The sequence below is a fragment of the Sideroxydans lithotrophicus ES-1 genome (assembly GCF_000025705.1).
Taxonomy (GTDB): domain Bacteria; phylum Pseudomonadota; class Gammaproteobacteria; order Burkholderiales; family Gallionellaceae; genus Sideroxyarcus; species Sideroxyarcus lithotrophicus.
Map to the genome: position 1 here is coordinate 1,840,235 of NC_013959.1, position 57,671 is coordinate 1,897,905.

At 58.0% G+C, this 57,671-nt stretch carries 49 protein-coding genes and 1 tRNA gene (2 of these 50 running past the window's edge); 8 read left to right on the plus strand and 42 right to left on the minus strand.

Features of this window, described 5'->3' with window-relative positions:
- The 4 genes from SLIT_RS09085 to SLIT_RS09100 form a co-directional block, all read right to left on the minus strand.
- A protein-coding gene (locus SLIT_RS09085) for a choice-of-anchor D domain-containing protein (protein WP_013029943.1) crosses the window boundary here: on the minus strand, positions 1-3,986 show its 5' portion. Its footprint begins 4,636 nt before the window's first position; only the first 3,986 of its 8,622 coding nucleotides appear in the window; it begins with the start codon at positions 3,984-3,986; the stop codon falls past the left edge of the window.
- Between the two features lie 27 nt (positions 3,987-4,013).
- Positions 4,014-5,576: a multicopper oxidase domain-containing protein gene (locus SLIT_RS09090; RefSeq protein WP_013029944.1), complete on the minus strand. Its 1,563-nt coding sequence runs from the start codon at positions 5,574-5,576 to the stop codon at positions 4,014-4,016.
- Positions 5,577-5,586: 10 nt separating this feature from the next.
- Complete coding sequence (locus SLIT_RS09095) at positions 5,587-7,134, minus strand: multicopper oxidase domain-containing protein (RefSeq protein WP_013029945.1); 1,548 nt, start codon at positions 7,132-7,134, stop codon at positions 5,587-5,589.
- Between the two features lie 192 nt (positions 7,135-7,326).
- Complete coding sequence (locus SLIT_RS09100; RefSeq protein WP_013029946.1) at positions 7,327-7,716, minus strand: response regulator; 390 nt, start codon at positions 7,714-7,716, stop codon at positions 7,327-7,329.
- A gap of 241 nt (positions 7,717-7,957) precedes the next feature.
- On the opposite strand from SLIT_RS09100, the gene SLIT_RS09105 reads away from it, so the two are divergent.
- Positions 7,958-10,042, plus strand: a complete 2,085-nt coding sequence (locus SLIT_RS09105; protein ID WP_013029947.1) for a PAS domain-containing sensor histidine kinase — start codon at positions 7,958-7,960, stop codon at positions 10,040-10,042.
- Positions 10,043-10,090: 48 nt separating this feature from the next.
- On the opposite strand, the gene SLIT_RS09110 is transcribed toward SLIT_RS09105, so the two are convergent.
- The 22 genes from SLIT_RS09110 to sdhC all read right to left on the minus strand — a co-directional run bounded on the left by SLIT_RS09110 (position 10,091) and on the right by sdhC (position 31,000).
- Positions 10,091-10,750, minus strand: a complete 660-nt coding sequence (locus tag SLIT_RS09110) for a response regulator (RefSeq protein WP_013029948.1) — start codon at positions 10,748-10,750, stop codon at positions 10,091-10,093.
- Positions 10,751-10,771: 21 nt separating this feature from the next.
- The gene (locus tag SLIT_RS09115; protein WP_013029949.1) at positions 10,772-11,290 is read right to left on the minus strand and encodes a type II secretion system protein; all 519 of its coding nucleotides are present in this window, start codon (positions 11,288-11,290) and stop codon (positions 10,772-10,774) included.
- Positions 11,291-11,292: 2 nt separating this feature from the next.
- On the minus strand, positions 11,293-11,679 hold the full coding sequence (locus SLIT_RS09120) for a type IV pilin protein (RefSeq protein ID WP_013029950.1): 387 nt from the start codon (positions 11,677-11,679) through the stop codon (positions 11,293-11,295).
- 1 nt (position 11,680) lies between these two features.
- Entirely contained in the window at positions 11,681-12,169 is a 489-nt protein-coding gene (locus SLIT_RS09125; RefSeq protein WP_013029951.1) for a type II secretion system protein, read from the minus strand.
- Positions 12,166-14,721, minus strand: a complete 2,556-nt coding sequence (locus tag SLIT_RS09130) for a secretin GspD/PilQ domain-containing protein (protein WP_013029952.1) — start codon at positions 14,719-14,721, stop codon at positions 12,166-12,168. Before SLIT_RS09130 ends, SLIT_RS09125 begins: the two co-directional genes overlap by 4 nt.
- Positions 14,718-15,224: a prolin-rich transmembrane protein gene (locus tag SLIT_RS15245; RefSeq protein ID WP_013029953.1), complete on the minus strand. Its 507-nt coding sequence runs from the start codon at positions 15,222-15,224 to the stop codon at positions 14,718-14,720. Before SLIT_RS15245 ends, SLIT_RS09130 begins: the two co-directional genes overlap by 4 nt.
- Positions 15,221-15,790, minus strand: coding sequence for a coiled-coil domain-containing protein (locus tag SLIT_RS09140; RefSeq protein ID WP_013029954.1), 570 nt, complete (start codon positions 15,788-15,790; stop codon positions 15,221-15,223). Before SLIT_RS09140 ends, SLIT_RS15245 begins: the two co-directional genes overlap by 4 nt.
- A complete protein-coding gene (locus SLIT_RS15250; protein WP_150102985.1) occupies positions 15,781-16,308 on the minus strand; it encodes a PilN domain-containing protein in 528 nt (175 codons plus the stop codon). The genes SLIT_RS09140 and SLIT_RS15250 overlap by 10 nt, the downstream gene beginning before the upstream one ends.
- A gap of 18 nt (positions 16,309-16,326) precedes the next feature.
- Complete coding sequence (locus SLIT_RS09150; protein WP_013029956.1) at positions 16,327-17,130, minus strand: hypothetical protein; 804 nt, start codon at positions 17,128-17,130, stop codon at positions 16,327-16,329.
- Positions 17,111-18,796, minus strand: a complete 1,686-nt coding sequence (locus SLIT_RS09155) for a GspE/PulE family protein (RefSeq protein WP_013029957.1) — start codon at positions 18,794-18,796, stop codon at positions 17,111-17,113. Before SLIT_RS09155 ends, SLIT_RS09150 begins: the two co-directional genes overlap by 20 nt.
- Positions 18,793-19,983: a type II secretion system F family protein gene (locus SLIT_RS09160; RefSeq protein ID WP_013029958.1), complete on the minus strand. Its 1,191-nt coding sequence runs from the start codon at positions 19,981-19,983 to the stop codon at positions 18,793-18,795. Before SLIT_RS09160 ends, SLIT_RS09155 begins: the two co-directional genes overlap by 4 nt.
- Before the next feature lie 20 nt (positions 19,984-20,003).
- Complete coding sequence (gene gspG, locus SLIT_RS09165) at positions 20,004-20,444, minus strand: type II secretion system major pseudopilin GspG (RefSeq protein ID WP_013029959.1); 441 nt, start codon at positions 20,442-20,444, stop codon at positions 20,004-20,006.
- A 488-nt stretch (positions 20,445-20,932) separates the two neighbouring features.
- Positions 20,933-21,017, minus strand: a tRNA-Leu gene (locus SLIT_RS09170).
- A gap of 50 nt (positions 21,018-21,067) precedes the next feature.
- Positions 21,068-22,063, minus strand: coding sequence for a YhdH/YhfP family quinone oxidoreductase (locus SLIT_RS09175; protein ID WP_013029960.1), 996 nt, complete (start codon positions 22,061-22,063; stop codon positions 21,068-21,070).
- The gene (odhB, locus tag SLIT_RS09180) at positions 22,064-23,257 is read right to left on the minus strand and encodes a 2-oxoglutarate dehydrogenase complex dihydrolipoyllysine-residue succinyltransferase (protein ID WP_013029961.1); all 1,194 of its coding nucleotides are present in this window, start codon (positions 23,255-23,257) and stop codon (positions 22,064-22,066) included.
- A 36-nt stretch (positions 23,258-23,293) separates the two neighbouring features.
- Complete coding sequence (locus SLIT_RS09185) at positions 23,294-26,173, minus strand: 2-oxoglutarate dehydrogenase E1 component (RefSeq protein WP_013029962.1); 2,880 nt, start codon at positions 26,171-26,173, stop codon at positions 23,294-23,296.
- 17 nt (positions 26,174-26,190) lie between these two features.
- Complete coding sequence (gltA, locus tag SLIT_RS09190) at positions 26,191-27,477, minus strand: citrate synthase (RefSeq protein WP_013029963.1); 1,287 nt, start codon at positions 27,475-27,477, stop codon at positions 26,191-26,193.
- 18 nt (positions 27,478-27,495) lie between these two features.
- Positions 27,496-27,819, minus strand: a complete 324-nt coding sequence (locus SLIT_RS09195; RefSeq protein ID WP_013029964.1) for an FAD assembly factor SdhE — start codon at positions 27,817-27,819, stop codon at positions 27,496-27,498.
- Positions 27,816-28,511, minus strand: a complete 696-nt coding sequence (locus SLIT_RS09200) for a succinate dehydrogenase iron-sulfur subunit (protein WP_013029965.1) — start codon at positions 28,509-28,511, stop codon at positions 27,816-27,818. The genes SLIT_RS09195 and SLIT_RS09200 overlap by 4 nt, the downstream gene beginning before the upstream one ends.
- A 10-nt stretch (positions 28,512-28,521) precedes the next feature.
- On the minus strand, positions 28,522-30,285 hold the full coding sequence (gene sdhA, locus SLIT_RS09205; RefSeq protein ID WP_013029966.1) for a succinate dehydrogenase flavoprotein subunit: 1,764 nt from the start codon (positions 30,283-30,285) through the stop codon (positions 28,522-28,524).
- On the minus strand, positions 30,285-30,632 hold the full coding sequence (gene sdhD / locus SLIT_RS09210; RefSeq protein WP_013029967.1) for a succinate dehydrogenase, hydrophobic membrane anchor protein: 348 nt from the start codon (positions 30,630-30,632) through the stop codon (positions 30,285-30,287). Before sdhD ends, sdhA begins: the two co-directional genes overlap by 1 nt.
- Positions 30,626-31,000: a succinate dehydrogenase, cytochrome b556 subunit gene (gene sdhC / locus SLIT_RS09215; protein ID WP_013029968.1), complete on the minus strand. Its 375-nt coding sequence runs from the start codon at positions 30,998-31,000 to the stop codon at positions 30,626-30,628. The genes sdhD and sdhC overlap by 7 nt, the downstream gene beginning before the upstream one ends.
- Before the next feature lie 184 nt (positions 31,001-31,184).
- Between sdhC and SLIT_RS09220 the strand changes: the two genes are divergently transcribed.
- On the plus strand, positions 31,185-32,177 hold the full coding sequence (locus SLIT_RS09220) for a malate dehydrogenase (protein WP_013029969.1): 993 nt from the start codon (positions 31,185-31,187) through the stop codon (positions 32,175-32,177).
- Positions 32,178-32,247: 70 nt separating this feature from the next.
- On the opposite strand, the gene SLIT_RS15645 is transcribed toward SLIT_RS09220, so the two are convergent.
- Positions 32,248-32,751, minus strand: a complete 504-nt coding sequence (locus tag SLIT_RS15645; RefSeq protein ID WP_223293784.1) for a hypothetical protein — start codon at positions 32,749-32,751, stop codon at positions 32,248-32,250.
- Positions 32,752-32,916: 165 nt separating this feature from the next.
- On the opposite strand from SLIT_RS15645, the gene amrB reads away from it, so the two are divergent.
- From amrB to amrS, 3 genes are read left to right on the plus strand one after another with little or no spacing between them, the layout of a single operon-like run.
- Positions 32,917-33,708: an AmmeMemoRadiSam system protein B gene (amrB, locus tag SLIT_RS09230; RefSeq protein WP_013029971.1), complete on the plus strand. Its 792-nt coding sequence runs from the start codon at positions 32,917-32,919 to the stop codon at positions 33,706-33,708.
- Between the two features lies 1 nt (position 33,709).
- The gene (gene amrA / locus SLIT_RS09235; protein WP_013029972.1) at positions 33,710-34,309 is read left to right on the plus strand and encodes an AmmeMemoRadiSam system protein A; all 600 of its coding nucleotides are present in this window, start codon (positions 33,710-33,712) and stop codon (positions 34,307-34,309) included.
- Positions 34,302-35,396, plus strand: coding sequence for an AmmeMemoRadiSam system radical SAM enzyme (gene amrS / locus SLIT_RS09240; protein ID WP_013029973.1), 1,095 nt, complete (start codon positions 34,302-34,304; stop codon positions 35,394-35,396). The genes amrA and amrS overlap by 8 nt, the downstream gene beginning before the upstream one ends.
- A gap of 28 nt (positions 35,397-35,424) precedes the next feature.
- Here amrS and SLIT_RS16340 read toward each other — a convergent pair whose 3' ends face one another.
- The 15 genes from SLIT_RS16340 to SLIT_RS09315 form a co-directional block, all read right to left on the minus strand.
- On the minus strand, positions 35,425-36,897 hold the full coding sequence (locus SLIT_RS16340; protein ID WP_013029974.1) for an HD-GYP domain-containing protein: 1,473 nt from the start codon (positions 36,895-36,897) through the stop codon (positions 35,425-35,427).
- Positions 36,898-37,033: 136 nt separating this feature from the next.
- A complete protein-coding gene (locus tag SLIT_RS09250) occupies positions 37,034-38,275 on the minus strand; it encodes an ATP-grasp domain-containing protein (RefSeq protein ID WP_013029975.1) in 1,242 nt (413 codons plus the stop codon).
- Complete coding sequence (locus tag SLIT_RS09255; RefSeq protein WP_013029976.1) at positions 38,268-38,831, minus strand: chalcone isomerase family protein; 564 nt, start codon at positions 38,829-38,831, stop codon at positions 38,268-38,270. The genes SLIT_RS09250 and SLIT_RS09255 overlap by 8 nt, the downstream gene beginning before the upstream one ends.
- Positions 38,832-38,902: 71 nt before the next feature.
- Positions 38,903-40,102 (minus strand): acetyl-CoA C-acyltransferase, encoded by a 1,200-nt coding sequence (locus SLIT_RS09260; RefSeq protein WP_013029977.1) that lies wholly within the window; start codon positions 40,100-40,102, stop codon positions 38,903-38,905.
- Positions 40,103-40,120: 18 nt separating this feature from the next.
- On the minus strand, positions 40,121-40,471 hold the full coding sequence (locus SLIT_RS09265; RefSeq protein WP_013029978.1) for a HepT-like ribonuclease domain-containing protein: 351 nt from the start codon (positions 40,469-40,471) through the stop codon (positions 40,121-40,123).
- Complete coding sequence (locus SLIT_RS09270; RefSeq protein WP_013029979.1) at positions 40,464-40,754, minus strand: nucleotidyltransferase family protein; 291 nt, start codon at positions 40,752-40,754, stop codon at positions 40,464-40,466. The genes SLIT_RS09265 and SLIT_RS09270 overlap by 8 nt, the downstream gene beginning before the upstream one ends.
- A gap of 48 nt (positions 40,755-40,802) precedes the next feature.
- Complete coding sequence (locus tag SLIT_RS09275; protein ID WP_013029980.1) at positions 40,803-41,159, minus strand: GFA family protein; 357 nt, start codon at positions 41,157-41,159, stop codon at positions 40,803-40,805.
- Positions 41,160-41,355: 196 nt separating this feature from the next.
- Complete coding sequence (locus SLIT_RS09280; RefSeq protein WP_013029981.1) at positions 41,356-43,584, minus strand: hypothetical protein; 2,229 nt, start codon at positions 43,582-43,584, stop codon at positions 41,356-41,358.
- The gene (locus SLIT_RS09285; protein WP_150102986.1) at positions 43,581-44,708 is read right to left on the minus strand and encodes a histidine kinase; all 1,128 of its coding nucleotides are present in this window, start codon (positions 44,706-44,708) and stop codon (positions 43,581-43,583) included. Before SLIT_RS09285 ends, SLIT_RS09280 begins: the two co-directional genes overlap by 4 nt.
- Before the next feature lie 94 nt (positions 44,709-44,802).
- Complete coding sequence (locus tag SLIT_RS09290; protein WP_013029983.1) at positions 44,803-47,355, minus strand: 3-hydroxyacyl-CoA dehydrogenase/enoyl-CoA hydratase family protein; 2,553 nt, start codon at positions 47,353-47,355, stop codon at positions 44,803-44,805.
- Positions 47,356-47,422: 67 nt separating this feature from the next.
- Entirely contained in the window at positions 47,423-48,742 is a 1,320-nt protein-coding gene (locus tag SLIT_RS09295; protein ID WP_013029984.1) for an OmpP1/FadL family transporter, read from the minus strand.
- A gap of 62 nt (positions 48,743-48,804) precedes the next feature.
- Positions 48,805-49,203 (minus strand): acyl-CoA thioesterase, encoded by a 399-nt coding sequence (locus SLIT_RS09300; RefSeq protein ID WP_013029985.1) that lies wholly within the window; start codon positions 49,201-49,203, stop codon positions 48,805-48,807.
- Positions 49,203-51,011 carry an AMP-dependent synthetase/ligase gene (locus SLIT_RS09305; RefSeq protein ID WP_013029986.1) on the minus strand — a complete coding sequence of 603 codons (1,809 nt, stop codon included), beginning with the start codon at positions 51,009-51,011 and terminating at the stop codon, positions 49,203-49,205. The genes SLIT_RS09300 and SLIT_RS09305 overlap by 1 nt, the downstream gene beginning before the upstream one ends.
- Before the next feature lie 29 nt (positions 51,012-51,040).
- Positions 51,041-51,859: an SDR family oxidoreductase gene (locus SLIT_RS09310; protein WP_013029987.1), complete on the minus strand. Its 819-nt coding sequence runs from the start codon at positions 51,857-51,859 to the stop codon at positions 51,041-51,043.
- The gene (locus SLIT_RS09315; RefSeq protein ID WP_013029988.1) at positions 51,856-54,291 is read right to left on the minus strand and encodes an acyl-CoA dehydrogenase; all 2,436 of its coding nucleotides are present in this window, start codon (positions 54,289-54,291) and stop codon (positions 51,856-51,858) included. The genes SLIT_RS09310 and SLIT_RS09315 overlap by 4 nt, the downstream gene beginning before the upstream one ends.
- Before the next feature lie 144 nt (positions 54,292-54,435).
- On the opposite strand from SLIT_RS09315, the gene SLIT_RS09320 reads away from it, so the two are divergent.
- From SLIT_RS09320 to SLIT_RS09330, 3 genes are all read left to right on the plus strand, one after another.
- Positions 54,436-54,813: a DUF2946 domain-containing protein gene (locus SLIT_RS09320; protein WP_013029989.1), complete on the plus strand. Its 378-nt coding sequence runs from the start codon at positions 54,436-54,438 to the stop codon at positions 54,811-54,813.
- A gap of 104 nt (positions 54,814-54,917) precedes the next feature.
- A complete protein-coding gene (locus SLIT_RS09325; protein ID WP_013029990.1) occupies positions 54,918-56,228 on the plus strand; it encodes a TolC family protein in 1,311 nt (436 codons plus the stop codon).
- On the plus strand, positions 56,225-57,671 hold the 5' portion of the coding sequence (locus tag SLIT_RS09330; protein WP_013029991.1) for an efflux RND transporter periplasmic adaptor subunit. It continues 128 nt past the right edge of the window; 1,447 of the gene's 1,575 nt are visible here — the first part of the coding sequence; it begins with the start codon at positions 56,225-56,227; its stop codon lies off the right edge, out of view. Before SLIT_RS09325 ends, SLIT_RS09330 begins: the two co-directional genes overlap by 4 nt.

The following is a 57,671-nucleotide window of genomic DNA, read 5'->3' on the forward strand; positions in this document are numbered from 1 at the left end:
GGTCCCGGCAATTGCCCCGGGCACTGCATGTTGACTTGTGCTCCCGCCGTCACGCCAGCGGCCGCGGGAACCCCCGTGACGGGATTCCGCAACACCCCGTCTGCGCCGAGAATATAGTTCGCGCCATCCGAACCCTTGACAGTGTTCGCCCAGTCGTCCCAGCTGGACGTCTGCGTGGTATCGACCAGTTTCAGCGTCTTGGTGCCGTCGGGCAAGGTTGTCTGCTGGTACAAGTTCACCGTGACGCGCGGCACCAGCGGTTCCCAGATGGTCTGGATGTTGTAACGCTGGTCGTCAAACGGGCGCGTACTGCTGTAAACCACGGTGCCCTGGATGCCACCGTTCTCGCCCGGCGCGTAGGGTACACGTCCCCAGTTGATCAGGTTACGCTGGCTGATGAAACCCTGATTACCGTATGAATATGAACCAGGCACCTGCACGACGTTTGAACTGCAGGGCGCTCCTCCCGGACAGGCTGCATAGGTCGAGCTCCATAGTCCGGCACCAGGGCCGGTCGCATCCACCGCACCGCCGGCATCGACGAAGATATTGACGCCGGTCTGTTTGTAGCGCGTGGTGTCGGCTTCGCTCACATACCAGTTGAACAGCGGGAACAGTTCGGCCAGCAGACCGTTGCCGTTGCTGTCGGTCAGCGTCTGGTTGGAGATGGCACCGTTACGGAAACGGTTCGTCATCAGCGCATTGGGTATGCCGGGTTCACCGGGGTCATAGACGCCGTTCTTGTTGAGGTCCATGAACAGGTTCTGGTCATGCTGCGTGAACCAGCTCAACACCGGGATGTTGCCGAGAGCGACATTGGCGGTGCCAACGACGACTGCCTGGGTCTGGATGATCTGGTCCAGCCACTGGTCCCACACCGCCAGTTCATAAGTGCCCGGCGGGACGCCCGTCAGGGTGAAGTTGCCGTTCGCATCGCACTGGGCGGCAGCGATGGAAGGCCCGGTGCCGCTTTGCGAATTCAGTGCGACCTGGCAGGTCGTCGAGCTGAGCAGGTCATATGCGCCGGAATCGTACAGCGTCACGTCAGACGGATGCGACATATGCTCATTGGTGACATGTCCGGTGACCGTCTGCGCGCCGGTCAACCCGTTGGCCGCCGCATAGGCTGCCACGTGCGCCGGATTGACGAAGCCGATCGTGGTATGGAATCCGGGCGGGCCGAATTCCTGGAAGTACACGGGCTCCTTGACGCCGGTAAAGGCATCCTGGGCGGGCGTTCCTTCCAGTGTCTCGGTTTGCCACCAGACCTCGCCGGCTCCCTCGCGCCCCGCGCCCGGATGGGCATACACGTCATAGCGTGCCGGTGTCAGGTTCTTGATCAAGGCGTGTCCAGCCAAGGCGTATTTGGCAGGATCGGCTTGGGCAGTGCCAGCATTGGGATCGTTCGGGCAGGTGTAGATGACACCTACGACGTTGCCGGTAGCACTGGTGGCGGTGCCGTTGGTTTTGGTATTCCTGTCATCCGGGCAACCCGGCCTGCCGAGCAGCCAGTTGCTGAGCGGCATGTTGAAGGCATCGTAGGTTTGCTGGCCGGCGGGATCGCCAGTACGTCCGGCCGGGTCGAACAGGATGATGTTGAATCCGCCGAGCCCGTTTTCGTTGAGGTCGTTTTGCCCGTTGGTCGGCGCATTGTCCTCATAGATATAGACACTCAACTGTGCCGGTTCGAGCGGAGTGGCCTGCAATGCGATTGAAACCGGATTCCAGGCTTTGGCGGTGGTGGTACCAACTTGTACTTGCGGCTTGATTTCCGCGCCGCCCATCATGTGGCCGCTGCCGGCCGGGTCGCAAACTGTGGGATCGGTACTGCCGCAGCCGCCCACCGGGTTCCCGGCATCGCCGGGCAGGATGGAAATGTAGTAGTTCTTGGTTGGATCCAGAACGGCATCGGCGATCTGCGTCGCAACCTGTGCGGCAACCGCGGCGCCGCGCACCTGCTGTCCGCTACCGCAGCTCACGGCACCGACGCAACCGGTTGCGATCACCGGCATGTTGCTCCGGTGGAAACTGGTGCCCAGCGTGCGCGTCCCCAGCACGGGTGTTCCGGTCGGGTCAACCTTGAATGTCTGGTCTTCCTGGATGGTCCAGCGATAATCCGTAATTGCCATCCCGCTGGTCGCATCGACCACGGCCACATTGAGTCCGGTCGCCATGCCGGCGGGAACAAATGTGACGGTGGCAGTGGCGGGCGAGCTGGCGGTGCCCTGCGAATTGGTGGCCACATAGGTGAACTGGCAGGATGTCGTGCCGGTATTGGGAATTGCGGTAAATGATCCATCCGGGTTCACCGTTACCGAACTGCAAGTGCCCGCCGTGGCCAGCGATGCCGTCAGCGGGTACGAGCTTGGATCGCTGGCGTTGGTCAGCAAACCGGGACGCGATGCCGAGAACGTGCTGGCCAGGGTGCTGGTATAGGTTTGGGTGGCGGCTGTCGGTGCACCGCCGGTTCCGCTCGCGGCGACGTTCAATGTCACCGTTGCCGTTTGGCCGGTCGTATTGCTCGCCGTATAAGTGAAGGAATCGGTTCCCCTGAATCCCGCCGTTGGAGTGTAGATGAAAGTCCCGTCTGCATTGAAGCTCAGCGTGCCGGTGGCAGGTTGTGTAAGCGTCGACAATGTGGCGACTGCAATGTCGTTGAGTTTTACGTTGCCGTTGATCGCGGTGCTCAGGGGCACCTGATAGGAATCGTTGACCACTGTTGGTGTGGCAACGGCGGAAAATACTCCCGCTGCATAGCCGGTCGCAGTCGTGGTGTCGACTGGCTGATTGACCAGCAGGAATCCCTGCTGGCCGCCATCCGGCCCGTTTGCCGTGGTCAGGCTGAGCTGGCGGTCGAAGACACCAAATGTCGAGGGATTGAACTGACCGGCGGTGACTGACGGATTGACGATCACATCGTACGTCTTGCCTGCCGTGAGCAGCACCTCATCCTGAATTTTCGGAATGCCGGGTGCGACATTGCCATCCTCGGCGACGAGCGACATCGGCAGGCCGACCACGGTTGGGATGTGCGTGTGCGAGCCGGCGTTCAGAAAGCGCAGCAGCACATTGCCACTCGATTCGGAGGCGCCCACCGCGAACGCGGACTTCTGTGGCGCGGATTTGTCGTAGGCCTGGCCGTTGATCAGGAAATAGGTGGGTGTGTAATTCACTGCCGCCGGGTAACAGGTGTTTGCGGTGCTGGTGTTGCATGACGGGTCGTTCCAGCGCAGGTTCACATTGGTGCCGGCCATTGCCGCCGTGTCCACCTGGGCGTTCTGGATCGGGTCGATTTCGCTGAACAGCAGGGTTGCGTCGGAATCATAAGGGACACCGGCGCCGGCGTTGGCGGCAGGATAGGCATTGCCGCTGGCGAACGTCGTCACCGTGGTGCCATTTGGCACTGCAGGCGCCTGGGTCACGATCAGCACGCCGTAGAGTCCCATCGGTACCTCCAGCGATGGCAAGGTGGCGGCCTCATAAATGTAGCTGCCGGGACGCAGATTGTTCCAGGTCAATGTCGTGGGAGTCGTGCCGTTCGCGGCGACTTCGGTTGCCCATGACATCGCACGATCCAGTTGCGGTGGTGGTACGAATGCGGGGCTGGCCGCTGCGTTGTTCGGGAAGGTGCTGAAATTTTGCGCCGGATGTGCCGGGCTCGGCATCCGCGTCGGCATGCCCATGCCGCCGCCCAATTGCCCCAGGACCATGATGGAGGTCGGCACCGGCAGGCTGTTGGTCAGGTTGATTTGCAGCGTGTCGCCGGGTGCTGCGACGATGGTCGGCCCCGGAGCCCAGGCAGCGGTGCATGCGCCGGTGGTGCAGTATCCCCACATCGGCACTATAGCCCCGTCCGGCAAAGTGGCATTCATGCGTTGCGCAGTCAGGTTGACGGGGATGGTCGCTGCGGCAGCGGCACCGGCGTCCATGAGCATGACGACGGAAAGTATGGTCCACAGAGTCGCTTTGATATTAGGGGTTCTCATGGCTGAGCTCCTTCGCAATGGTTGCTTTTATAGAGATTCGTCGATGTACCAGGTGAACGGGTCGACGATCAGCATCATCATCATTCCGCCCGGAAACACATCGTTCGTTGTTATCTCGCGCTCGTTGTGGGAGTGCCACATGTACGCATAGCCTGCTTCAGAGGTGGGGCCGTTGAAGTTCAGCGTCCCCGGTGGCAGCGGTGTCGAGTTGAAGCCTGAGTTGGAGGACTGTATGCCCAGATAAGGCGTACCCGCGTACCACTGGCCGTTGGCGACGATCTGCGGATCAGGCGGCGTGATCGGGATAGGTTTGTTGTGGTCGGCGCACCATTCGCCATAGTTGGGGGCGAAATTCGTCGCCGTCGGATCGTTCGATACGCCGACCGTGTTGTAGCCGTAGGCATCCGGGTTACAAACGATGGGGTGCGACACCCCGCCTGCGTCGACCCATTGGTCTCCGCTATGATGGTTGTACACGTCCCAGTTCAATCCTTTGCCAGTCCAGGTGAAGATCGCATCGACGGTCTGCCCGGACACCGTGGGAATGGTGAACAACAACGGCCCGGCCAGTTTGGTCGCATCGCTCTGGCTCACTATCAGATTGCCGTCGCGTGCCAGCACGCGTGCATGGTTGCCGTGGAAGTGGAACGGATGCTGCCAGCGTCCCTGCCCGACCACGCGCATCAGCAGTCGCTCGCCGGGGTGGATGTGCGGGTTGCCGTTGTAGGGCTGGTGGATGTACGACGCGGAATAGGAGGCGTCCATGTCGTCCGGCATCGAGCGGCCGTTGATCAGGAAATAATTGGGGCGGTAGGGTTCGGTGGTAACCATGATCTCGGGGCATGATGTCGCGCCACCAGCCACGCTGGCAGCGCAGGAATTGACCTGATCCAGCGCCTGCTGGTGCATACGCGAATCGATCTCGCTGAATTCGAACAGATACTCGCGGTCGTAACAGGTCGCCGCGTGATCGTATGCGGTCGCCGCGAGCGAAAAAGGTCCCTGGGTGCATCCTGTCGGCGCTGCCATGGTTGGCAATACGACAATGGCTCCGTAAAGACCCATCTGGATCTGCAACTCGGGCTGGGTGCCGCTGTAATAGGAATAGGTGCCTGGATGGGTAGGCGTGAACGTGTAGCTTACCGTGCTGCCCGGTGCAGCTTCCTGCACCATCGCGCCGCCCACGCCGCCGCTCGCCGTGACCTGGAAGCCGGGAAACACAATCGAGGTATTTCCTGCTGCCAAGGGCAAGGAATTGGTCAGATTGATCGTGACGGCCTGGCCTTCAGTCACGATCATGGTCGGCCCCGGCAATTGCATGAGCGGGCAATTGGGTGCCGGGCCTGCGACGCCGGTCGCGGGCCTGGCCGCGAAACCGCTGGGCGTGGTGGTACAGCCGTAGCCCCAGGAATAGATCATGGCTCCGTCCGGCTGGCTGATGTAATCGGCGCTTGCGGTGAGATTGAAAACCGGCCCCGTGATGCCGTTGACCTCAGCTTGCGCCGTTGCTGCAAACAGCAGGCAAGTCGCGGCCGCGGAGGCAAAGAACCAGGAGGCGAGCCGGCGGAAATTTCTTGTCATTGGATTCATGGTCGTTCTCCTAGTCGACACGAATCTCGGTCATCATCCCGCCGAAGTTTTCAGCATCGTTGGAAAGACGATTGAGATTGGTGGTGTAGAGGAAGTAGGTGCAGGGGGTTGTGGCGGTGCAGTTCGCATAATCGGGACTGCTTGCATCCAGGATCGCATCCGTGGACTCGCCACCTCCCAGGGTGATCGAGTTGGTTGTGTAATACAGATTGTTGCCGGCCATGTCGCGCAACAGGCGCGCATTGTCTGCGATCACCTGCATCGGGATGCCGACCGTGGCGAGCGTATGGAACTCGGTGACATTGAGGTCGGAAATGCGCAGTAGCGCGCGGGTCTGACCAGCGCTTCTCTTGATCTCAATCAGGGTAGGCAGAGGTTGCGACGGCCGTGAAATTCCGTCAGATGACAAAGTTGCCATCGGCCCGTTGATTACCGGTTTGCCATCCAGGCCAGTGCCTGTATTAGTAACGTTGGTGTTGATGGTGTCCGGATAGCTGCGGCCGCTCAGCATGAAGTACTTGTCGTGCATGTCGGCGAATGCTTCCGGATTAAACGTCATGCCTACATAGTGGAAATTGGGGTCGAAGCTCATCATCTGGATCGGGTACTCGACGTCATAGCGGGTCGAGCCGTCGCCATCGTTGTAAGCGTACGTGGCTGTGCCGTTGTTGGTGACGCCGGTTGCGCCGCCGCTGGCCAGATTGGCGGTGACGGGCAGCGGAGTTTGCCCGGTGCACAGGATGTCGCTACAGCCGACGCCGGTTGCTGCCGGATCGACTGCCGCTTTCTTGTTTGCCGCTTCCAGTGCCGCTCCGATGTCGCCATTGACCCGGTTCTGACGTGGGCGCACATAGAGTTGCCCCACCATACCCATTTGCAGGTGTTCGGGCGGTGTAATGTGACAGTGCCAGAAATAGGTTCCGGCATCGGGCGCAGTGTAGTAATAGGTGAAGCTGCCCGCGATGTTAATGGCAACCGATGCGTCCGGCACGCCGTCAAAATATGAAGAAGCGTTGGGATAGCCGTGGAAGTGCACGGTGTGCTGCTCGAACAGGTCCGGCCGCATGATCATGCCGACATTGCTCAAGGTCAGAAAGAATTCGTCATCCTCGTCGATTGCCATCGTCGGCGCCGGAGAGTTGGCGGACAGGACGCCGTTGTTCATGATGGCTGCCGGTTCTATGCTGGCCGCATTGAGATCGTTCGGATCATTGGTGGGATTATTGAACACGTCAGCCGTCACGGTTCCAGGCAGCCCTTGATCAAGATTGCTCGTGCCTGAAAGCGGGCCAAACCCGAACAGGTATATCTGATGGCCGTCGCCCATGGTGGCAAAGCCGTCACCGCCGGCTATTTCCTGGCATTTGACCACGCCCGGATGATTCGGATCGACGGTGGACCCGTTGGGGTGAAGCGTGGTCGTGCTCGGGCATTGCACGCGAAACGATGCGCTATAGGCCAGAGAGGAGAACAGTGAAATTACTGCCGCAAACCCAAGTACGAAAAACTCGAGCACATACTTCCGTACCGGATGGCTTGATGTTGTCGCATTTTTCATGGCAACCCCCATGCTGTAGTTGCTACAAGTGAAAACCATCGTCGTTGGCCATTGTTATCAACACCGGGCCCGGCGCGGTACTTTGACTAGTTGGCGTGGAGTTTATTGCGTGTCCTGGATTGAAGCAGTGGGGTGGAACTGGTATTTCGATGGTAGTAATACCCTACAAATGAGGGAGGGGCCACGGCCGTGTCACATCGATGACGAAAAGCCCGCCATAACAGACTTGACCATTTGCAGAATCTCTTCTTCGCTCATTGAACCTTTGGGAATAAAGTGGCTTGCGCCTGCATCGAAAGCTGCTTGGCGATACTCGGGCAAGTCATAGGCCGTGATGACGATCACGGTGGTATCGGCATGGCTGACCTTGATGGCTTTGGTCAGGATGAGTCCGTTCGCGTCGGGCAAATTGACATCCATGAACACCAGATCGGGCACGCAATCCTGAATCTGTTCCAATGCAGCTTTACCTGCATCGGCTTCTGCAATGGACAACGACGGAAAACCGGAACTCAGGATATGGTTGAGCGAGTGGCGAAAATCCGCATTGTCATCAACAATTAGCGCTGACGTTTTGTTCATAAGGGGCGCCCGTAGTTATCGTCCAATCGGTGAACGAACAGCATGCAATTTATATTCTTGGTACCCAAAGGACGATACAGTAAGCAGTGTATATTTCTGCTGCCGAGGCCGTATCGCCAATACGCATATCCTTTGTCACAATAGGGCCGGACGCACCACAACAAGCTGGACAAGCTCATGGAACAGGTTTTCAATTGGCGGCGGGCACCACAAATGCATTGAAACATTTGAGGGGGAAGCTATGTCACACGACACGTCACACAGCACGATCAATGTGGATGCACCACAGGATAACTTCCCTCCTCCCAATTGCCCTTTTGATGATTGCCGGGCAAACAGGCTTGGGCAGACGCAACAGGCAAGACTGGAATGGGAATTCACCGCCGATTCGATACCTCAGCTCATCTTCCTGCTGGATCGCGACGAACATATTCTGCGCACCAACCGTACTCTCGAACATTGGGGCCTGGGTCAGGTTGTCAACGCGCCGGGACGCAAGATTCATGATTTGCTGCACCCGGATTGCAAGGACACAGATTGTCACCTGAAGCACATCTGGAGATATTCAGCAGGCAATAGGGCGCAGAATTTTGCCGTTGAATACCAAACCGAGGACAAATTCCTGCATCGCCACCTGAATCTGCATTTCCGCTTCCATCATTTGCCACAGGACGCCGAAGCCGGATTGATCGTTGCAGTCATCAGTGACATCAGCGACGTCAAGCTGGCAGAAACAAAACTGAAGAATTCCAAAGACGAGCTCGAACGCCGCATCGAAGAAAACACCTTCGCTCTGATCAGCACCAACATCCGCCTGCAGCAGGAAATCGAAAATCACAAGCGCATCGAAGAGAAGCTGGAAAAAAACCGCGCGGAATACAGCCAGCTGGTTGAAGCCATGGAAGAAGGCCTGGTCATTCTTGACAAACAGGGGGCGATCACCTACGCGAATCGGCAGTTCTGTAACACGCTGGGATATTCTCTCGAAGAAATGATCGGTCACACTCTCATGAACTATGTCGCCGCAGAAAACCGCCCCGCGCTCGAACGGCATATGGCCGAACGGGCACAGGGAAGCGTCGCCACCTATGTTGCAAATCTTGCAGGGGTGGACGGACAGAAATTCTGGGTGAAGATCTCGCCTACTCTGCTGAACGACCAGAAGGGAGAAACGACTGGCAGCTTTGCCATCATCGCCGATGAAGTCAATCATCTGAATGTGCAACAGGTGCTGCGCGAAACGTCAATAGGAATCGAAGACCTCTATGACAATGCGCCCTGCGGTCATTACATGCTGGACAATAAGGATTTTTTTGTAACGATCAACACCACCAAAACCAAATGGCTGGGATACACCAAAGATGAAATGATCGGGAAGTTGAGATTCCAGGACTTGCTCACGGAGGCGAGTGCGCGACAATATGCAAGCTACTACCCACGGCTCAAGAACGTTGGCCACGTGCGCGACCTGGAACTCGAACTGGTGCGCAAGGACGGCAGCATTCTGCCCGTGCTGCTCAGTGCCACGGCCATTCGCAACGCAGACGGGCAATTCATGATGAGCCAGGCCATCGTTTGCGACATCAGCTATCGCAGCAATGCCGAACAATCCCTGCGCGAATCCGAACATGCAAAGCGGATGCTGACTGCACAGGTCCTGTCGGCACAGGAAAAAGAGCGCAAAAGAATAGCCAACGAACTTCACGACGGCATCGGGCAGACGCTCAGTGCGATCAAGTTCTACGTTGAGAACGCCATAAGCAAACTGAACGAACGCACGATCGACGATAGCATACGGATATTTGGCAATGTCATCCCGAAACTGCAGGGTGCCATTGAAGAGATGAGGCGCATCTCGATGGATCTGAGGCCTTCGATGCTGGACGACATCGGCACGCTTGCCACGCTGTCCTGGTTCTGCAGACAGTTCCAGGGCGTATACGAATCTTTTCGAATCGAGCTTCTGCTCGACATCAAGGAAAGCGACATCCAGCTTCCGCTCAGGACCGCGATCTTCAGGATCGTACAGGAAACCATGAATAACTGCGCCAAATACAGCCAGGCGAATTGCATCCACATCAGCTTGATCAAAACCTGCAAGGAAATCGAGCTCACTGTCGAAGACGATGGCCGGGGCTTCGATCATGCCGAGGTGTGCGCCAGGATCGCGAACGCCGGTGGCGGAATGGGACTGGTCAGCATGCGGGAGCGTGCAGAATTATCCGGCGGTACGTTCTCGGTCGAATCGGCCAAATGCAGAGGGACCAGCGTGCGAGTTACCTGGCCGTTCCAGGAATCGTCCCCCTCCCCGTCAACAACAGCTTGAGCGCCAGATAGATATCGCAAACGCTACTGCGGAATGAACCCCGGGCCGTCACGACATCGAAACCATCCCTTTTTCGATGGCATAAGACGTCAGCACGGCGGCATTGTGCAGATTGAGCTTGCGCATCAGGTTGGAGCGGTGCTTTTCCACAGTCTTGACGCTCACGCACAGGTAGCTTGCGATATGCTTGTTGCCCTGTCCTTCGGCGATGAGCTTTAGCACTTCTCGCTCACGTAATGTAAGCGTATCCCAGGCTGATGCCGGATTGATGCCCTTGCCGCCGTCAAGGTAGCCGTTAACGACTTTCTCCGCGATATCGGGGCTAAGGTAGGTCTTGCCGTTGAGGACGCTTTTGATCGCCAGAATCAATTCGTCATGAGTGGCGTGCTTGAGCACGTAGCCGTCCGAGCCGGCGTGCAGGGCTTCACGGATATACTCCTCCGCCTTGTGTACCGTGAGAACCATTATCTTGATCGCGGGATAACGCTTTTTGATTTCCCTGATCGACTCGGTGCCGTTGGTGCCCGGCATGGAGAGATCCATCAGGATCAGGGTTGGAGAAAGACTGCCGGCCAGGCGGATCGCATCCTTGCCGTTATCTGCTTCGCCGACGACCTCGATGTTCGGATCGGAAGACAGCAGCGAGCAAATTCCCTGCCGTAATAACGTGTGGTCTTCCACCAAAAGAATGCGCTGTTTCTGGTTCATGATTCCCCCCTCCCATTTTTATTACCACAATGGCTTGTCCCCGGTCGAATCGAAGCTAGGTCTCTGAACTGCTGCAATCTGGCGCTGCTGGTATGCGAACACCCATTCGGAATATTTTACGGCGCCGTCGAAACTGTTGCCAGCCGACCCGAACCCGGCAACCTTGATGGGATGCATTTCCGACAGACTATGCACGCCTATTATTCCACCATCCCCTCCCCGTACCAGCCCCCATTCGCTGGCCCCTGTCATCGGATCGCGGTATATCTTGCGCAAATAGCGCCGCGTGTAAGCATACTGCGAATCCTTGAGCAAATCTTCCAGACTGGACGGAAATTTGGCATGGTTCAAATGATACAACCCGATCGCGATGCGAAACTGGTTTCCTGCGAATAACAGTTCGCGCTCCTTTTCCCGCTGTACGGCGGTATGCCAGACTTCCGCAGTAGCTCCCAGTACTGCCCCCATCACGACGATCACCAGCAACAGTACCAGATAGGTAAACCCGCCGTTGCCATGTCTTTTGGTCAGGTGCCGCATCGCTACCACTCCTTGTATGGCGATCCATCGGCTGCATTGCCTTCAGCGCCGCTATGGACATCATAGACGCCGCCCTTGTCAGGGTCTTCCGGCGGTACGGTGATCCAGGTCGACGTGCTTTCGGTTACCGGGTCGCGCGGAATGTTGCGAAGATATTTGCGACTCACCAGATCGTCCAGCGTAGCGGGATATTTGTCGTTATCACCATAGAATTTATCCAGCGCATCGCGCATCAACGTCAGGTTCTCCTTCAGCACGGCATCCTTGGATTTCTGCACGCTGCCGAAATATCGGGGCACGGCCAGCGAGGCCAGCATGGCGATGATCAGCATCACCACGATCAGCTCGATCAGCGTGAAACCCAGAAGCCTGCGCGGTAAGGATGCCATCTCACCACTCCTTGTAGGGAACGCCGTTGATTCCGGTTCCCGTAACCGGCACGTACACGTCAAACACATCATCGCCCTCCTGCGGGTCGTCGGCACTGCTGGCATAACTGCGCTTGCCCCATGTATCCACAGCGGGAATGCTGCTGTCGCGCACGAATGGATCGCGCGGGATACGCCGCAGGAAATACAGCTTCTGCTCTTTCTGGCTCAACGCATCGTTCACGCCCTGCACCAGGATATTGAGCGTCGGCGGATAGCCGGACTCCCCCACTTTCTTGATGATGTGTCCTTCGTCGTATGCCTGTTTGTAGGCATCGATAGCACCGCGGATCTGTCTCAACGCCGCATGCAGCTCCTGCTCCTTGCCACGCTGCACGGTCAATTCGGCCATGGGCAGCGCGATGGTGGAAAGCATGGCCAGGATGGCCAGCGTCACCACCAGTTCGATCAGGGTGAAGCCGCGAGAAAAGGGTATGCGCACGATGTTCATGGCAGCAATGCGACGTTGTGCGGAGCGGGCAGATTGACTTTGACCTGATCGCCTGCAGCATTCACGGCCGACCCGGACACCGAAATTGGCACCTGCGGATTGGCGGCCGTCACCTTGAACGTCAGCACGGCCAGACTGCCGCGCCCGCCTGCCCCCTCCAGTCCAGGCTGCGAAACATCCACCGAGACCTGTCCGCCCGTCGGGTCGACATTGCTGCTGAACACGGTCTGCGCGTTGTTGCCCTTGAGGAAATCCCCCTCGGCCACATCCACGACTTGCAGGGCTGCCGGGTCGTACACCACTTTGAGCGGCACGTCGACGACCTTGCTGCCGGTCTGGGCATAGACCACGACCTTGAACTGGTCACCGACCTTGGCCTGCGACGCGCCTTGCCAGGACAGCATGAGTGGCGGCGTGGCCGGTTTCACGCCTGGCAGCAACTTGCCGGGTGCAAGCGCGGCAACGACCGGAAGCGTCGGTACGGCCAGGACTTGCGGCGATGCCGCCTGCGTTACCGGTTCAGGCTGCGAAACGATGCCGCCGGGTGAGGCAGCCGGTGCGGCCTGTGCCAAAGGCACCGCAGCCTGCTGCGACTGCAGCGGTGCGGGAGCTGCGCCTGCGGCCGGCAGGGCTGGCATCACAGGCTGCGGATGGAACGGTGCCGCCTGGGCCAAAGCCTGCAGCGCGGGCATGGTCGCGCTGCCGGTATTGACCATGCCCACGGGTTGCAACGAAAGCGGCCTGTTGCGCAACGTGTCTTCAGTGCCGGACCAGAATTCCGCCAGGTCGACGTCGGGGCGATGGATGTTGCGAATGATGTGCGGCGTGATGGACAGGATGATTTCCGTCTTGCGCTTGTCGTCGCCGTTGCTGGAGAACAGATGTCCGAGTATCGGCAGATCGCCCAGCCCCGGAACACTGGCGGAGGATTTTCTGTCCTCATCGTTGATCAATCCGGCCAGCACCTGTGTCTCGCCGTCCTTGAGGCGCAGCACCGTGTTCACGTTGCGCGTGCCTATCTGGTAAGCGACGCTGCCGGAGGCGGCATTGGTCACCTGGTTGGCGATCGTGCTTACTTCCAGGTATGTCTTGATGGCGACCTCGCCATCCATGTGGATGTCGGGCTCGACTTCAAGCTTCAGCCCTACATCCAGGTACTGCACGCTGCCCGTCACCACAGGCGTTCCGGTAGCTACCGGCGTCACCGAGTTGGTGATGACCGGGACCCGGTCGCCGATCATGATCTTGGCTTTTTCATGCTGCTTGACGCGGATGCGCGGGCTGGCCAGCAAGTTGCTGTCGCCCAGCTCCTTGCGCAGATCGAGCGTCATCGACAGCGGCGTCACGTTGATGGCGTCGCCATTGATATGGCGCAAACCATTCACGGTCAGCGGAACCGCCGGGGTGTTCGTTGTCACCACCGCCCCGCCGGAAGTGGTGGTTGCGGTGGATGTCGCCGGCGTTGCGTTCACCGACAGGCCAAGCTGGTTGGGCCACTTGACACCCAGCTGGGTCAGTTTGGAATGCAGCACTTCCAGCACTTCCACTTCCAGCATCACCTCGGGCTCGTTGATATCCTGCGAGGCAATCAGCTTCTCGGCCATCTTCACGGCCTCCGGCGTATCGCGAATGATCAGCGAATTGTTCTTTTCATTGACATAGATGTCCTTGGTCTTCAGCATGGTCTTGATCATGGTCTGCATCTGCTTGGCATCGGCATTGGTCAGCTGGAAAGTACGGATGACCAGATCCTGGTATTCCTTGATCTTGGCCGGCGTATTGGGATAGATGAACACCGTGCTGTCGTTGAGTACTTTCTTTTCGAGCTGGTTCTGCATCAGGATCAGGTCGAGCGCGTCCGCCACCGAGGCATCTTTCACGAAGATGCTGGCCTTCAGATCGTTCCGCATGTCGCGATCGAGCAGGATGTTGATGCCGCTGCTGCGCGACAGCGCCTCGAACACCATTTTCAGGTTGGCATCGCGGAACTGCAGTGTGACGGGTTGCCTGAATTTCGATTTCAATGTCGGCATCTGCATTTCCGTGTTCATGGCCTGCTTTTCCTGGATCTGGCGGCGCAGCGCGAGCGCCTGGGCGTGGTCCGGATTTTCGATGAGGATGTCCTGCAGCTTGTTCTGCGCCGCTTCCAGGTCGCCCTTGTCAAACAGGGCATTCGCTTCTGCCAATAACGCTTTGTGCCGCTTCGCCTTCTCGATGGCCGCTGTGCCCTCCCTGGCCCGCGTGTTGTCCCTGTCTATCGCCAGCACGCGCCTGTAGTACGGATACGCTTCCTCATCGCGTCCCTGGTCGTGCAGCCGGTCCCCCGACAGCAGCAGAAAATTGATTGCCCGGTCGCGTTCGCGCAAAAGGTCGGCCCGCCTGTCCATGCTGTGCGGATGCTCCTTTGCCTGCCGCTCCAGCTTTGCCAGTCCGTCTTCAATATGGCTTTCGTCATTCAAGTCCAGCACCTTGATGCCCTGATCGGCACAGCCGATCAATATCGCGGCCAACAGCACGGACAGTGCCCGCTTGTTGCTGTAGTTGATCGTCATGATGCCTCCCCGATGTTGATGGTTTGCTGAATGTTCAACGGCAGGTAGATCAGAACCAGCTGACCCGATGCGATGCCTTCCACGCGGTAGGTACCTTCAAGCACATCGCCCGGCGATACCGAATAGACCTGGCCGCCCTTGGTCAGAAAGATGATCATGCGTCCGTCCTTGCCCTGGTAACTGCCCATGTAGGCGTACGGCATCGGCGGCGCGGTCGGTGGTGGGGGCGGCGGCGGCGGCGGGGGCGGAACCGGCTTCGGCTTGGGCGGCGCGACGTACCAGGACTTGCCCTTGAAAATGTCGACCGTCTTGTGTTCGGTCTGGGCACGCTTGCCGAGTTTTTCCAGCCCGGCAACCGGCGCAGGATCCGCTTTCGGTCCTTCTGCGAGATTCACCTTCAGGACCGATGTGGCGTCATCGCTCTCCCGTGCAACCGCACGCAGGCTGACGGTAGCCAGCAGCACAACGGCCAGCACACACCATCCTGTTTGCGCCCGATTCATGATTCAACCTCCAGGTGCAAGGTGAGGATGACTGTAGAGACGAGTGCCTCGTCACCGATTTTCTGGCGTTCGAACTTCACGTTGTCGAGTGAGGCGATGGGCACCTCGGTCAAAACATCGTCGATAAAGCCGCGCAAGTTCGGGTACGAGCCCTTGACCGGCAGCGTGACCCGGTAGAGCAGCAACCTGCTGATCTTGTCGTGGATGACCTGGTACTCCCCCTGGCGCAAGACCAGTTTGTTCATGGCCGCCGCGTCGGATATCTTTTCCACCCAGTCCGGGATGCTGCGTTCGGACGGAAAGAATTTGTAGAATGCCGCCAGCTGCGCCGGTGAGGCCAACCGGGTGAGCTTCGAGTTGGCGTGTTCTGCCATGCGGGCTTCTTCCTGCAATTCCTGGAAGCGGTGATTCATGGCCCCCACCTCGTTCAACGCGGGAGCAACCATCGAAAGATAAAACCCGGCGGCAAATGCCAGCAGGCCGCCCGCCACCATCCATGGCCAGGTCATGCGCCCCAGCCAGCGCCGAATATGCCATTTGGCTTCTTTTAGCGATATCACGTCCATGATGCATCCAGTGTGAAACGGATCGGCTTTTCGGGATTCTGTTCCTGCACCTGTTGATGCTTGAGGTACACGCTGGTCATCGCCTTGTTTGCCTGCAGGATGCGTATATAGGCAAACAGGGCCGCGGAATTCTTTGCTTCGCCGCGCAGGCGGACCAGTCTCTTGCCTGCATCCGGCTCTATGCCCAGCAGCGCGATGTTGCTGCTGTTTGCTTCTTCCAGTGCGTCGAACAGTTCACTCCACGGCAGGCTCAATTGCATGATCACCTGGTTGGCTACCTTGATCTCCGCGCCGGTCTGCTGCGCATCGGCAACCGCAGTCATCGCGCCCGAACGCCCCGGATGCAACTTGTGCTCGGCTTGCGCCACTTTTTCTTCGAGACGTGCGGCCTGTCCGGACACCTTGTGGTAGTAGAACCCCATCGCCACGACAGCCACCACTTCCAGCGCCAGCACGATCATGCCGATCCGGTGCTGGGCAAGGTTGTCACGGCGGAAATCAAGAGATAGTGGACGCATCGCTCTGTTCGCACCTGATTATTGGAAAACGAATACCGGCGTGCGGCATGGCATCCGGGATTGATCGCAGTTGATATACCACTCATCCGGAAAATCGCCCGTGCCAGCGAATCCCGGTGCATACAGGTACACCGCACCGCGTTCCGTTGCCGATTCGGAAACCAGGAATTCCCGTTCCAGCAGTTTCTGCAGTGCGTCCTGCCAATCGGCGCCGACCTTCATGGTGCGCAAAGTGTGCCAGTGCCCGTGCTGCAGCAGCGACACACACAATCGTCCAGGTTCGGCGACGACAAACCACACGACGGAATCCGGCATATCCTTTCTCCAGCGGTTGAAAATTTTCATGAAATACGGCTGCAACGAAACCAGCCGCACGTTGTACGCCGTGGCGACACGCTCAAGACCGTCCAGCAGGTCCTGGTCGATGGCACAGGCAACTTGCGTTTCGCCATAACCGCCCGGGCTCAAACGCAAAGCCCAGCGCTGGGCGTCCTCGCCGAAGGTACGGGTAAAACACAGGCGGGCGAATGCCTGCTCTTCGTCCTGATCGCTGATCTCGTCGCTCCACGGCACCAGCGCATAACGCACGAAATGGCTGGACAGCATGACCTGTGCATCCACCTTTTCGCCTTTCAGGTTGTGCAGGCCCGCCTCCAGTCCCTCCAGCGCTTTGGCCCACGGTTTCTGGCCGTGTGCCGGCGCATCGCAGTGGATCTCATGCCGGGCCACCGTTTCCGGCTGCAGCCCGCGGCCCAGGTGCACCATAGCCACCTTTGCGGGACCCAGGGCAATGCGCAACTCATCACGCAACAAAAGTGACACGATTGATCTCCTGTAAAGTGGTTTCACCGTTGTGTACCAGCTTGACTGCGGCCTCGCGCAGGAAGCGCGTGCCGTTGCGATGCGCCATCTCCTTGAGTACGCGGATGGGTTCGCGCGCCACGATCATTTCGCGCAACTCGTCGTTCAGGTAAAGCAGTTCGGCGATAGCCTTGCGCCCCTTGAAGCCGCTGCCGCGGCACTGCCCGCAGCCGCGCCCGATACGAAAATCGAAATCGTTGTCCGGGCTGATGCCCGACAGCTTCAGCAATTGCGCATCCGGCTTGTCCGGTACCGAGCAGTGCGGGCAATTGATGCGCACCAAGCGCTGCGCGAGGATGCCGTTGATGGCGGAGACGAAACTGTAGAGGTCGACGCCCATGTGCATGAAGCGCCCGATCACGTCGAACACGTTGTTGGCATGCACCGTGGTCAGCACCAGATGGCCGGTGAGTGCAGACTGGATGGCGATCTGCGCGGTCTCCGGATCGCGGATCTCACCGACCATGATCTTGTCCGGGTCGTGGCGCAGGATGGAACGCAGCCCGCGCGCAAAGGTCAGGCCCTTCTTCTCGTTGACGGGTATCTGCAGCACGCCGGGCAACTGGTATTCCACCGGGTCCTCGATGGTGACGATCTTGTCCTGGCCGCTGTTGATCTCGGTGATCGCACCGTACAGCGTGGTGGTCTTGCCCGATCCGGTCGGGCCGGTGACCAGCATCATGCCGTAGGGTGCGTTGGCGAGCTGGCGCAGCATGGCGATGGCCTCGTCGTCGAATCCCAGCGAATCCAGGCGCAGGCCATTGACCTGATCGGACAGGGTCTTCTTGTCGAGGATGCGCAGCACCGCATCTTCGCCAAAGATGCAGGGCATGATGGACACGCGGAAATCGACTTCGCGCCCGCGGATGGTGACCTTGAAACGCCCGTCCTGCGGCACGCGCCGTTCGGCAATATCCAGCTCCGAAATGATCTTGATGCGCGAGATGACCTGCTCGGCGAGATCCACGCCTTCCACGGTGTTCATGGTGTTCAGCACGCCGTCGATGCGGTATTTGATGATCAGGCCGGACGGGCCGGTTTCCAGGTGGATGTCGCTGGCTTCCAGGTTCAGCGCGTCGTACAGCGTGGAGTGCACCAGCTTGACCACCGTGCTGGTCTCCTCGCCTATGCTCTTGAGCGAAAGGTCGTCCACGCGCTGGCCGTTGCGCGTGGTGCTGCCGCTGGTCGCGATCACGCTGTCCATCGCGCGCATGCTTTCCTCGTGCCGCGTCAGGTAAGCCGCGATGTCGGCGGAATGCGCCAGATACCATTCGAAATTCACCTGCACATGCTCTTCCACCCAGGCCTGCAAGTCGGTATCGAACGGATCGCCCAGCACCACCAGCAGCCGGTCTTCGACATTGCGCAGCGCGAGGCATCCATGCGCCGCCGCCTCGGCAAACGCGACGACATCGAAAGCAGGTTCCAGCCCATACAACGTGTCCATGCCGAGCACCGGAAAGTGCAGCGTCGCGCCCAGCACATCGGAAAATTGCTGCGGCGACAGCGCCATGCTTTCTTCCAGCACCTTGCACACCGACTGGTGTGTCCTCGCCGATTCCGCACGCGCGGCACGTATCTGCTCCTGCGTGATGACCGGCACCTCAAATTGTTTCATCATGTTCATTGGATACTCCCGGCAAGTTCAAAAATGGGGAAATACATCAGGATCACGATGCCGCCGATCACCAGCCCGATGAAGGCCATCAGCAGCGGCTCGAACAAACGGGTGAACCAGTCCACCCAGCGTGCCATTTCCTCGTCGTAGAAATTCGCGATGCGTTCCGTCATCTCGCCCATGCCGCCGGTATGCTCGCCGACGCGCAGCAGGCGCAGCGCTACCGGGGTGGTCAGCCCATAGGTTTCCATCGCGTAGGAGATCGGCTGACCCTCGCGGATACAGTCCGAGGCCAGCGCCAGTTGCTTGCGCAGGGCCTGCTCCAGCAAACCGGAAACCATTTCCAGCGCCATGACGATGGGGATGCCGCCGCGTAGCAGCATCCCCAGCGTGCGGTAGAAACGCGCCAGCTGGTACACGCGGATATGCTCCCCGACCGCCGGGATGCGCCACAGCATACGCATCACCCATTGCCGGAAACCCGGCCGGGTAACCGTATAGATAATGGCCGCTGCGCTGCCTGCGCTCAAGGCAGACACCAGCGTGCGATGCGTCTCCAGCAACTGCCCCCATTGCATCAGCATGCGCGAAAAGAACGGCAGGTCGCTGCCGATGTCCTCGTAGACTTTGCTGAACCGGGGCACCACGTACAGCATCAGGAACAGCGTCACCAGCGCCCCGGTCCCAAGCAGCAGCATGGGGTAGATCGAAGCACTGACGACCTTCTTGCGCACCACATCCATGCGCGACTGGTAATCGATGTAGCGCGCCAGCGATTCGTCGAGATCGCCGGTCTTCTCGCTGGCATGAATCGTGGCAATGTAGAGCGGCGGAAAGATTTCGGGGAATTGTTGCAGGGCGTGGGATAGTGCATGTCCTTCGTACAGGCTCAAGATGACGCGCTGCAGGATATTGCGGTTGTGCGGATGGCGTTCCTTCTCCACCATGGTCTCCAGTGCCTCGACCTGCGTCAGGCCCGCATCGAGCAAGGCGCGCAGTTCCTGGCTGAACAGCATGAGCGAGAACCTGGTGCCGCCTGTCTGCGGCCACCGCAGCCAACGCTGCTGAGCCTTCACCGACAGCACATCGTAGCCCTGCGCCTGCGCCTGGCTGGCGGCATCATTGATATCGGCAGCCTCGAACGAGATAGCGATCACATCCGTTCCAGCTCGCACTGCTTTGACCTCATAGTGCATGGGTGCCTCCCTGGCGAATATCAATTATAGATATCCGCCGCCTCACCTTCGCCGCCGGGTTGTCCATCCTTGCCATAGGAATACAGATCGAATTCGCCACCATGTTCGCTTGGTATCATGTAAAGATATGGATTGCCCCACGGATCCGGCGGCACGGCTTTCTTCAGGTACGGTCCATCCCACTTAGGCTCATTGGGGGGGGCAGCATTCAGTGCACTCAGCCCCTGTTCCGAGGTCGGGTAATGGCCGGTATCCAGACGGTACTGGTCCAGCGCTTTCTCCAGCGCAACCATCTGCGACTTCGCCACCTTGATCTCTGACTTGCCGATCTGGGCGAAATACTTGGGCCCGACATAGCCGGCCAGCAATCCGATGATGACCATCACCACCAGCAGTTCCAGCAGCGTAAATCCGGATACAGACTCAGGTACTGATAGGGCTCTCTCTGTGTAGTGCCGCATGTCGGTCCTCCCTTGTGTTTGCGCAAGAATAGGCAAAGGGACTGTAAGGAGCCATGGGGGAATTACTGTATTCCTGCATACAGGGAATTTTGTATTTGCAATTATGGTGAATACTGTATGCCGGGACGTACGGATATTATTTTGATCGCCAGACTTTAGTAAACGCTCGAGCGCCAATCCGGGAACATCGTTGCCTGAGTTCGATCTTCGCCCTGGATGAATCGCTTCATGTGCACACTCCCACGATTCCCCGATACTTCCATTAATGCATCAACAGATTCCACACGTACACCTTCGATACGTTTTTACACAGTCCGGGCCAACTGCGGACAGTCGCGCCAAGGATTCAGAAGCTGATGGTACGCACTGACGGCCAATATCATTTCATGCATTTTGGGAGGTTTTTTCTGCGGCAAAATCCGGCAAAATCAACCTGAAATAACGAGTATTCGGGGTGATATGAAGCGAGGTGAAATTACGCAAGCATTTGGTGCGAAAGGAGAGACTCGAACTCTCACGCCTTGCGGCGCTGGAACCTAAATCCAGTGCGTCTACCAATTCCGCCACTTTCGCATTCGGAGCCGGGACAGCTCCAAGGGGCGCGCATTATAACCGAGTGATTTCTAGTTCGGCGCAAATTCCACCACGGCTCGTCCATGCGCCTGGCCGTCGATCAACCTTGCACAGGCTGCCGGCAACTCAGCGAAACCGATGCGATGGGCGATCTCGTCCAGCCGGTCGATACGCAGATCGCCGGCCAGGCGCTGCCATATCTGTTTGCGCAATGGCATCGCGGTTGCAGCAGAATCCACGCCCAGTAATTTGATTCCGCGCAGGATGAAAGGAAAGACGGAGGTATGCAGCTCGGCCCCGCCGGCATTGCCGAAGCTGGCGATGGCACCGTCTTGCTGCATGGTACGAGTGAGCCAGGACAGGGTCTCGCCTCCTACGGCATCCAGCGCCCCCGCCCACTGGGCTTTTTCCATAGGTCGCTTGCCGGTGAGATCGATCTCGCTGCGCAACAGGACTTCGCTCGCGCCCAGCGAAAGCAGGTATTCCCGCTCCGCCGGCTTGCCGGTCAGCGCAACGACCTGGTACCCGAGTTGCGCCAGCATGCGTATCGCCAGGCTGCCCACCCCGCCGGTCGCGCCGGTGACCAGTACTTTACCTTTCCCGGGCGTCAATTCGTTCTGCTCGAGGCGATGGATCGCCAATGCAGCCGTAAATCCGGCGGTACCCAATGCCATCGCATCGAACAAGGAAAGGGATACTGGCAAAGGCACCACCCAGTTCGCCGGCACCCGCACATATTCGGCAAAACCGCCGTCATGCGCGACCCCCATGTCGTAACCGGTCACCAGTACCCGATCACCGGCCTTGAAGCGCGCATCCTGCGATGTCTCCACCACGCCGGAGACATCGATCCCGCCGACACACGGAAATCGGCGAATGACTTTACCCGCCCCCGTTGTGGCAAGTGCGTCCTTGTAATTGACACCCGAGAAATGGGTGCGGATGACCACCTCTCCCGGATCGAGATCGTCCAGCGTCAACTCGACGAATCGGCCTTGCGATTTGCCGTTTTCGTCGAAAATGCGGAAAGCATTGAATGTCGTCATTTACAGATCCAGCAGCACGCGACCGGGGAACTCCAGCGCTTCTTTGATGGTTGAAAGGAATTGCACCGCTTCGCGCCCGTCGATGATGCGATGGTCATACGACAGTGCCAGATAGTTCATCGGGCGGATCACCACCTGGCCGTTCTCGGCGACCGGGCGATCCTTGGTGGCATGGATGCCGAGGATGGCGCTCTGCGGGGGATTGATGATGGGTGTCGAGAGCATGGAACCGAATACGCCACCGTTGGAGATGGAGAAAGTTCCGCCGCTCAATTCTTCCATGGTGAGCTTGCCGACTTTGGCGCGCGCCCCAAAATCCACGATGTTCCTCTCAATGTCGGCCAGCGAAAGCTGGTCGGCATCGCGCAGGACAGGCACGACCAGTCCGCGCTCGCTGCCAATGGCCACACCGATGTCGAAATAACCGTGGTAGATGATGTCCGTTCCGTCGACCGACGCATTGACGATGGGGAATTTCTGCAAAGCCAGCACCGCCGCCTTGACGAAGAAAGAAGAGAAACCGAGCTTCACTCCGTGTTTCTTCTCGAATGCATCCTTGTATCTGTTGCGCAACTCGATCACCGGCTGCATGTTCACTTCGTTGAAAGTGGTGAGGATGGCTGCATTCGACTGCGATTGCAGCAGGCGCTCGGCGATGCGCTGGCGGATGCGGGTCATCGGCACGCGCTGTTCTGGACGGTCACCCGTCGGTACGACGACCGGAGCAACTGCACTGGATGAGGCAGTTTGCTGGACCACTCCCAGTACATCCTCTTTGGTCACCAGACCATGCCGACCGCTGCCCTGCAGGCTGGCCGCATCCACATCGTGCGCATGCGCCAGTTTGCGCGCAGAAGGAGAGACTGCTACGGGCTGTGCTGGCGCTTTGGCGACACTCGCTGCCGGTTCCGCGGAGACCGCAGGCGTGGTTGCGGGAGCAGCCGTTTTTGCCACACCATCGGTGTCGATCTGGGCGATGACTTCGCCGCTGGCCACTTTCGTTCCATCCGTCTTGACGATCTTCGCCAGCACTCCGCTTTTGATGGCGGGTAATTCCAGCACCACTTTGTCGGTCTCGATATCGATCAGGTTCTCGCCCTCATTGACTGCTTCGCCGACTTTCTTATGCCAGGTAAGCAAAGTTGCTTCGGAGACTGATTCCGAGAGTTGCGGGACTTTTACCTCAATTATCATTTTCAGTTCCTCGTGTTATCTGGTCCAGACAGACATTCATTCGACCGAACGCAACTCATGGTGTCTGTCCAGGGGATTGTTCTTCACATCCAGATCCGGACGGAAGGCGGCCTCGATCACTTCCTTCTGCTGCTCGTTATGCGTGGCCAGATACCCGGCTGCGGGCGAAGCAGAAGAGGGACGCAATGCATAATCAAGACGCATACCGGTGCGCATATGGCGCAACAGGTAATGCTGGACGCGATGCCATGCCCCCTGGTTGCCGGGCTCCTCCTGGCACCACACCACCTCTGTCGCATTTGGATAGGCTGCGACCTGTGCCGTGAATTCGTCGTGCGGGAAAGGATAGAGCTGCTCTAACCGGATGATGGCCATATTCTCGATGCCCTTTTCGCGGCGGTGCTTGATGAGGTCGAAATACACCTTGCCGCTGCATGCGATGATGCGCTTGACCTTTGCTGCATCCAGCGTATCGGCTTCCGGCATCACGGTCTGGAACGTGCCCTCCGAAAACCATTTCAGCGGCGACGCCGCATCCTTGCTGCGCAGCAGGCTCTTGGGAGTGAACACGATCAGCGGCTTGCGATAGGGGCGCACCATCTGGCGGCGCAACAGATGGAATATCTGCGCAGCAGTGGACGGGATGCACACCTGTATGTTGTAGTCGGCACAGAGTTGCAGATAGCGTTCGATGCGGCCGGACGAGTGCTCCGGCCCCTGTCCCTCGTAACCGTGCGGCAACAGCATGGTCAGTCCGCACAACCTGCCCCACTTGGCTTCGCCGGAAGCGATGAACTGGTCGATGACGACTTGCGCGCCATTGGCGAAATCGCCGAACTGCGCTTCCCAGACGGTCAGCGTGTTCGGCTCGGCAGTGGCGTAACCGTATTCGAAGCCCAGCACGGCCTCTTCCGACAAGATCGAGTCGATCACGATGAAGTCGGCCTGATCCTGCGCAATGTGCTGCAGGGGTATGAACGAATCCTTGTCCCACTGCACGCGGTTCTGGTCATGCAACACAGCGTGGCGATGGAAGAAAGTACCGCGTCCGCAGTCCTCTCCGGAAAGTCGCACCGGATAACCCTCCGACACCAGACTTGCGTAAGCCAGATTCTCGGCCATCCCCCAATCCAGCGCCAGCTCTCCCTTGCCCATCGCGATGCGGTCGGCAATGATCTTTTCCACGCGCGAGTGCAGTTTGAAATTCTCCGGCAGTTTGACCAGACGCTCTGCCAGCTGCTGCAAACGTTCGCGCGACAGACTGGTCACGGCAGGCGTCTGCCACGAGACCCCTCCCTTGAATTTTGACCAGCTCACCGCGAATTCTTCCTTGAATCCGGTCAACACCGGCTGGATGGGATTGCGACCTTCATCCATGGCGCGGCGGTAATCGACCACCATGGCATCCGGTTCACCGGCTGCCAATACGCCCTGCTCGACCAGCCGGCCGGCATACAAGGCGCGGGTACCGGGATGTTGATTGACTTTCCGATACATCAGCGGTTGGGTGACCAGCGGTTCATCCTGTTCGTTGTGTCCCAGCTTGCGGAAACACACCATGTCCACCACCACGTCCTTGCCGAACTGCATGCGGTAGTCGAGGGCGATCTCGGTGACCAGCAACACTGCTTCCGGATCATCGGCATTGACATGGAATATCGGCGCTTCGACCATCTTCGCCACATCGGTACAATACAGCGACGAGCGTGTGTCGCGCGGATCGGAGGTGGTAAAACCGATCTGGTTGTTGATCACGATGTGCACGGTACCGCCCGTCCCGTAACCGCGCGTTTGTGACAGGTTGAACGTTTCCTGATTCACGCCCTGCCCGGCGAATGCGGCATCGCCGTGCAGCAGGATCGGCAACACCTGTTTGCCTTTCAGATCCAGACGGCGATGCTGCCGTGCGCGCACCGACCCCTCCACCACCGGATTGACGATCTCCAGATGCGAGGGATTGAAGGCCAGCGTAAGGTGCATGGGGCCGCCGGGCGTGGCTATATCCGAAGAGAAGCCCTGGTGGTATTTCACGTCGCCGGAAGCCAGATGCTCGGTATGGATGCCCTCGAACTCGGCAAACAGGTCCTTGGGCAGTTTTCCCAGCGTGTTGACCAGCACGTTCAGGCGCCCGCGATGCGCCATGCCGATCACGGACTCCTTGACGCCCTGAGCCCCGGCACGCTGCAACAGATGATCGAGCAAGGGGATCAGGGTATCGCCGCCTTCCAGCGAAAAGCGCTTCTGCCCCACATATTTGGTGTGCAGGTAACGTTCCAGCCCTTCTGCCGCAGTCAGCCGCTCCAGCACACGCTTCCTGACCTCTCCGGAATAATTCAGCTCGCCGGCGGGGCCTTCCAGGCGCGCCTGTATCCAGCGTTTCTTGGGCACGCTGCTGATGTACATGTACTCGGCACCGACACTGCTGCAGTAGATACGGCGCAGGCGCTGCAATATTTCGCGCAAGGTCATGCGCGCGCCACCGACCAGGGATCCGGTGAAAAAGGTGGCGTCCATATCAGCTTCGCTCAGGCCGTAATAGGATGGATTCAGTTCGGCCACTTCGGGCTTGGCATGGCGCTGCAACGGATCGAGATCGGCGTTGCGCACGCCGAGGAAACGATGGGCATTGATGAGTTGCAATACCGCGGCTTGCTTGCGCGTCTCGTCGGCATGCACCGGCGTCTCCGCCTGGCGTTTACCCAATTGCAGGAAGCCACGCTGGATCGGGCCATGCGCCACATCATGCGGTGCGTTTGGAGCTTGCAGTTTGTCGAAATAGGCGCGCCATTCTGCAGGGACCGCAGATGCATCGTTCAGATAGTCTTCATACAGGCTCTCGACAAAGGCGTTGTTGCCGCCAGAAAGCAACGACGTGTTCTGCATCATTTGCAGATAATCATTTCCCGGTGCATTCATGTCACACCTCGCTTAATTCAGCGTTTGGCCAACGGAACAAAATCACGCCGCGTCGCGCCGCGATAAAGCTGGCGCGGACGGCCGATCTTCTGTTCTGCATCTCCCACCATTTCGTTCCATTGCGATACCCAGCCGATTGTGCGCGCCACAGCGAAGATCACGGTGAACATGTTGGTTGGTATACCGATCGCGCGCAGCACGATGCCGGAGTAGAAGTCCACGTTCGGATACAGTTTGCGCTCGATGAAATACGAGTCGTTCAGGGCGGTCTTCTCCAGTTCCATCGCCAGCTGGAACAATTTGTCGTTCTCCAGATTCAGTTCCTTCAGCACTTCGTAACAGGTCTGGCGCATCACCGAGGCCCGCGGATCCATGTTCTTGTAGACGCGGTGGCCGAACCCCATCAGCTTGTACTTCTTGTCCTTGACACCTTGCACATAATCGGCGACGCGCGACACATCGCCTATCTCCTCGAGCATCTTCAAGGCTGCCTCGTTCGCGCCGCCGTGTGCCGGCCCCCACAGGGCCGCGATGCCAGAGGCGATGCAGGCGAACGGATTGGCGCCGCTCGAGCCTGCCAGGCGCACAGTCGAGGTGGAGGCGTTCTGTTCGTGGTCGGCATGCAGGATGAAGATGCGTTCCAGCGCACGCACCAGAACCGGGTTGGGCACATATTCCTCGGCTGGAGTAGCGAACATCATGTACATGAAGTTCTCCACATAGCTGAACTTGTTGCGGGGATGCATGAAGGTCTCGCCGATGTTGTACTTGTACGCCATCGCGGCGATGGTCGGCACCTTGGCCAGCAGGCGATGAGCCGATATCTCGCGGTTCTGCGGGTTATTGACGTCCAGCGAATCGTGGTAGAAAGCCGAAAGTGCGCCGACCACGCCGACCATCACCGCCATTGGATGCGCGTCGCGGCGGAAGCCATTGTAGAAACGCGCCAACTGGTCATGCACCATGGTATGACGCGTGATGACGCTCTTGAACTCGTCCTTTTGCGCCTTGTTCGGCAATTCTCCCTTGAGCAACAGATAGCAGACTTCCAGAAAGTCCGATTTATCAGCCAGCTGTTCGATAGGATAACCGCGGTAGTAAAGCAGGCCAGCATCGCCATCGATGAAGGTGATCTGCGAGGTACAGCTGGAGGTGGAGAAAAAGGCAGGATCGTATGTGAAGACGCCCAATTTGCTCAAGGCACGGATATCGATCACATCCGGGCCCAGCGTTCCCGACAGGATAGGGAACTCGACGCTGCGGCCATCATCCAGAGTCAGTGTTGCGATACGTTTGCTTTCCATTTTCAACCCTCGTTTCGTTCAAACATCTTTCAACCATTCCAGTACCACGCCTTGATGTGCATGCGTCAGCCCAGTCTTGCCCGTGATCAGATCCCAAAGCTCGGTGTCGGGCAGATCCAGCAACTCATCGAAGGCCACACGCTGTCCGTCGTCCATCGTCGGATAGTACCTCTCGATGAAACGTCCCAGCACGATATCCAGTTCCAGCAGCCCTCGCCGGCAGCGCCAAAGCAGGCGGCGTTCCGCCTCAGGATCCAGGATACGGGACACAGGCGTCAGGGATGCTCGCGCCCCTTCCTGCCGCCCTTCCCGTATCCCGTTTCCCGTATCCTGTTTCCTCATACGGCCCGTTTCACCATCATATCCTTGATCTTGCCGATCGCTTCCGTCGGGTTCAGTTCTTTCGGGCATACATCCACACAGTTCATGATGGTATGGCAGCGGAACAGGCGATACGGGTCTTCCAGGTTATCCAGACGCGCCGCGGTGTCCTGATCCCGCGTATCGGCGATGAACCGGTAAGCCTGCAACAGCCCGGCCGGGCCAACGAATTTGTCCGGATTCCACCAGAACGACGGACAGGCCGTCGTGCAGCAACCGCACAGGATGCATTCATACAGACCGTCCAGCTCCAGCCGGTCCTTCGGCGATTGCAGGCGCTCCGTCTCCGGCGGCGGATCGTTGTTCACCAGATACGGTTTGATCGAATGATACTGCTTGAAGAACTGGGACATGTCCACGATCAGGTCGCGGATGACCGGCAGCCCGGGCAACGGACGGATCTCGATCGGTTGCTTGAGCGAGGACAGCGACGTGATGCAGGCCAAACCGTTGCGCCCGTTGATGTTCATCGCATCCGACCCGCACACACCCTCGCGGCAGGACTTGCGGAAGCTGAGCGTATCATCCTGCTCCTTCAATTGCATCAGCGCATCAAGCAGCATGGCATCGCCCGCATCCATGCCCAGGTCGTAGTCCTGCATGTAAGGCGAGTTGTCAGTGTCGGGATTGTAGCGGTAGATACGGAATTTCATTGCCGCCTCCTCAATACACTCGAGCCTTGAGCGGGAACGACTCCACCGTCAGGGGTTTCAACCGCACCGGTTTGTAATCGAGCCGATGGCCTTCGCTGTAGTACAGGGAATGTTTCAGCCAGCTCTTGTCATCCCGCTCAGGATAATCTTCGCGCGCATGCGCGCCACGGCTCTCTTTGCGAGCCTCTGCGGCAGTCATCGTTGCCTGAGCCACTTCGATCAGATTATCCAGTTCCAGCGCCTCGACACGCGCAGTGTTGAACACTTTGCTCTTGTCTTTGATCTCGGTATGACGCACCCGTTCCGCCACTTCGCGGATATTGGCCACGCCTTCGGTCAACAGATCGGGGAAACGGAACACGCCGCAATGCGTCTGCATGGTCCGGCGCATTGCATCGCCTACTTCCGCGACCCGCTCGCCATCTTTCTGGTTCTCCAGACGGGCCAGACGGGCCAATGGACGATCTGCCGCATCGGCGGGCAACGGTTTGGGGTTGGGATTGTTCTTCAAGTCCTCGATGATCTGGCGCGCAGCCGAACGCCCGAACACGATCAGGTCGAGCAGCGAGTTGCAGCCCAGCCGATTTGCACCGTGCACCGATACACAAGCGCATTCGCCGACGGCATAAAAACCCTGTACCACATCTTCCGGCGCAGTCCCGTGCGGAGCAACGACCTGCCCGTGATAGTTGGTCGGGATGCCACCCATCATGTAATGCGCGGTCGGCACCACCGGGATGGGCGCCTTGGCGGGATCGACATGCGCAAACTTGAGCGCGATGTCACGTATGCCCGGCAGACGGTGACGGATCACCTCATCGCCCAGATGATCCAGTTTGAGCATGACATGATCGCCGTGCGGTCCACAACCGCGCCCTTCCTTGATCTCGGTCGCCATCGCGCGCGACACCACATCGCGGCTGGCCAGATCCTTGGCGGTTGGCGCGTAACGCGGCATGAAGCGTTCGCCATCCTTGTTCACCAGGTAGCCCCCTTCGCCGCGCACGCCTTCGGTGATCAACACGCCCGAGCCATGCACCCCGGTCGGGTGGAACTGGAAGAACTCCATGTCTTCCAGCGGAATGCCGGCACGCGCGGCCATGCCGAGGCCGTCACCCGTATTGATATAGGCATTGGTGCTCGCAGAGAATATGCGCCCCGCGCCCCCGGTCGCAAACAATGTGGCACGCGCCTGCAGGATCATCACTTCGGAAGTCTCGATCTCCATCGCCACCACGCCCAGTACGTCGCCGTCCTGGTCGCGGATCAGGTCGAGCGCCATCCATTCGACGAAGAAATTCGTGTTGGCTTTCACATTCTGCTGGTACAAAGTGTGCAGCAGCGCGTGACCGGTGCGGTCGGCTGCCGCACAGGCACGCGGCACCGGGTTCTTGCCGTATTCCTGCATGTGTCCGCCGAAAGGCCGCTGGTATATCTTGCCGCTGTCCAGCCGGTCGAACGGCATGCCGAAGTGTTCCAGTTCATATACCACTTCCGGCGCGGCACGGCACATGTACTCGATGGCATCCTGGTCACCCAGGTAATCCGAACCTTTCACCGTGTCGTACATATGCCAGTGCCAGTTGTCTTCGTTGACGTTACCCAGCGAGGCGGCGATGCCGCCTTGAGCAGCCACGGTATGCGAACGTGTCGGGAACACCTTGGACAGCACCGCAACCTTGAGTCCCGCATGCGACAACGTCAGCGCAGCGCGCATCCCCGCCCCACCCGCACCCACCACAACCACATCGAATGTTCTTTTCGCCAATGCCATCAAAGCCCCCAGAGAATCTGCAACGACCAGATCGTATACAGCACCAGCGCAAGTATGACCAGCACATGGATCGACAAGCGAATGCCCGCCGGCTTCACATAATCCATCACGATATCGCGCACGCCGATCCACGCGTGATAGAACAGACTCAACAGGAACAGCATCGAGAAGGTGCGCATGATGTTGCCCGAGAAAAGATCGATCCAGGTGTCATAGCCCAGGGAAGGCTGCATCAACAGATAAACCACGACAACCAGGCTATAGACAGCCATCACTGCAGCAGTGACGCGCTGTGCCAGCCAGTCGCGCAGTCCGTAGTGCGCACCGGTCACGATACGATTCACCATAGCTCCACCCCGAACAGCACAGTCAAAGTCAGGCTGACCGCCATCACCCACATGCTGCTGGCGCGTGCTGCGGCAAGACTCGGCAGCAGATGCAGATCGATAGCCAGATAGCGCAACCCGGCACAAAAGTGATGCAGGAAAGCCCACATCAAACCGAATAACACCAGTTTCAAGACCGGATTGGACAGGTACTCGGTCAGGTTGGTGTAAGTTTCGATGGAACGCAGGCTTTGGTCGAGCAACATCAGCAACAAAGGCAGGGAAAGGAACAGCACTGCACCACTGACGCGGTGCAGGATGGAAACGTAACCGGGTAGGGGTAATTTGATCTTGTGCAAGGCCAGATGCTTGGGGCGTTTTTTATTCATTTCTATTTTTCCGCAACCAAAATCGAATGCTTGGATGCTACACCTACACCAGGCGAGTGAAAAGCACATAGGCGATAAAGACCTTGGTGGCATTGAAATATTTATAATCCGATCCTGAATATTTAATAATCGATTTCCGATTCCGGACATATAATAAATTTTCATATATCCAGGCGAGGACATCATGAAAGCTCCCATCCGCATTGCAGTCACCGGTGCTGCAGGACAAATCGGTTACAACTTGCTGTTCCGCATCGCCAATGGTGACATGCTGGGGCGGGAACAGCCCATCATCCTGCAGTTGCTGGACATCACGCCGGCACAGCAGGCTCTGCGCGGCGTAGCGATGGAACTGGAAGACTGCGCATTCCCGATGCTGCAACAGATCGTCACCACCGACGATGCGCGCGTGGCCTTCCGCGATGCCGAAGTGGTGCTCATGGTAGGCGCCAAGCCGCGCAGCAAGGGCATGGAGCGCAAGGATCTGCTGGAAGCCAACGGTGCCATCTTCTCCGAACAGGGACGCATCCTCAACGAGGTCGCAGCACGTCATGTGAAGGTCCTGGTGGTCGGCAACCCGGCCAATACCAACGCGCTCATCGCCATGAAGAACGCCTCCGACCTCGACCCCCACAATTTCAGCGCAATGATGCGGCTCGACCACAACCGCGCCATCACCCAGATCGCGCTGAAATTGTTCCAGCCGATCCAGGACATCAAGAAGATGGTCATCTGGGGCAACCATTCCGGCACGCAGTATCCCGACCTCTCGCATGCCGAAGTTCGCGGGCGCAAGGTGATCGAGATCCTGCGCCAGAACGGCTGGGAAGACTGGAGCGAAAAGGAATTCATTCCCACGGTGCAAAAACGCGGCGCCGCGGTCATTGAAGCCCGCGGCCTTTCGAGCGCAGCGAGCGCAGCCAATGCAGCCATCGGCCATATTCACGACTGGCTGCTGCATTCACACCATAATGACTGGGTCACCATGAGCGTTCCATCCGATGGCAGTTACGGCATACCGGAAGGCGTGCTGTACGGTTTCCCCGTCATTTGCCGCAACGGCCATTACCAGATCGTGAAGGACCTGCCCATCAGTGAACTTGGGCACAAGCACATGATGGATAGCTACAATGAACTGCTGGGCGAGCGCGAACTGGTTAAGCACTTATTGAAATAGGCGACCGGTATTGTCCTGGCCAAAAAAAATGGCCCGCGAGTTGCGGGCCATTTTCATGCAGCATATCGGGTTAGCGTTGTCCGCCGCCCATGCCCCCACCCATTCCGCCGCCCATGCCTCCACCCATGCCTCCTGCTGGCGGGTTGGCGGGAATCGTCTTGCCTTGTTCCTTGGCGCGCTCTTTCATCTCTTCGTGGTGCTCGGCACGAACCTTCTCACGCTCTTTTCTGGTTTCTGAACGGCGCATCTTCGCGCGTTGCTGCTGGCGCTCTTCAGGAGTCATCAACTCCCTGCCGGTTGTTTGCCGTGTTCGCTCCTTAGTCTGGGTCCGGTCCTGAGTCTGATCCTGCACCCGATCCCGGGTCTGATCTTGAACTCGATCCCGAGTCTGATCTTGAACCCGATCCCGGGTCTGATCTCTGGTTTGAGTCTGGTCTTCGGCCATAGCGACGCCACCAGACAATAAAGCAACAACAGACAAGCTCAACAAGGTGACTTTCTTGTTCATAATGCCCTCCAAATAGATCAGGATGGCCAGAGGAAGTTCTTTGAGTATCTCAAGGAACGCTCCCATACCATCCCGTTACAGGAGCAAGACGGATACTACTCTTATGACTTTCCAATTTCAGTGACTAAAGTCACGGAACCCGTAAAGAATAATCCAAGCCTCTGGCTAAACAAGGACTTGATTCATCCAATTCAGTCGCCATATTGTGATTAATACAACATGGAGGTAGCTATGCTTGCCGTTCGTCCACCCGCCGTAGCTGGAATGTTCTACCCGGCTGAGCCCGGAGAACTTTCACATGAAATACTGGAATTCCTGACCGAGGCACAACCGCGGACATTGATTCCCAAAGCGCTGATCGTGCCGCATGCAGGTTATGTCTATTCCGGTGCGATCGCGGCAAGCGCTTATGCCACCCTGAAGAGCATCTCGGCCCGCATCCGCCGTGTCGTGCTGCTCGGTCCGACCCATCGCGTCGCTGTGCGCGGATTGGCCTTGCCGGATGTGGAAGCGTTCGATACGCCATTGGGGCGCGTGATGCTGGATACCGAATTGATGCGCATCATCTCATCTCTGCCTCAAGTGACCGTCAGCGCTGCAGCCCATGCCCAGGAACACTCGCTGGAGGTACAACTGCCCTTCCTGCAAAGCGTGCTGAACGATTTCACCCTGTTACCGCTGGCGGTAGGCATGGCGACAGCCGAGGAAGTTGCCGAAGTGCTCGAACTGGCATGGGGCGGCGAGGAAACACTGATCGTCATCAGTTCGGATCTGTCGCATTACCTGCCCTATGCTGCCGCGCAATCCGTCGATGGCAGAACCATCCGGAACATCCTCGAGTTGAAACAACCCATCGCGCACGAAGAGGCTTGCGGCGGCACCCCGATCAGCGGCCTGATCATCGTTGCCCGCAAGCACCAGCTCAAGCCGCATCTGCTTGACCTTCGAAACTCCGGTGATACTGCGGGGTCTAAGAATAATGTAGTGGGCTATACATCCATAGCCTTTAGCGCAGGAGAGTGACGTGATCGATCAGGTCGATAAAAAGGATATTGGACAAGACCGCGGAAAAGTTCTGCTCGGCATTGCGCGCAGCAGTATCGCCGAAGCTATGGGCATCGGCTCTGCGTCGACTCCGCATGATGAATGGTTGAACGAATGGGGCGCAACGTTCGTCACGCTGACACAGGGTGGCGAATTGCGCGGTTGCATCGGCACACTGCAGGCTCACCGCCCGCTTGCCGAAGATGTCCGCCAGAATGCGCTCGCAGCAGCCTTCCGCGATCCGCGCTTCCTGCCGCTAGCCAAGCACGAACTGGAGGCGACCGAATGCGAGGTATCCTTGTTGTCGCCCGCAGAAGCGATGGAGTTCCGCGATGAGCACGACGCGCTGTCGCAGCTCCGCCCAGGCATTGATGGCATCGTTCTTGAATACGGGCGCTACCGCAGCACATTCCTGCCCCAGGTCTGGGAACAACTGCCGCAACCGCATCGCTTCATGGCACAACTGAAGCGCAAAGCCGGGCTGCCCGACAGTTTCTGGGCAGAGGAGATCAGATTGGCGCGCTATACCGTAAGCAAATGGCGCGAGCTGGATCTTGCCGAGGCTGGCCGAAATGGATGAACCCATCGGCATCACTGAACGTTACCCTGCCAGGTATTGGCACATGCTGGATGATGGCCGTATCCAGTGCGACCTGTGCCCGCGCGATTGCAAATTGCACGAAGGGCAGCGCGGTGCATGTTTCGTGCGCGGTCGCATCGACGACATGATGGTGCTGACCACATATGGGCGCAGTTCGGGTTTCTGCGTCGACCCCATCGAGAAGAAACCGCTCAACCATTTCTATCCCGGCAGCAGCATCCTTTCATTCGGCACGGCCGGCTGCAATCTTGCCTGCAAATTCTGCCAGAACTGGGACATCTCCAAGTCGCGCAGCTTCGACAAGCTCGCCGACCTCGCCACGCCGGGAGCGATCGCCCGCACCGCATCCGACACCGGCTGCCAGAGTGTAGCCTTCACTTACAACGACCCGGTGATCTTCGCCGAATATGCGATGGATGTGGCCGATGAGTGTCACGAACTTGGCGTCAAGACCGTGGCGGTCACGGCAGGTTATATGCACGACCAACCGCGCCGCGAGTTCTATGCCAGGATGGATGCAGCCAACGTAGACCTGAAGGCGTTCACCGACGAGTTCTATGTCAGGCAGACGGGTTCGCATCTGCAACCCGTGCTGGACACATTGAAATACCTGCGTCAGGAAACACCGGTATGGGTCGAGCTGACCACGCTATTGATACCCGGCTACAACGACAGCGCGCATGAGATCGGCCAGATGAGCGAGTGGATCGCAAGAGAACTGGGGATGGATGTGCCGCTGCACTTCACCGCCTTCCACCCCGATTACAAGATGACCAATATTCCGCCCACACCTGCCAACAAGCTGACCGAAGCAAGGCAGATCGCTCATTCCGCAGGGTTGCAGCACGTCTATACCGGCAATGTGCATGACCTTTCCGGAGGTACCACATTTTGCACAAGCTGCCGGAAACCGCTCATCGTGCGCGACTGGCACGAGATCCGGGATTATGCAGTGACTGAAGACGGAACATGCCCGCATTGCGGGACAAGGCTTGCAGGACACTTCGGTAAATTCGGGGGCCAGCATGGCAGGCGGCGCATCCCGGTGGTGATTCGTAACGACTGAGACGCGGAACGATGTTCCGAAAGCGATCCTATGCAGCCACTTTCCAGACGGAGGCGTCGTCATCGCGGTACCTGAGCGCGATCTCCTTGAACTCGGTCAAGGCGGCCACGAATGCATCGACCACATCGGGATCGAAGTGTTTCCACTTCCCGTCGACGATGAATTCTGCCACTTCATCGTGCCCCATGGCAGACTTGTATATGCGCCGGGATGACATCGCATCATAGACATCCGCCAGGGCCATCAGCCGTGCCGGAATGGAAATATGCTCCTCGCGCAGGGCGAACGGATAACCGCTGCCATCCCATTTCTCGTGATGCCCGATGGCGATCTGCCGGGCCGCTTTCAGGAACGGGCTATTGCGGACATTGGTCATGTTCTCCGCACCGGATATCGCATTGCCGCCAAGCGTGGTGTGCGTTTTCATGATATCGAATTCTTCCTGCGTCAGCTTGCCTGGCTTGTGCAGGATGGTATCGGGAATGCCGACCTTGCCGATGTCATGCAAAGGTGCGATCTTGTACAGCATCTCGATGTTTTCAGGCGTCAGAAAGTCCCTGAAACGCGGATTGTCCCTCAGCTTCACTGCAAGGGTGCGAACATAGTGCTGTGTGCGCCGGATATGGTTGCCCGTTTCGTTGTCCCGCGTACCGGCCAAAGAAGTGAGTGCAAGAATGGTCGTGTCTTTGATCGCCACGATCTCGTCAGTTCTCTGCTGCAGCAAGGCAGTACGTTCCTGCACCATCTGCGCCAGCTTCTGTTCGTTATTCTGCAGGATAGCATTGGCTCGTTCCAGCTGATTCCTGGCCTGTTCGGTCTCCGCTTTCTGTGCGGTCAACTGCTGCAGCAAGGAGATGTTCTCGAAGCGCTGCTCGAGCGAAAGCATGAAAGTCCTGTTCAAGCCTATCGCTTCATGCACGATCACCGCGGCATACACGCCGAGCATCCCAGCCAGTATCCAGTGCAGCATGTCGTTTTCGAATGCCACCCTCATGATAAGCGGGATCATGATGCCAAACAGATAACCATACAGTGCCGGCAGATGCACGGAATTCATGGCAACCGCCCCCGCCACCAGGCCGATCATCACGCAGATCAGCAGGCTCTGATAACCGATGCCTTCGGGGAAGAAAATTATTGCAGCGGCTCCCCACATCAGCCCGGCGGCCAGCGAGACGACCGTGAAATGGGTGTGCCAGACCCTGCACTCCTGCAACGTGTTCAGCTTGTCCCGGTCCAATGCCCATTTGACGATCTCTACCGAATGCAGTGCATAGAAAAGCGCAAGCCAGGTCAGCAACAAATGATGAGGTGCGTGTCCCCAGAACAGCACAACGAACAGGAACTGCAATACGATCTGGCTCAATATAAGTGAAAGATAGACGACCATCCTGGTACGCAGTTGCTCGACACGCACGCGCAGATTCTTCTCGTCGATGTGGAAGAGAAGATCGTTCAGGCCGAACCATAGTGAATGTAGACTGGGAATCGAAGTGCTCATCGCCTGCTCCCTGCTTGGCCATCAATGCTGAATGGCTAGATGAACATATTGAGACGACGCCATCGATTCGGCAATATGCCTGGGTATCTAGATAGTTATCTAGATACCCAGCAAGAGAATGATTAGCTTTTAATAATCAGCACACTGCCCGAACGAGCGCAAAGCCCCCACCGGGAGTGCGGAAGTTGGTGGTTTGCCCCTGATAGAGCCGCGCGGCGATGAGCTGGATATGTCCGTCATACACGTAACAGCGCACATCGTATTTGAGCATTTGCGGTTCGCTGTTCTCTGCACACACCTTGCGTTCACCCGGCAATGCCAGACGCTGGGCAACATAATCGGATTGCATGATCTCGTCGAACACGCGCTTGGTGAGCTTGTCGCCGCGATAAGTCCCCTTGCTGCCATAACCGCTCACCGGCTTGAAGAACCAGTCCTTGCGCTCGGCCCACCATTGCTCTGCATCCTGGGCCTGTACCAGCCTGGTTCGCGGAACTCCCTTGAGGAGGGCATCGATGCTGGTCTGGGATACACCTTGTTCACGCAACGCGGCAGCATCCGAGAACAGGACCAGTCTGCGTTTATCCGCGTAGTGCCGATAATGGGACGGATTGGGTGTCAACACGATCTGCTTGTTCTTCCATGCAGCACGAATGGACGGATACTGCTGCAGATCAAAATCCGTAAGACGGTTATATACCAGGTCGATGCGATCCCCACCGCAATACAAACCATCTTCACGAACCTGCAGCTCCGTAAGATCGGCGATGTGCGCAGCGATGCCGGCTCTCTCGAACATCTGTTTTGCCAACAGGAATTCAGGGTAGAGATATTGCGTTTCGGGCTTCTCATCCAGAATGGCGACGACTTTGAGTGGTGTATCCCCGTGTGCCAGCTTCCATTCATTGCGGAACATCTCGATGAAGATATGTTCAAGGCGATACTCGAACACAGCGGAACCATACAGGAAGAGGCCGCGCTGACTGTCGATCAGCAATGCGTTCAGGAAAGCGCCGCCCGCATTGGTATTGATCTCGATCAGGTGCGCGCCCTGCTCATTGAGGTGGAAATCGTAGCCGTAGAACACACCAAGAGGACTGTGTGGCTCAGGTTTTCCAGCCACCTCTTCCACTGCGGCGATCACCTCGCGCATCTGTCGCAACTGCAATTCGCTGATGAAGACAGGGGCCGCCGCAAACAGCCCTGGCCGTTGTTCCACCACCATACTGTGCAAGGGCTCCCCCTGAGCCTTCAGTGTGCGTTGCAGCGACTCATAGTCCATCCACGCCCACTCGAGGCACTCACCATTCAGATAGGTGATGAAATCCTGGTCCACATCGAAGTGTTCCCTTGCCCCCTCATTGACCGGATCAGCCACCCAGCAACCCCTTCTTCATGTCTTCCTGCACCGGCTTCCTGCCCAGCCAGATCTCGAGCAGCGCGCGATTGAACTCCATCCCGGCAATCGTGCCGCGCGCCGTACCGTTCACACCTATCCTGGTGCCGCTATCGGGCAGATAGTCGAGCGTGATGACATCGCCCTCCTTCACTTCGTCCACCGCGTCGAATATCTGCTTCATCTGTTTCAGCTGCGCATCCATCGCCGCCATCTCGGCAGGTGTCCGGTTCAATTCCATCGCCTCGCTGAATGCGCCATACAATCTCTTACTGCTAAGGCCGCGCAGCATATGCAGCACCATGCGATGCTCATGCTCGTACGCGATGATCGCCTCTGCCGAAGATTGTCTCTGCGGCAGATACAGCGCGCCCACATAGACCTTGAAGAACCATTTGCTACGGATACCGGCACCGTTCAATACCAGCGTATGTGCATCGACTTGCACGCTGTCCGGCAGATTCACGCCTGCCACTTCCATGGCACCGACACTGCCGCACAGCAACAGGCCAGTCAACATCAGCAATATTCTTTTCATATCCCGCACTTTCAAATTGAAACGAGTTGAAAAACGTCGCGAGCGTCGGCAGGGCAAGGCGCGCAGTAGTTCTACAGCGATTCGAATATGCCGGCCGCACCCATGCCGGTCCCTATGCACATCGTCACCATGCCGTATTTCTGCTTGCGCCGGCGCAGGCCATGCATCAGCGTCGCGGTGCGGATCGCCCCGGTCGCACCGAGCGGGTGGCCCAACGCAATCGCGCCGCCGAGCGGATTGACGATCTCGGGATCGAGGCCGACATCGTTGATCACCGCCAGCGATTGAGCGGCGAAGGCCTCGTTGAGTTCGATCCAGCCCATGTCGCCCAGGCTCAGCCCGACCTGCTTCAACACGCGCGGAATGGCCTCTTTCGGGCCGATGCCCATGATCTCGGGCGGCACGCCCGCCACGCTGAAGCCGAGGAACTTGCCGATGGGCGTGAGGTTGTAGCGCTTCAATGCCGTCTCGCTGCAAAGCAATACCGCCCCGGCTCCGTCCGACATCTGCGAACTGTTGCCCGCCGTCACCGAGCCTTTCTGCATGAACACCGTCTTCAGCTTGCCAAGCGCTTCCAGCGAGGTGTCGGCGCGCGGACCTTCGTCCTGCGCCACATCGCGTGCCTTCGTCTTCACCTCGCGGCTATGCATGTCCGGCATGTGCTCGGTGATGCGATACGGCGTGATCTCGTCCTCGAATTCGCCATTGTTGATCGCCGCGATGGCGCGCAGGTGGCTCTGCAGCGCGAACGCATCCTGCGCCTCGCGCGAGACCTTCCAGCGCTCGGCCACCTTCTCCGCCGTGATGCCCATGCCGTAGGCGATGCCGTAGTGCTCGCTGTTCTCGAAGATGGCCGGGTTGAACGCGATCTTGTTGCCCATCATCGGTACCATGCTCATGCTCTCCGCACCCGCGGCGATCATCACCTCCGCCTCGCCGAGACGGATGCGATCGGCTGCCAAGGCCACGGCCTGCAAGCCGGATGAACAGAAACGGTTCACCGTCAGGCCCGGCACCGTGTCCGGCAACCCCGCCAGCAGCAGCGCGATGCGCGCCACGTTCATGCCCTGCTCCGCCTCCGGCATCGCACAGCCGACGATCACATCTCCCACACTAGCCGGATCGAGCGACGGCGCCTGCGCCAGCACACTCTTCAACACATGCGCCAGCATATCGTCGGGGCGAGTGTTGCGGAACATGCCGCGCGGCGCCTTGCCGACCGGCGTGCGTGTGGCGGCGACGATGTAGGCTTCCTGGACTTGTTTGGTCATGACGAACTCCTGCAATAATTAAATATCAGACTTCAGCTTCTGCAATTCATTCAACAACTCCGGAACATCGTCCTGAATAATGCTCCACAAGGTATCGTTATCTATCCCAAGATAACCATGTATCAGCTTGTTTCGCGTGGCCACTACCATACGCCAAGGTATCTGCGAATACTTCTGACGCACCTCATCTGGAATATTCGTTGCCGCCTCGCCGATCAGTTCCAAATTGCGCACCGTAGCATCGTAATTCAGGCCGCTTTCCACAAAGCTTTCCTGATTAAGGCCCTCCGTATAAAGCACAACCTTCTGGGCAAACTCGATCATGTCGTCCAGATAGAATCTCCATTCGCGAACAGGAGTATCAGACATGCACCGCCTCCTTCTCAATGAATGGACGCAACTCTGGCCGCAAGGCTTTCTCTGTCACCAGATCAACAGGCACACCCAGTAAATCTTCCAGATAAAACTGCACGCCGAAGTAGCGCGCAGATGTTGCCGGACCATCGAAGGCCACTAGCACATCCACATCGCTGCCTTCTTTGGCAGTATCGCGCACGACAGAGCCGAACAAAGCCAAGCTGGCTACGCCGAAGCGATCGGCTAGTTCTTGCTTGTGCGCTGTCAGCAATTGCAATGTTGTAGAACGATTCAACTCATCACCTCAGATAAATTTGGTACGTGGCCTATTATTGCACTTCGCTTAAAGCAGATGCTTGCCGTCGAACACCTTCGTCTCCAGCGCGAAGGTATCCACGCCTTCCAAACAGCCGAGATTCACGATGTATTGCCCCGGCCATTTGCTCGTTTCGCTGAAAGTGGCGACGCCACAGCTCTTGCAAAAATAATGCTTCGCCGACTTCGTGCCCCACTGGTACATACCCAGCGCACCATCCTGCGCCTCAATCTGGAACTGCACCCCCGGCACCAGATGCATCATCGTTCCCCTCTTGGCGCAGAACGAGCAGTTGCAACGTATCCCGTGGGTGAACGACTCGACCTCGAACGAGAACTGGATCGCGCCGCAGTGACAGCTGCCTTTGTATGGTTGCATTGCCATTCTTCTTGCTCCTCTGAATCAGACTGTCGAGCGCTATGCGCGGCCTTGGGGAAACAATTGCGATGCTGACCTCGTAATGCTTCGGTATGACTGCATGGCCAATTTTCTTTCACCTCCTGTTAGCAACTGCCGTTACAACACTACAAAAACAATTGCGATGTTGCCCCTTATCGCAGCTCAAGATGACTGACTACAACTAAATGCCAGTCTCTTGCTCCAATGAACCTTCATGCCCCACATCTAACAAAGCCTTCAACAGTTCAACATATATTCCATCACCACTAAGCTCTTTAACTTCCAGTTTAAGGCGATTCATATCTTCATCTGCAAGTTTCAATCGCTCAGCTTTTAATGCGAAAGCAAATTCCAATGCTGCCTCTCCCTGTTGACGCGAATTCAGCCTGAATACACCAGAAAGAATATCTGTCATGCGACGACTGACTTCACCACCCGATGAGTAATCAAGTTCAGATGGGTGTGCTGCTCGTAACAGCGCTGATTGAATTACACCATCGTTGTACCGAGCAAAATTTTCTGGATCAAGCACAACCTGTTGAAAAGTATCCGAAGACAGCCGATGCCCGTCATCCTTGAATTTAGTAAATTCTCTAGCTCGCTGTAGCATAGCGGCGGCGGTCAACAACACGGCAATCGAGTGATCAAATTGCGTTGAGTAGCCAGCTTTCCAATATGCAAAATCCGTACGCAACATCAATTTATTTGAGCCTTGCAAAGTAGCAGGCAAGAACGCACCTTCAGCAATACCGGATCGCTTCTGCAACTCATTGACTCTATTCTTCAGAAGGGGGAAATCAGACAATTTCTTCCATTTGCTGAATAATGCCTTTTCAACCTCATACGCAATACCCACTGTTTGACCTACAGCAAGACTTTCCATAAAAGAGACGGTAATTGAAGATTTGGTTGCAGAGAACTTCAAATTACTCTGCAGTTGCTCACAATCACATATTGATTCCCCAAGTTGAAAACCGATCAAATAATGCCTAGCTCCCGTATGAATATCTCGCAAATCCCTACTAATCGAAAGCAGCCTTGTTCCTCGACCAACTACCGCAGCAACAATAAGTAGCGCCTCATCACGATTTATTTTTTCGCCCTCAAAATTACTAGCTTTGATAACACGAGGCGCATCAGCACCGCCCCTTATTTCCAAAATTCGCTTTGCGCAAATCTCCGCCAGTTGTATTGATGCTTCATCGTCTTGGCATATGACCGCCTGCACAGAAAGCGGCACTTTTTGCATGACATCCTTCTCAAGAAATTCTTGAAATTTCTTGTACTCAAACAATCGCTGACCATCCACGAAGATAGGTCGCACCTTATCTTTGGGTTGTGCAGCTTTCATCAAAGAGAAGAAGGAAGATTCTGAATACTTCTGCCCTACTTCAAACCAAGATTCGTCACGGTGCGCCCTTACCGTGAATAAAACTGATTTAAGCGGTACATCTTCAGGAATGAAACTTTCCCCAACAATTCGTAGATCACGCAACCCAGACAGCTTATCGTGATTGTTCAATGAATCACTTTTATCGAATGCATAGATTGCTTGTTCGCTATCCTTAGCGTCTTTCAACGTAATCAGTGTGAATATTTCAGAGGGGAAGCAACGGGTCAATTGCTGCCAATCACGCTGCATCGACATAGATGATGATGCGGAGATAATACAAAGAGATGTGCCATGCATAGGTTTATCCACATTCTCCATGCCGCCATACGAATGGAAACTCTCAACCCTTGGGCGAGGCATTTCATATAGCTCGTGGTAAAGCTCCCGCAATACGTATGCCAAACTGGCAATTGCCATTGTATCAATGAAGATTACAGCAATAGGCTCTTTGGTTTCATCTTCGCGCTTTGCGATTCTGCTCAGCAGTGCATATGCAAGAAAATGGACCCGCTCAGTCTCATAAAATGCCGCATCAGCTCTAAGGAAGTACTTAGATCGTTTCTTCGATGGCTTCACGAAAGCAAAGCCAGACGGAGCCGGACACAACACATTTGGGGAGTCGAATAATATACCGACTCCTTTTTGAAAAATTTGCTCTTGTTTTTCCTCATCAATTAAGGGCAAACTTCCTCGCGCATTTTTAACAAAAGTTGGCTTTCCGATATTCCCCTTGCGGTCTATTTCACAAACCGCTACGCACACTTTTGAGCTTGCTCGCTCAAGCGCTTGTTTAACACCGTTATCCGCATTGAAAACGTCTAATATTTGCTGTGTTTCTTTGGGAATACAAACGAATACAAGAGCGTCTGGCAACAGGACTCTACGCAAGCTCTGCTCTAAACAATCGGCCAAATCAGTCGCACTAATTACCCCAGGCGACTTGAACAAAAACCTATAGTCAGCAACTACTCCAATACTATTCTCATCTCGAACATCAACGGGGAAATAACTTCTCATGACTGCCCCTTACTGGCTAGGGGGATGAGGATAGAAAAAGACGTGCCCACAGTTCTAGGCAACTCTTTCCTATCATTAAGCCAATGCCTAGGTTCAAAAGCTGTATCTGTGCCATTTGAAAAGTCTTGGTATAGACAGAGCCTACCCGTTCTTAACCGCAATAGCGCTTTCAACCGAACCAAACTTTTTATCACAGTATATAAGCCGACCCCTGTGCCATTTATAGGTTTAGATGTCTTGCCAAGTTCAAATGTCTCTCTTACTAACGCCTCCTCCTTGTCAATTGAGACATTTTCGATATTTTCATGCGGACTCACATGCGCCAGCCACCTTTTGGCTATGCCGGGCCCGCAATCAATGACGGACAATTCAATGAAGTCCAATGTTTTATTAACAGTGGCATTCAGCAGCGCCTTCTGGAAATACAACCGATGCGGCACATCATCAAATGCATTTATTGCATCCTTCGCACTCGGCGTAAATGAAATATATTTTGCAAGAATCCCACGCACATTTGGATAATGCCAAGTGTATTCGCGGCCTAACTCATCTGTGCTCGCATGATCATTTGTATTCTCAAACAACTCACGAATGAGCAATCCCAGTGCCTGTGTAAAAGTGTCCGGCATATTCCGAAGCGCAGATGGATCACAGACCTCAATAAGTTTTTTCGTGAGCTTTTCAAAATCACCAGCGCCACGCATCCCTTCAAGGCTTTTGCGTTCATATAACGGCAATATAAATTCATTTTTTGCCCCGGCAAAACAAGTAAGAATTGCCCCTCGACCATTCATCGTTTCTCTAAATTTACTCGATTGCATCGCCTCAATATAGGGAATAGCTTGAGCAAGAACCTCATGTTTCTCAAACTCAATGCCTTGAGAGGCAACCAAATGCGGAGCCATATAACTTGCAATCAGCCCATGCGGCTGATGTAGAAGTTCCGCAAAAGAGTCAACGCCACTTCCTGAACCATATGGCGACAATCTGCCCTCTTGGCTACCGCGTGCCCAACTAGCAACAAACTGAACTATTGCAGAGGTAATGCCAAATGTCCCACCGTGCTTTAAATGTGATGGCAGACGGACATCAACAGCCTCAGTGCTCTGAAGATCGTTATACATATCCTCTATCTCTAGAAGAGTGCAATCAGTCCGTAACGAAATCATCTTGATATTTACTCAATTTATACAGCGAAAATGCTTCCTAATTTACCAATCAGTTCCGCAACGGCTTCCCGTTCTTCAACATGTACTCGATCCTGTCCTGTGTCTTGAACGTCCCCAGCAGTTCCATGAAATTGCGCCGCTCCAGGTCGAGCAGCCATTGTTCGTCCACCAGGCAGCCCGCTTCCACATGCCCGCCGCACAGTGTCTCGGCGACGCGGCAGCCGATCATGTAGTCGTGCTCGGAGATGAAGTTGCCTTCCAGCATGTTGACCATGGCGGCCTGCAGCGTGGCGATGCCGGTGCTGCCTGCGACCATGATCTGGCGCTGGTGCAGCGGCGGCCGGTACGCGGTGGCGTTGAGCGCCTTCGCTTCTTCCTTGGCGATGTGCAACAGTTCGAAGCGGTTGAGCACGATGCGGTCGGACTGCTTCAGGTAGCCCATCTCGCGCGCCATCTCTGCGCTCTTGGCGACCTCGCCCATGGCGATGTTCTGGAAATACTTGCGCATGTAGGGGAACACGTCGACGCGGTTGTCGCTGGCGAAACGCTGCGCTTCCGCCGCTGCGCGCTGCGCCATCTCCTTGCAGCCGCCACCGGCGGGCAGCAGGCCGACGCCAACCTCGACCAGGCCGATGTAGCTTTCCAGCGTGGCGACGATGCGCGAGCAGTGGATGGAGAATTCACAGCCGCCGCCGAGCGCGAGGCCGTCGATCGCGGCGATGGTAGGCACCTGCGCATACTTGAGGCGCATGGAGGCCTGCTGGAACTTGGCGACCACAGCTTCCACCTTGGGCACGTTGCCGGTGGCGGCATTGAATATCTCGCCCATTCCGCCGCCGCCAGCGATGGTGTATTTGACGCGGCTGGCCGCCTGCTTGAACTTGCCGAACATGCCTTCTTCAGGCGCAGGTTCCTGCATGCCCTGCATCAGCTGCAGCAGGTTTGCGCCGGCGGAGAACGGCGGCTCGGTCTGCCACAGGATGAGCGCGCTGAAGTGCTCTTCCGCTTCGCCCACCGCACGCAGGATGCCGTCCAGCACGTCGTTGTCGACGGTGTGCATCTTGCTCTTGAAACTCAGGATGGCGATGTCGTCGCCGGTGTGCCACATGCGCACCACATCGTTCTCGAATACGGTCTCGCCGTAATGACGCTCTTCGCCAAGCAGGTGATCGGGATAGAGCTGGCGTTGATAGACCGGGAGCGTGGAACGGGGTTGGTAGCCGCCCTCCCTCTCCCTCCGCTGCGCTCCTCCCTCTCCCGCAGGCGGGAGAGGGGTTAGGGGAGAGGGTGCATAAGAACCTTGCGCAGTGTGGACGCCTGTCCGTGTCGCATCGGTGACCCATGCGGGCAGCGGCGCGGAAGCCATGGACTTGCCTGCGACAATGTCTTCGGCGATCCAGCCGGCCACCTGCTGCCAGCCAGCTGCCTGCCATATTTCGAACGGACCATTGTCCCAGCCGAAGCCCCAGCGCACGGCAAAATCGAGGTCGCGTGCATTGTTGGCGATGTTCTCCAGATGCAGTGCGCAGTAATGGAACACGTCGCGGAACACCGCCCACAGGAACTGCGCCTGCGGATGCTGGCTATTGCGCAATCCAGCGAGTTTCTTCGCCCAGTCGCGTTCGCGCAGGATCTCTTTCACAGCGTCGTTCACCTTGGCGTCGGACAGACGGTACTCGCGCGTGTGCAGGTCCAGCACGTGGATCTCCTTGCCGATCTTCTGGTAGATGCCGCGCTTGGTCTTCTGCCCCAGCGAGCCCTGGTCGACCAGGTACTGGAACCAGCTTGGCAGTTCGAAGTGCTTGTGCCACGGGTCTTCGGTGAGATTCTCGCGCATGGTGTTGACCACGTGCGCGAACACGTCGAGGCCGACCACGTCCAGCGTGCGGAAGGTGGCGCTCTTGGGGCGGCCGAGGTAACGACCGGTGAGCGCATCCACCATGTCGAAGCCGAGGTTGAACGCCGCCGCATGGTGCTTGGTGGCGAGCATGGAGAACACGCCGATGCGGTTGGCGATGAAGTTGGGGGTGTCTTTCGCGCGCACCACACCCTTGCCCAGCGTGGAGACGAGGAAGGTCTCCAGCTGGTCGAGCAGCACAGGCTCGGTGCCCTTGCAGGGGATCAGCTCGACCAGGTGCATGTAGCGCGGCGGGTTGAAGAAGTGGATGCCGCAGAAGCGGTGGCGCAGGTTCTCGGGGAAGGCTTCGGCCAGCTTATTGATGGAAAGGCCGGAAGTGTTGGTCGCGAAGATGGCGTTGGCATTAACGAACGGTGCGACCTTGCGGTACAGGTCTGACTTCCAGTCCATGCGCTCGGCGATGGCTTCGATGATGAGGTCGCACTCGCGCAGTTTTTCCAGGTGCTGGTCGTAATTGGCGGGCTGGATGTAAGTGATCCTGGCCGGGCTGGAGATGGGCGCCGGTTCGAGCTTCTTCAGGCCATCCAGCGCCTTGTTCACATTGCCGTTGGGGTCCCCTTCTTTCGCGGGCAACTCGAACAACAGCACCTCGACATTGGCGTTGACCATATGCGCGGCGATCTGCGCTCCCATCACGCCTGCACCGAGGACGGCGACCTTACGAACATTCAGATGATTGCTCATCGCGACACTCCCATTCATTTGATTGCTTGACCAGCGGCAGGACTACCCCGCCACTCACTCAATACTGTCAGAAACTGTAGGCATATTGCACGCTCAATATGTCAACGCTATTGCTGTAGCTGCCGACCAGGATGCCTGCGCCCGTCGCGGCCTGGTTGTTGGCGATGGGTGCATCTTTCATGAACAGGTGCGCATAGGCGAAGTCCACCTTGCTTGCGACCGAGACCTTGTATTGCCCGCCGAACGTCACCCAGGTGCGGTTACTGTCCGGGATGCGCGCGGTGCGGTAGGCATCCGGCACCGGTGTCTGGTCGTATGCCAGGCCGATGCGCGACAGCCATTGCTCGTTGTAGTGGTAGGTGGAACCAACCGCTACGCGCCAGGTGTCTTTCCAGTTCTCGGGGATATTCTGCACCACGGCGCCATTGGTGCGGGTGACCACCAGCTGTTGCAGTTTGCTCCAGCCGGTCCAGGTCGCATCGGCCATCATGTCCCACTTGTCGTTCAACTGGTGGAAGCCGCTGATCGAGAACGTATCGGGCATGGTGATCGGCAAGTTCACGTCGCCATTCTGCAGCGTCGGGCTGGCTGCCAGTGCTGTCGGCACCGATGTGAAACTGACCGTACCTTTCAGGTTGTATTTCAGTTTGGAACGATATGACAGACCGATGCGGGCGTTGGGCATGACATCGATCAAAACGCCCAAGTTATACCCCCAGGCAGAGTCGTTGCCGGTCATCGTCGTGATGCCTTCCACACCCGGCCCACCGACCGCAGTCAACAAAGCGCCACCGCCTGCCGAGAAGGCCGCTGCGCTGTAGTTCACTGCGCTGCTCAGTTCGCCGCTGATGTGCTGGTAGTTCAGTCCGATACCCAGACTGACTGTGTCACTCATCTGGTAGGCCAGGGAAGGGTTCAGGTTGATCGTCTGGATCTTGGAAGTGATGGCCTGGAAACGCCCGATCCAGGTCGGATCGTATTTTGTCTGCAAGCCGAATGGTGCATTGATGCCCAGACCGAAGCGCAGCACGGGCTGGATCTCCGTCACTATATAGGTATTGGGTACCAGCGCCAGACTGCCAGCATCGCCGCCGTTGCCGCCTGCCGTCTGCAAGGCAGCGCCGGTGGAGCCGGTATCGCGGAATTTCGCCGAAGGCTGGATAAAACTGCCCGCCACCGTCACCTGATTGCCATTCAGCCTGGACATGCCGGCCGGGTTGAAGAAGATGGTGCTTGCATCCTCGGCTGCTGCCGCTCCTCCGGCATACGCATTGCCGGTGCCACTGCTTTGCTCGATCAACGCGAACGCCGAGGCCGACGCATTTCCCGACATCGCCAACAACGCACTGGCAACCGAAATACCCAACAATGTCTGCTTCAATCTCATCTTCGTTTCTCCATAGTTAACGTTTGAATGGCGTCGCTGCGAACATCAGCGACAGCAAAATCTCAATCCTGCGGCGGCAACGGCCTCGGCTTGCGATCGTCGCCGACCGCGACATAGGTCAGCGTCGCCTCGGTCACCTTCAGGCAGGTCGGGTTCTCGGGGTCGCGCTGCACATAGACCTCGACATCGACGGTGATCGAGGTCGTGCCGGTCTTGACGATCCTGGAATAAAAGCTCACCACGTCGCCGACGAAGATGGGCTGCTTGAACACGAACGAATTCACCGCGATCGTCGCCACCCTGCCTTTGGCACGGTGCACGGCGGGGATGCTGCCGGCGATGTCCACCTGCCCCATCAGCCAGCCGCCGAAGATGTCGCCGGTATAGTTCGCATCCGACGGCATCGCCGCCACGCGCAAGGTCGGCTGACGGTCGGGCAAGGAAATCTTCTCTTCACTCATCAGTGCCCCTTGTAAAGTTCGTCGATCTGCCTGCTGAACGCCGCCACCACATGGTTGCGCTTCAAGCTCAGCTTGGGCGTGAGCAAACCGTTGTCGATGGTCCACGGCTCGCGCAGCAGCAGCACGCGATGCACCTTGGCATAGCCGGGAAAGCCGCTCAGGTTGCGCGCGATGCGCCGCAACACCTTGGCTTCCACCGCGCTGTCGGTCAGCGATTCCGGCATGTCGGGACGCACACCGACCTTGGCAGCGACCTGCAACCACACCTCCGGATTGAGCACGGCCAGCGCGATCAGGTACGGACGTCCTTCGCCGTAGATCATCACCTGGTCGATCAGCGGGTCGTGCAGGATGGCGGCCTCCATGTCGGCGGGCGGCATCTTCTCGCCGTTGGACAGCACGATGATCTCTTTCAGGCGACCGGTGATGTAGATGTGGCCCGTTTCGCTGATATGCGCGATGTCGCCGGTGTTCAGCCAGCCATCGGCGTCGATCATGGCCCTGGTCGCTTCCGGATTGTTCCAGTAGCCCATCATCACGTTCGGCCCCTTCACCAGCAGGGCGTGCTGTTCGCCCAGTTTCACCTGCACGCCGCGTATCGGCTGGCCCACGCTGTCGGGGAAGTTGTTGTCGAGCTTGTTGCCGGAAACGATGGGACTGGTCTCGGTGAGTCCATAGCCTTGCACCACCGGCAATCCCAGGCCGACGAACACGCGCGAGATCTCCGGCGCGAGCGCCGCGCCTCCGCTGACCGTGGTGCGCAGGCGCCCGCCGAGGCGTTCCAGTATCTTTTGTGCCACCAGTTTGTCCAGCAGCGGCCACAGCAGGAACGAGGGTTTCCAGCCGCCGCGCCTTTGCTGATGCAGGAAGCGCGCCCAGCCCACTTCCACGGCCAGGTGGAACAGCATGCGCTTGAATGCCGGGCCTTCGGCCAGCTTGGTGCTGATCGCGCCGTAGATCCGTTCGTAGATGCGCGGTACCGAGATCAGGATGGTCGGCTTGATGGTCTTCAGGTCTTCCGACAGCAGCGGGATGGAGCGCGCATAGGCGACCGTCGCCGCCGTCATCACTTGCAGGTAATAGCCGCAAGTGCGCTCGAAGGTATGCGACAGCGGCAGGAAGGAAAGCAGCAGGTCGTCGCCGCGTACCATGAAGGTAGCCATCGCATCGTAGGTATTGCTCAGCATGTTGTTGTGGCTCAGCATCACGCCCTTCGGCCTGCCGGTGGTGCCCGAGGTGTAGATGATGCTGGCGAGTTCCTTGCAGTCGCACGGGACAGGCGCTTGCAACTCTGCCAGTTGAGTGAGCAGATATTTCGCCGCAGGCACCAGACGCGGCTCATCGTTCCTGAAATCGTCCAGCGACACGAAGCGCTGCACACAACCCATCTGCCCGACCACGCCGGAGAGTTCCTGCCATTGCGCTTCGGTCTCGAACAGCAGCACCTTCACTTGCGCATCGTTGACGATATAGGCGATGTTGTCCGCGCGATCCACGGTGTACAGGGGCACGGTGATCAGCCCCAGCGACATCGCGGCCTGGTCGAACATCACCCATTGCGGACAGTTGCGCAACATGATGGCGACGCGATCACCCTTGACCAGTCCTTCCCTCGCCAGCGCAGCCTGCCAGCGCGCCACCTGCTCGAGCATCTGCCCCCAGCTCAGGTCGACCCAGACCGACTGCCGCACATCGAAGAATTTATAGGCGATCTTGTCCTGCGAGCGCCGTACACGTTCCAGGAACAGGCCGTGCAGTGTCACCGCCTGCTGCGGCGATATCACATCGTCGTTTTGTGCTGCCGTCATCCCTACCCCCTGTTTTGTTTTTATGTTTGCTACAAGAACAGATCGTTGTACAGCGGCTCACCTGGGCTGACCGCGTATTGGTCGAAGTTCTTCACGCCCGACGCGCGCAACACCTCGTCGTCGATGAAGAAGAAACCGCTGAAGGTCTTGCTGTCGCGCAGCAGGATGGCATGCGCCGCATCCGCCACGATGGCCGGCTTGCGCGAAGCGCGCAGGATGGCTTCCGGAAAGTTGAATTCGATGGCGGCCGTGGCGATGGTGGTGCGCGGCCACAGGCAGTTCACTGCGATGCCGTCGTCGGCGAACTCTTTCGCCATGCCCAGGGCACACAGGCTCATGCCGAATTTCGAGATGGTATAGGCGACATGGGGCGCAAACCATTTCGCCTCGAAATTGAGCGGCGGCGACAGCGTGAGGATATGCGGATTGGCTGCCTGCTTCAGATGCGGAATGCAGGCCTGCGAAGCAAGAAAGGTCGCGCGCATGTTGACGTCCCACATCAGGTCGAGACGTTTGGCCGGGGTCTGCAAGGTCGGGGTGAGGCTGATCGCGCTGGCGTTGTTCACCAGCACGTCGATGCCGCCGAAATGCGCTGCTGCCTGTTCGACCGCATAATGGATAGCCTGCTCGTCGCGCACGTCGAGCTGGATCGCCAGCGCCTGCCCGCCCGCAGCTACCACCTCTTCCGCCACGCTGTGGATGGTGCCCGGCAATTTGGGATGCGCCTCTGCCGTCTTGCCGGTGATGACCACCCTGGCGCCGTCGCGCGCGCAGCGCAAGGCGATCTCGCGCCCGATACCGCGACTGGAACCGGTGATGAAGATCACCTTGTCGCGCAAGCCGGTCATCCCTGATTCGCCATCAATTGCTCAGGCGCGAAGTCGTCCACCATGATGACCTTGCGGCGCAACGCATAGTCGCGCTCCAGTTGCAGTGCCTGCTCGGCATCGATGAGGCCCAGCTCGCGCGCTTCCGCGATCTGCAGCAGCTCTTCGCGCGCCTTGATCTTGCCCGCCTTGCGCGCCGTTTCCAGCTCGGCCTGCAGCGGCTCGCAGGCCAGCGTGCTGGCGAGTGCCGCTTCCAGCGCCCCTACGGCATCCTCCTCGCTCGGCGAGATGAACATGCCCGCCGTCAGGCGATCGCGAACCGGGCCGGGCTTGAGCAGCAGCGAAGCGACCTGGTGGCCGATATGGTCGCTGGGCGGTTTGCGGTGCATGCCCAACGGGAAGATCATGGCACGCAACAGCAAGGCGGCAAAGCGGTTGGGGAAGTTCTGCAACACGCTGTCGAAGGCTGTCTCGATACGATAGAGACCGTCCTGCATGCCCCAGTGCAACAACGGCAGATCTTCCTCTGGACGACCATCGTCCTCGAAGCGTTTCAGCACGGCCGAGCACAGGTACATCTGGCTCAGCACATCGCCCAGGCGCGCCGACAGCTTCTCTTTGCGTTTGAGCCCGCCGCCCAGCACCAGCATGGAGACATCCGCCGCGAACGCGAATGCTGCCGAGTAGCGTGTCAGCGCCTGATAGTAGCGCCTGGTCGGTTGCTCGGTCGGCACGCCGATGATGCGCCCGCCGGTCAATCCATAGACCAGGCTGCGCACTGCGTTGCTGAGGCTGAAGCTGATGTGCCCGAACAGCGCCTCGTCGAATGCCCGCACGGCACGCTGGTTGTTCTGGTCTTGCGCCGCATGGATCTCCTTCAGCACGTAAGGATGCGAACGTACCGCGCCCTGCCCGAAGATGATGAGGCTGCGCGTAAGGATATTCGCTCCCTCCACGGTGATGCCGATGGGCGTTTGCTGGTAGGCGCGCCCCAGGTAGTTGTCCGGCCCCAGGCAAATGCCCTTGCCGCCGTGCACATCCATCGCATCGTTGATGACCATGCGTCCGCGTTCGGTGCAATGGTATTTGACGATGGCAGAGATGACCGAAGGCTTGCCACCCATGTCCACCGCCTGCGCCGTCATGGTGCGTGCCGCATCCATCACGTACAGGTGTCCGCCGATGCGTGTGAGCGCCTCTTCGACGCCTTCGAACTTGCCGACCGGCACTTTGAATTGTTTGCGCACGCGGCAATAGGCGCCGCTGGTGCGCGCTGCCAGCTTGACGCCGCCGGTGGCACTGGCCGGCAGCGAAATGGAGCGCCCCGCCGCCAGGCAGTCCATCAGCATGCGCCAACCGTGGCCGATGCGCATGGTGCCGCCGATGATGTAGTCCATCGGGATGAATACGTCCTTGCCGATGGTCGGTCCGTTCAGGAATGCCGAATTGAGCGGGAAATGCCGGCGCCCGACCTCGACGCCCGGCGTGTCGGTCGGGATCAGCGCCAGCGTGATGCCGCGCGAGACTTCGGCACCCAGCAGGTTTTGCGGGTCGAACAGTTTGAAGGCGAGACCGAGCAACGTCGCCACCGGCGCCAGCGTGATGTAGCGCTTCTCCCAGGTGACGCGCACGCCGAGCACGTTACTGTGCCCGTTGAAATCGCCGTAACAGACGATGCCGTAATCGGGGATCGCGCCCGCATCGGAACCGGCAAAAGGTCCGGTCAGCGCAAAGCACGGTACTTCCTTGCCGCTGGCCAGCCCGCGCAGATATTTGTCCTTCTGTTCCTGCGTGCCGTAATGCAGCAGCAACTCGGCCGGCCCCAGCGAGTTCGGCACCATCACGGTCACTGCCCCTGTGCCGCTGCGCGATGCGATCTTGGTGATCACTGCCGATTGCGCCTGCGCGGAGAATTCGAGGCCGCCATATTCCTTCGGGATGATCATGCCGAAGAAGCCTTTGTCCTTGATGAACTGCCAGGTTTCGGGCGACAGGTCCTGGCGCGTATGGGTGATGTCCCAATCGTCCAGCATCGCGCACAGTTGCTCGACTTCGTTATCGAGAAAGGCCTGCTCGCGATCGCTGAGCCCCGCCTTGGGCAAGGCCAGCAATTGTTTCCAGTGCGGATTGCCGCTGAACAGCTCGCCGTCCCAACCTACCGTACCCGCATCCAGCGCCTCCTGTTCGGTCTGCGAGACTTGCGGCAATATCTTGCGGAAGATGCCGAGAATGAAGCTGCTGACCAGCAAGCGGCGCAATGCGGGAATGCCCAGTACGGCGAGGAAAATTCCCAGCGCTATATAGACCGTTTGCAGAGCACCGTCGGAAATGCGACTCACCATCGCGATCAAGGGCACCAGCACCGCAATGGCGATCAACCATCCCCAGATGGAAGCGCGGAAAAAAGCTAGCAACAAGGCCACTACCAGTACCACCAACATCAATATCGCCATCGTCGCACCTTTTTTCCTGATATTCGAATGACGCTAACTTTAACCTCCGCGCGTGGTGCTGACAATGGATATATTCCCTCGCAACATGACAGGCTCAGACTTTCGTCGGTTGACTATCGCCCCGTCCTTTGCGACACTGAATGCATGTTACGTTCATGCAGAAAATTCATTGCCGTGCTGACGCTGCTGTGGCTGCCGATATTTACCGGCAACGCACTGGCGGCCTCGGTGTCGATGCTGTTGCTGCATGGCGGATGCAACGAGACTGCCATGTCGCAAACCATGTCCGATGAAACAATGGACATGGGGGAACACCCTGCGCATCACGATGCGACGCCTGCCCCTGCCGGCGATCACAGCACCTGCGGAGTCTGTCATCTGGCCTGCACCGGTTACCTGAATGTACCCGGCGTTGAAATATCTGCTGTGCACACGGTCGCTCGCGAGATCACCCCCTATCTGGTCGCGTTCGACTCCGTCACTTCCACTCCCCTGCTTCCTCCACCTCTCGTTCGCGCCTGACGCGGGACGAGTCCGTCTGTTGATTCCATAGTCTGACCCTGTCCCGCACCGTTCGGCAGCCGCATGCGGCTGTCCGTGATGCAAATGCAATCGGGATGCGGAACATGAAAATACCTTTATCAGTTTTATCCCTGCTGTGCGCGCTTTGGCTTACACCGGCCATCGCCGCGGAAGGGCAGCTGCACAACGGCGGAGTAAATACCGGGGATTCGGGGGCTGACGAACTGCTGGGCAGCAACCTCGCCGGATTGCTGGACTATGCACGCGAGCACAACCCGGAACTGGCCGCCACACGCTATGAAGCCGAGGCCGCGCAGCAGCGCACCGAATCTGCCGGCGCATTGCCCGACCCGGTGTTGCGCACCGAATTGATGGACATCACCAACAAGGGCAGCACCAGCCCGCGGCTGCTGCCTTCGCAGACCGGCAGCACGCGCTATACGCTGATGCAAAGCGTGCCCTGGTACGGCAGGCGCGACCTGCAGCGCGATGTCGCCGACGCGCAAGCGTCGAAGGCCAGCGGGCAGGTGGCTGCAAGCTGGTCCGATCTGGCGACCCGCATCAAGCAGACCTACGCCATGCACTACTTCGCCACCAACAGCGAGCAACTGGCGCAACAGACGCTGGCATTGCTGGGCAACCTCGAGCAGATCGCCCAGACGCGCTACGCCAATGGGCTGGGGCAGCAGCAGGACGTGATCCGGGTGCAGGTGGAAAAGACCATGCTGCGCAGCGAACTGATCTCGCTTGAGGAGGAAGGCCACCATACCCATGCACGGTTGAATGCATTGCTGTCGCGCCCGGTGAATGCGCCGCTGGCGGATCCTGTGCAACTGCGGCCGATGCCGTCTGCCGCGAAGCTGGACGAAACGACATTGCTGGAACGGCTGCGGGCACAGAATCCGCAACTGCGCATCGCCGAGGCGAACATCCAGGCTTCGGAAAAAACTCGCGACCTGGCCTACAACAACCGCTATCCCGGATTCACCCTGGGTGTCGCGCCCAATCAGTCCGGCAGCGCCGTGAGAAGCTGGGACCTGATGGTCGAGTTCAACATCCCCTTGCAGCAATCGTCGCGCCGTTCGCAGGAGCATGAAGCGGAAGCGCTGCTATCCGCATCGAACGCACGCAAGGCAGCCCTGCTCGATCAGACCCAGGCGGAATTATCGGAAAACCTGGATGCGCTGAAAGCCGCACAAGTCACCGAAGCGCTGATCGCCACACGCTTGTTGCCGCAGGCCGATCTCACTTATCAGTCCGCGCTGGTTGGTTACCAGAACGGCAAGGTGGATTTCGCCATGCTGATCGAAGCGCAAAAACAGATATTGAAGGCCAGGCAGCAGCAGCAGCAGGCCCGGACCGACATGCAATTACGGCTGGCCGACATCGAAAAACTGTTGGGAGAAGAATTATGAACAACCTGCTAAAACTGATCCTGGGCGCTCTGCTACTGTTGGGCGTAGCGACAGCCGGATACTGGTTCGGCATGTACTCGACTTCCGCTGCCAAGGAAACAGCAAGCGCAGCGAAGACGGAACGCAAGGTGCTGTACTACCGCAACCCGATGGGCTTGCCGGACACTTCGCCCGTGCCGAAGAAGGATTCGATGGGCATGGACTACGTGCCGGTCTATGCAGGTGAAGAAGCAACCAACCAACTCAACATCAGCACCGACAAGGTACAGAAACTGGGCGTGCAGAGCGCAGCAGCCGCGCTGCGCGAACTGGATCGGACGTTGCGCGTGACCGGACGCATCGAGGTCGACGAGCGCCGCACCTACGCCATCTCGCCGAAGTTCGAAGGCTGGGTGGAACGCCTCTACGTGAACACCACCGGACAGACCGTCAGCAAAGGCCAGCCTTTGTTCGATGTATACAGCCCGGAACTGGTTTCCGCACGAGGCGAATACGCACTCGCATTACAGGGACTGGCCGCACTGAAAGATGCCGATGCGGAGACGAAAGCGGGCATGCAACAGCTGGCGGATGCGAGCCGCTCACGCCTCAACAACTGGGACATCGCGGACGTGCCCCTCCCCTCTCCTCAATCCTCTCCCGCAAGCGGGCGAGGAGGCGAACGAGAAAAACAATCTTCAATTCCTGACAACTCGCGCGTGACGTTTCGCGCCCCGGTCACTGGCATCGTGCTGGAAAAGAAGGCCGTGCAGGGCATGCGCTTCATGCCGGGCGAGACGCTGTACCAGATCGCCGATCTTTCTTCGCTCTGGGTCATCGCCGAGATCAATGAACAGGATATCGGCCAGGTGCATATCGGCAACCGCGTCCAGGTCACGGTCGATGCCTGGCCGGAGCGGATGTTCGACGGCAAGGTGGATTTCATCTACCCCACGCTGAACAGCGCCACGCGCACGGTGCAGGTCCGTATCGAACTGGACAATCCCAAGGGCGTACTCAAACCAGCCATGTTCGCCAATGTCCGGATCGCCGTTGGCCAAAGCGGCAAGGTGCTGGCGGTGCCGACCTCCTCCGTGATCGACAGCGGCACCAGACAGGTGGTGCTGGTGCGTCTGGCGGAGGGACGTTTCGAGCCACGCGCAGTCACCCTGGGCAATCGCAGCGATAACTATGTCGAAGTGCTATCCGGTGTCGCAGAAGGCGAACAGGTCGTGACCTCGGCCAACTTCCTGCTGGATTCCGAAAGCAATCTCAAGGCGGCGTTGGGAAACATGAGCGAAGCGCAAAAAAACACCCTCACCCCAGCCCTCTCCCATGGGGAGAGGGAGCAAATCGTCGGCCATCAGGCTCAGGGCACGCTGGACTCCATCAACGACGACGGCACTGTCAGCATCACGCACGAACCGATCAAGTCGCTGGGCTGGCCGGGCATGACCATGGACT

Bases quoted from the DNA above. Each gene is read 5' to 3' on its own strand.
- SLIT_RS09090 (WP_013029944.1), bottom strand. From the start codon at position 5,576: ATGAATCCAATGACAAGAAATTTCCGCCGGCTCGCCTCCTGGTTCTTT.
- SLIT_RS09095 (WP_013029945.1), bottom strand. From the start codon at position 7,134: ATGAAAAATGCGACAACATCAAGCCATCCGGTACGGAAGTATGTGCTC.
- SLIT_RS09100 (WP_013029946.1), bottom strand. From the start codon at position 7,716: ATGAACAAAACGTCAGCGCTAATTGTTGATGACAATGCGGATTTTCGC.
- SLIT_RS09105 (WP_013029947.1), top strand. From the start codon at position 7,958: ATGTCACACGACACGTCACACAGCACGATCAATGTGGATGCACCACAG.
- SLIT_RS09110 (WP_013029948.1), bottom strand. From the start codon at position 10,750: ATGAACCAGAAACAGCGCATTCTTTTGGTGGAAGACCACACGTTATTA.
- SLIT_RS09115 (WP_013029949.1), bottom strand. From the start codon at position 11,290: ATGCGGCACCTGACCAAAAGACATGGCAACGGCGGGTTTACCTATCTG.
- SLIT_RS09120 (WP_013029950.1), bottom strand. From the start codon at position 11,679: ATGGCATCCTTACCGCGCAGGCTTCTGGGTTTCACGCTGATCGAGCTG.
- SLIT_RS09125 (WP_013029951.1), bottom strand. From the start codon at position 12,169: ATGAACATCGTGCGCATACCCTTTTCTCGCGGCTTCACCCTGATCGAA.
- SLIT_RS09130 (WP_013029952.1), bottom strand. From the start codon at position 14,721: ATGACGATCAACTACAGCAACAAGCGGGCACTGTCCGTGCTGTTGGCC.
- SLIT_RS15245 (WP_013029953.1), bottom strand. From the start codon at position 15,224: ATGAATCGGGCGCAAACAGGATGGTGTGTGCTGGCCGTTGTGCTGCTG.
- SLIT_RS09140 (WP_013029954.1), bottom strand. From the start codon at position 15,790: ATGGACGTGATATCGCTAAAAGAAGCCAAATGGCATATTCGGCGCTGG.
- SLIT_RS15250 (WP_150102985.1), bottom strand. From the start codon at position 16,308: ATGCGTCCACTATCTCTTGATTTCCGCCGTGACAACCTTGCCCAGCAC.
- SLIT_RS09155 (WP_013029957.1), bottom strand. From the start codon at position 18,796: ATGAACATGATGAAACAATTTGAGGTGCCGGTCATCACGCAGGAGCAG.
- SLIT_RS09160 (WP_013029958.1), bottom strand. From the start codon at position 19,983: ATGCACTATGAGGTCAAAGCAGTGCGAGCTGGAACGGATGTGATCGCT.
- gspG (WP_013029959.1), bottom strand. From the start codon at position 20,444: ATGCGGCACTACACAGAGAGAGCCCTATCAGTACCTGAGTCTGTATCC.
- SLIT_RS09175 (WP_013029960.1), bottom strand. From the start codon at position 22,063: ATGACGACATTCAATGCTTTCCGCATTTTCGACGAAAACGGCAAATCG.
- odhB (WP_013029961.1), bottom strand. From the start codon at position 23,257: ATGATAATTGAGGTAAAAGTCCCGCAACTCTCGGAATCAGTCTCCGAA.
- SLIT_RS09185 (WP_013029962.1), bottom strand. From the start codon at position 26,173: ATGAATGCACCGGGAAATGATTATCTGCAAATGATGCAGAACACGTCG.
- gltA (WP_013029963.1), bottom strand. From the start codon at position 27,477: ATGGAAAGCAAACGTATCGCAACACTGACTCTGGATGATGGCCGCAGC.
- SLIT_RS09195 (WP_013029964.1), bottom strand. From the start codon at position 27,819: ATGAGGAAACAGGATACGGGAAACGGGATACGGGAAGGGCGGCAGGAA.
- SLIT_RS09200 (WP_013029965.1), bottom strand. From the start codon at position 28,511: ATGAAATTCCGTATCTACCGCTACAATCCCGACACTGACAACTCGCCT.
- sdhA (WP_013029966.1), bottom strand. From the start codon at position 30,285: ATGGCATTGGCGAAAAGAACATTCGATGTGGTTGTGGTGGGTGCGGGT.
- sdhD (WP_013029967.1), bottom strand. From the start codon at position 30,632: ATGGTGAATCGTATCGTGACCGGTGCGCACTACGGACTGCGCGACTGG.
- sdhC (WP_013029968.1), bottom strand. From the start codon at position 31,000: ATGAATAAAAAACGCCCCAAGCATCTGGCCTTGCACAAGATCAAATTA.
- SLIT_RS09220 (WP_013029969.1), top strand. From the start codon at position 31,185: ATGAAAGCTCCCATCCGCATTGCAGTCACCGGTGCTGCAGGACAAATC.
- SLIT_RS15645 (WP_223293784.1), bottom strand. From the start codon at position 32,751: ATGGGAGCGTTCCTTGAGATACTCAAAGAACTTCCTCTGGCCATCCTG.
- amrB (WP_013029971.1), top strand. From the start codon at position 32,917: ATGCTTGCCGTTCGTCCACCCGCCGTAGCTGGAATGTTCTACCCGGCT.
- amrS (WP_013029973.1), top strand. From the start codon at position 34,302: ATGGATGAACCCATCGGCATCACTGAACGTTACCCTGCCAGGTATTGG.
- SLIT_RS16340 (WP_013029974.1), bottom strand. From the start codon at position 36,897: ATGAGCACTTCGATTCCCAGTCTACATTCACTATGGTTCGGCCTGAAC.
- SLIT_RS09255 (WP_013029976.1), bottom strand. From the start codon at position 38,831: ATGAAAAGAATATTGCTGATGTTGACTGGCCTGTTGCTGTGCGGCAGT.
- SLIT_RS09260 (WP_013029977.1), bottom strand. From the start codon at position 40,102: ATGACCAAACAAGTCCAGGAAGCCTACATCGTCGCCGCCACACGCACG.
- SLIT_RS09265 (WP_013029978.1), bottom strand. From the start codon at position 40,471: ATGTCTGATACTCCTGTTCGCGAATGGAGATTCTATCTGGACGACATG.
- SLIT_RS09275 (WP_013029980.1), bottom strand. From the start codon at position 41,159: ATGGCAATGCAACCATACAAAGGCAGCTGTCACTGCGGCGCGATCCAG.
- SLIT_RS09280 (WP_013029981.1), bottom strand. From the start codon at position 43,584: ATGAGAAGTTATTTCCCCGTTGATGTTCGAGATGAGAATAGTATTGGA.
- SLIT_RS09285 (WP_150102986.1), bottom strand. From the start codon at position 44,708: ATGTATAACGATCTTCAGAGCACTGAGGCTGTTGATGTCCGTCTGCCA.
- SLIT_RS09290 (WP_013029983.1), bottom strand. From the start codon at position 47,355: ATGAGCAATCATCTGAATGTTCGTAAGGTCGCCGTCCTCGGTGCAGGC.
- SLIT_RS09295 (WP_013029984.1), bottom strand. From the start codon at position 48,742: ATGAGATTGAAGCAGACATTGTTGGGTATTTCGGTTGCCAGTGCGTTG.
- SLIT_RS09300 (WP_013029985.1), bottom strand. From the start codon at position 49,203: ATGAGTGAAGAGAAGATTTCCTTGCCCGACCGTCAGCCGACCTTGCGC.
- SLIT_RS09305 (WP_013029986.1), bottom strand. From the start codon at position 51,011: ATGACGGCAGCACAAAACGACGATGTGATATCGCCGCAGCAGGCGGTG.
- SLIT_RS09310 (WP_013029987.1), bottom strand. From the start codon at position 51,859: ATGACCGGCTTGCGCGACAAGGTGATCTTCATCACCGGTTCCAGTCGC.
- SLIT_RS09315 (WP_013029988.1), bottom strand. From the start codon at position 54,291: ATGGCGATATTGATGTTGGTGGTACTGGTAGTGGCCTTGTTGCTAGCT.
- SLIT_RS09320 (WP_013029989.1), top strand. From the start codon at position 54,436: ATGTTACGTTCATGCAGAAAATTCATTGCCGTGCTGACGCTGCTGTGG.
- SLIT_RS09325 (WP_013029990.1), top strand. From the start codon at position 54,918: ATGAAAATACCTTTATCAGTTTTATCCCTGCTGTGCGCGCTTTGGCTT.